This window comes from Waltera intestinalis, from assembly GCF_009695995.1.
GTDB classification, from domain to species: domain Bacteria; phylum Bacillota; class Clostridia; order Lachnospirales; family Lachnospiraceae; genus Acetatifactor; species Acetatifactor intestinalis.
Genome location: NZ_VUMU01000019.1, coordinates 1 through 57671 on the forward strand (window position 1 = coordinate 1; position 57671 = coordinate 57671).

Here is a 57671-nt window from a genome sequence, read left to right on the forward strand (position 1 = left end):
CAAGTCCGGCAGGGATAAACGCTGAAGGCATCTAAGCGTGAAGCCCCCCTCAAGATGAGATATCCCTCAGAAATGAGTAAGACCCCTTGAAGACTACGAGGTAGATAGGAATGAGGTGTAAGCACAGTAATGTGTTCAGCTGACATTTACTAATCGGTCGAGGGCTTGACCAAAGGTTTTGGATAGGAAAAAGGATGTAAGTTAGGATATAAGAGATGAGGTTTCAGTGTTCGGTTTTGAGGGAATAAATGAAAGAAACGATAGTCTGATGCTATCGTTTTTTTTGTGTAATAATTTCAGATAATGATTCCTTTTTTAAAAATATATGATATAATTAACTAAGAATATAGAAATATATCCACAGGAGCAAAATAATTCAACGGGAAGGTACAGGAGTTAGTATGGATACAAAGATTTTACTTGAAAATGGAACAAATGAATTAGAGATTTTGGAATTTACTTTAGCAGGTAATTCTTACGGAATCAATGTTGCCAAGATCAAAGAGATCATTACCTATCAGCCGGTGACACCGGTTCCTAATTCACATCCCAGTATTGAAGGTATTTTTATGCCTCGGGATACGATGATCACAGCTATTGATCTGAAGAATTGTCTGGGACGCGGAGAGTCGGAGAAAAAGGGACTTTTCATTGTTACTAACTTCAACAAGTTGGATATTGCATTTCATGTGGAATCTGTACTGGGTATTCATAGGGTAAGCTGGAGAGATATCATTAAACCGGATATCACGATTTCTGCAGCCGATGAAAGTGTTGCTACCGGTATTATCAAGAAAAACGACAAGCTGATTATTATTCTTGATTTTGAGAAGATTGTTTCCGATATTAACCCGGAGACAGGACTTAAAATGTCAGAGCTGAATGAACTGGGGGAACGTACCAGAAGCTCTGTTCCCATTCTGATTGCTGAAGATTCTCCCCTGCTGAATAAGTTGATCGTAGACTCTCTGAGAGCGGCAGGCTATGTGAATCTGATCCATACAGAGAATGGTCAGCAGGCATATGATGTTATCACACAGTGCAAGGAAGACGGAACTCTGGATCAGCATGTTCGTTGCATCATTACAGATATTGAGATGCCGGAGATGGATGGACACAGACTGACGAAATTAGTGAAATCAGATGATGCGACTAAGGACATTCCCATTATCATTTTCTCTTCGCTGGTAAATGATGAGATGAAGAAAAAGGGAGAAGCACTGGGGGCAGATGCACAGCTTTCAAAGCCGGAGATCGGCAATCTGGTAAAAATTGTGGATGAACTTGTTGCGGAAAGGCATTTAGACAGATAAAATGTTCAGAAAGGCAAAAGGGCTGGGACTATCCCAGCCTTTTTCTGTAGAATAAAGGAATAAAATGATATGGATAAGAAGGAAAATATAAAAAAAATCTTAGAAAAAATACAGGAAGCAGAATACGTTCTGGTGGGACTTGGACAGTATTTTGATATGCAGTATTTTTTATCCATGCAGGAGGGGTATCGGGAAATAATAGAAAAATTACGGGAAAGTCATGCCCTTTGGATGGAACCCTATGTGGATACATGTTACAGAAAGCAGTTTGCACCTAAATTGGAAGATGAAATGACAAAAGGACTTCAAAATCTGGCGGAAATTTTAGAGAAAAAAAGTTATTTTGTCGTATCTACGTCTACCAATCGCACCTTACGGGAAATTCCCTGGAAAAAACTTCTCATTAAAAAGGAGCGCTATGTAAATCCCTGTGGGGAATGGAGTAAACTACAGTGCCCGGATGGTTGCCCGGAAGGACTTCTGCCTGTGACTGACAATGAAGAGAAAATACTCCGGGACTGGTATCAGAATATGAAAAAAGGAGATTTCAGGATTCCGGATTTGGGAAAGTGTCCAAATTGTGGCAAGGAACTTATTTTGAATAATATCTATGCGGAGCAGTATGACGAAAAGGGATACCTGGAGAATTGGGCAGAATATCATAACTGGCTTCAAAATACATGGAATCATAGACTGGTGATCCTAGAAATCGGTGAGGGTACCAGATTTCCATCCATTATGAAAAATCCTTTTGAAAGAATCGCAATGTTTCAACAAAAGGCAGAGCTCTATCGAATTGATGAGGAGCAAAATCCCATTGCCTGGCTGCTTGCCCTGTGTTAAACTAATCATGTTATGATCATGAGAGAAAACGGAGGAATAACGAATGCCTTCACAAGAAGAGTACCTGGATAATTTATTAAAGGGAATAGGGAATACAGAAGAGGAAGAAAACTCCCGGAAAGAGTCTGAAGAAGGGGTCAAAGATGAGACACTTCTGGATCCTCAAATTGACATGAGCGATATGGATGATCTGTTACAGTCAGCATTAGAGGCACAACAAAGAGATATTCCGGAGACACAACAGTCGCAAAATACACAAAATAGTGAGACGATTCATCCGGAAGAGACCTCTTCCATGTCTGAAGATGAAATAGATAGATTGCTGCAGCAGAGCAGGGAGCAGGCAGGCAGCACAGAACAACAGAAGGAACCGGATACGAACGAGAATGACGATTTGATCAAAATGCTGGAAAACGTAGATGATGAAAGTCTTTCCAATGTGTTGGATCAGATGGCACCGAATACGGAAACAGCAGAAGAGCCGGAAAAGGAGGAGAAACGCGGCAAGCGGAAGAGCTTCTTTGATCGGTTTAAGAAAAAAAAGGCGAAGAATAGTAAGAATTCTGCAGCGGATGAAACGGAATATGAATCATTGTCAGAGGATATGACTGAGCCGGATAGTGGAGAAACGCAGACTACTGCAGATACCCAGAAAATGAAAGATGATGATCTGGAGGCATTATTGCCGGGTGCTTTTCCGCAGACGGAAGATGCGGAGCACACAGAACAGGATAACGACGAAACCGATGTCATGGATATTCTGAAAGCAGCCGGTGCGGATATTGTAGATGATGCTTCACAGAAAGAAGAGAAAAAAGGGTTTTTCTCCAAATTGTTAGATCTTTTTACCGAAGAAGACGAAGAGGACGAGGAAGAGAATCAGCTGCAATTATCGGAAGAAAACAAGCAGATTCTTGACGAAATGGGTAAAGATCAGAAAAAGAAAGGCAAAAAAGAGAAAAAACCTAAAAAAGAAAAAGCAGCGAAAGAGAAGAAACCGAAGAAAGAGAAAAAAAGAAAAGAGAAAAAAGAGAAAAAAGAGAAGATCCCCGAAGTACCCGAGAAAAAACTTTCTCTCAAAAAGGTGATTCCGATTGTCGTTGTATGTATTTCACTGGGAGCGGTGATATTGCTTTTAAGCAGCTTTTTGACGGAGTATATGACAAGACGCAGCGGCAGAAAAGCATATTATGCAGGCGACTATCAGACCTGTTACCAGAACTTTTTCGGAAAAGAACTTGATGAGACGGAACAGGTAATGTACAGTAAATCGGAAAGTATTTTGACAATCCGCATGTGGCTGAGAGAGTATGAAGTATTTGTAAATGAAGGATCAGAACTGGAAGCGTTGGATTCTCTGCTGCAGGCAGTGCATGATTACCCGTCATTGCTGAATTATGCTACGGAGTATAATGCGCAGGATGAGGTTACGGTAGCTTTCCAGGAGATTTTAAATGTTTTGTCACAGAAATATGGACTGAGCCAGGAGGAAGCACAGGAAATTACAGATATTTCCAATAATGTGGAATATACGCAGAGAGTGATGACAGTTCTGCAGAAGCTTGGTCTGGAATCCTGGGATATGCCTCAGATCGTAGAGGATGCAACACCTTCAAATGATGGAGAGGAAGCCGCAGAACTGCCGGATCCTCTTCCGGAGGAAAAGGAGATACAACAATGATCGCAATTATTGACTACGATGCCGGCAATATCAAGAGCGTGGAGAAAGCTTTGGCATATCTGGGCGAAGAGGTAAGAATCACAAGAGACAGAGAAGAGATTCTGGCCTCGGACGGTGTGATCCTGCCGGGAGTCGGGGCATTTGGTGATGCTATGGAAAAGTTACATACTTACGGACTGGTAGATGTTATCCGGGAAGTGGTCCGGAGACAAATTCCTTTTTTGGGAATCTGTCTGGGACTGCAGCTGATGTTTGAAAGCAGTGAGGAGACACCGGGAGTAGAAGGACTGCATTTACTGGACGGTACGATTCGCAGAATTCCGGCGGCACCCGGATTAAAGATTCCTCATATTGGCTGGAATGATCTTACTTTTCCAAATAAGGGCAGACTTTTCCGGGGCATTGAAGAACATTCGTATGTGTATTTTGTACACTCATTTTATCTGGAGGCCGCTGATTCCTCTATCGTTACGGCGACGACGGAATATGGAACACGGATTCATGCATCTGTGGAAAAAGATAACATTTTTGCCTGTCAGTTCCATCCGGAGAAAAGCTCTCGGATCGGTCTTAAAATTTTGCAGAATTTTGTAGATATTACGAAAGAATATCGGGACCAACATACGCAGGGAGGACAATAATATGCATACAAAGAGAGTAATTCCCTGTCTGGATGTCAAAGACGGCAGAGTAGTAAAAGGCGTTAATTTTGTGAATTTCCGGGATGCCGGCGATCCGTCCGAAGTGGCTGCGGCATATGATGCGGCCGGTGCGGATGAAGTCGTATTTTTGGATATTACGGCATCGGCTGACAGCAGAGCGACACAGCTGGAATGGGTTCGTAAGGTGGCAAGTAAGGTGTTTATCCCTTTTACGGTCGGTGGTGGCATTCGTACAGTAGATGATTTTAAAGCAATCCTCAGAGAAGGCGCTGACAAGATTTCTGTGAATTCCGCAGCTATCATGAATCCGAGACTGATCAGTGATGCAGCAGAGAAATTTGGCAGTCAGTGTGTGGTTGTGGCAATCGATGCGAAAAAAAGAGCAGACGGCAGCGGTTGGAATATTTATAAAAACGGCGGCCGGGTGGATATGGGCATGGATGCCGTGGAATGGGCGAGAACCGCAGAGAAGATGGGGGCGGGAGAAATATTGCTTACCAGTATGGACGGAGACGGCACCAAGGAGGGTTATGACCTGGCACTTACCAGAGTTGTGGCAGAGAGCGTGAGTATTCCGGTAATTGCCTCCGGTGGTGCTGGACAGCTGTCTCATTTCTATGATGCCCTGACCGAAGGAAAAGCGGAGGCAGTTCTTGCAGCATCTTTGTTCCACTATAAGGAACTTGAGATTCGACAGGTGAAGGAATATCTGCGTGAAAGAGGAATCAGTGTCCGTCTCTAGGGACGACAGGGAGGATTTGACGATGGCAATGATTACAAACGACTGGCTGACAGCGTTGGGAGGAGAATTTCATAAGCCATATTACAGACAGCTTTTTGAATTCGTTAAGGACGAATATAATACGACAGTGGTATTCCCACCGGCGGATGATATTTTCAATGCTTTTCATCTGACACCGTTAAGCAAGGTGAAGGTAGTGATTCTTGGGCAGGACCCTTATCATAACGTGGGACAGGCGCACGGACTTTGTTTTTCCGTGAAACCGGATGTCGATATTCCCCCTTCCCTGGTCAATATTTACCAGGAACTCCATGATGATCTTGGATGTTATATTCCTAATAACGGTTATCTGGTTAAATGGGCTGAACAGGGAGTACTGATGCTGAATACGGTACTTACCGTCAGAGCGCATATGGCCAATTCTCATCATGGGAAAGGCTGGGAAGAGTTCACCGATGCAGCCATCCGGGCTTTGAATGCACAGGACCGCCCAATCGTATTTATTCTGTGGGGGAGACCGGCACAGATGAAAAAAAGCATGCTGAATAACCCTAATCATTTAATTCTGGAAGCACCACATCCCAGTCCGTTATCTGCGTACCGCGGATTCTTTGGCAGCAGACCTTTCAGCAAGACGAATAATTTCCTGAAAGAACATGGCGTAGACCCCATCGACTGGCAGATCGAAAACGTGTAAATTGAGAGTTACGAGCCATGCAAAGTCAAAACAGAAACAGCGATCTGGGAGCTTGCTCACAAGTCGCTGTTTTTGTTTTTGACTTTATACTGTGCGTCCAACGGACACACTCGACAGCCGTCAATGAAATAAATGTGGAGCGCCTTTTGCGACACATTTATGAATTGGGGGCATGGCTCGTAACGTAGGGACCGTAAAATCCACGCAGAAAGGACTACCCGCCCCGGACTCGGATGCTAGCTACAACTGTGGATTTTCTAAAGGATAGTGGCCAAGTGTTTCTCGTCACTTTTCGTAGAAAATTCACATCCGGAGACCTTACATCGAGACATGTGTATCGCATGCTCCGGGAGTTCGTGGATTTTGCCAATGTATTCAACTAACTCTCAAGTCAATTCATAATTGCGTGCCTCCTGCATATACATATAACACCAATGGCAGGAGGTATTTTTTATGGACTATGCAGTGAATACATACGATCTGTATCGGGATATACAACAAAGAACGGGAGGAGAGATCTACATAGGGGTATTGGGACCGGTGCGGACGGGAAAATCCACGTTCATCAAACGTTTTATGGATGAAATGGTGCTGCCCTATATGGAGGATGAACATGCCAGAATGCGGGCACAGGATGAACTTCCCCAGAGTGCCGGAGGAAAGACTATTACAACTACGGAACCGAAGTTCATTCCCAGCGAGGCGGCAAAGGTGAGATTAAATGATGATATCGAGGTGTCAGTACGGCTGATTGACTGTGTGGGTTATATGATCGATGGTGCGGCGGGACATATGGAAGAAGATGCGGAGCGCATGGTGAAGACGCCCTGGTCGGAAGAAGAGATTCCATTTACCCAGGCGGCGGAGATCGGCACGGATAAGGTCATGCGGGATCACTCCACAATTGGTCTGGTGATCACTACGGACGGAAGTATCGGAGAACTCCCCAGAAGCAATTATCTCGGAGCAGAAGAAAAGACGATCCTGGCACTGAAAAAGTCCGGAAAGCCATTCTTAGTGCTGGTTAACAGTCAGAAACCTTATTCAGAGGAGACCAGACAGGTAGCGGAAGAGATCGGCAGCAAATACGATGTTTCTGTAATGCCGGTGAACTGCGAACAGTTAAAAAAAGAAGACATACACCGGATCTTGGAGAAAATTTTATATGAATTCCCGCTGACAGCGGTAGAGTTCTATTTCCCCAAATGGATGGATATGCTTCCCATAGACCATGCTGTAAAACAGGACCTGTTAAAGCAGATTCGGGAGTTGATGAATCATTATGACAAAATCCGGGATGTGGCGGAACAGCCGGTGCAGCTGCAGGGGGATTATGTAAGAAGCTGTAAAATGGATCCAATCCAGCTGTGGAGCGGGATCGTTCAGATACAGGTAGGAATCGATGACAGATATTATTACGAAATGTTGTCCGGAATGCTGGAGGAAGATGTGGAAGATGAGTACCAGTTGTTACATAAATTAAAAGAGCTGGCAGGGATGAAAAAAGAATATACCAAGGTGCGGGATGCATTGACCATGGTGAAGATCAAGGGCTATGGTGTGGTGACTCCGGACAGAGAAGACATTGCGCTGGAAAAGCCGGAACTGATCCGCCACGGCAATAAATTCGGTGTCAGGATCAAGGCAAGCAGCCCATCCATACATATGATCCGCGCCAATATTGAGACGGAGATTGCTCCCATTGTAGGCACTGAACAGCAGGCACAGGATCTGATCCGTTTTATCGATCAGGCGGAAGCGGAACAGGGCATCTGGGAGACTAACATCTTCGGTAAGACGGTGGAACAACTGGTGGATGACGGCATTACCACGAAAGTTGCTTCTATTGGCGAAGAGAGCCAGTTAAAGCTTCAGGATACCATGCAGAAGATCGTAAACGACAGTAATGGTGGAATGGTTTGTATTATTATCTAATAGTTCAGACATCATCTGCATATCAGACAAATCATGCTTGCATGAATTTGACTGATTGACAGATGATGGGCTGAGCGCCGGCTAATGAGTAAAACAGCTGCGAAAGCAGTGATAAGGACGTTAGTCCGGTTTTACGAATGGCGCGGGCTGAACGGAATAGTTTCCATTGCTTTTTTCCCATTCCTTTTGTATAATACCTTTGTTGACTTTGCTTTATTTTTCGGGAAAACAGGAAGAATATTTGCTAAATTGCATGAAAATACAGTAAAACGGAGGACATAGATGAATCAGGTATATACAAAATTACAAAACTGCTATGAATGTGTGAGAAAACAGACAGATTTCGTACCTAAGGTGGCAATCGTCTTAGGCTCGGGCTTAGGTGATTATGCGGAGCAGATCCGTGTGGTGACGGAGATCCCTTATGCCAAGATCGAGGGATTCCCTGTCTCCACCGTACCGGGACATGCCGGTAAATTTATCTTTGGTTATCTCGATGAGATCCCAGTGGTATGTATGAAGGGAAGAGTGCATTATTACGAAGGTTATGATGTGACGGATGTGGTACTTCCCACCAGGCTGATGAAGCTATTAGGTGCCAAGATCCTGTTCCTGACCAATGCGGCAGGCGGCGTGAACACTTCTTTTCATGCCGGTGATCTGATGCTGATCAGAGATCACATTTCCGTATTTGCACCCAATCCCCTGATCGGTGCCAATATCGACAAGCTGGGACTGCGTTTTCCGGATATGAGCCATGTCTATGACAAGGATTTACAGCAGATCATCCGAGAAACCGCGAAAGAGAACGACATCTATCTGCAGGAGGGTATTTATACCCAGTTGACCGGACCTTCTTTTGAATCTCCGGCAGAGATCCGCATGCTCCGGGCACTTGGATGTGATGCGGTAGGTATGAGTACTGTAGTGGAGGCGATTGCAGCCAATCACATGGGAATGCGTATCTGCGGCATTTCCTGTATCAGCAATCTGGCGGCCGGAATGACGGATCAGCCCCTGAACCATGAAGAAGTGCAGGAAGCTGCGGATATGGCGGCACCCAGATTCAAGAAGCTGGTAACGGAATCCGTGAAGAGATTTGTATAGACAGGCAAAAGGAGATAAGGATGAACTTGATCTCAGAGACAGAAGAAACAGAACTGGTGAGACTGGCATTAGAAGCCAGAAAGCTGGCTTATGCTCCTTATTCCGGCTATACAGTGGGAGCAGCACTGCTTGCTGTGGACGGACACAGATATCTGGGCGGCAATATTGAAAATGCTTCCTACGGAGCCACCAACTGTGCGGAGCGCACTGCCTTTTTCAAGGCTGTCAGTGAAGGAGAGCGGACGTTTACCGCTATCGCCATTGCCGGTGGAACCGTAGGAGAGGATCCCGTGGAATATGCCTATCCCTGTGGTATCTGCAGACAGGTGATGCAGGAATTTTGCACGGATGATTTTGTGATCTATGTGGTAAAAAACGAACAGGATTATCAAAGCTACACATTAAAAGAATTACTTCCCTATGGATTTGGAGGAGATGCGATCAGATGAATATCAGATTATACAATGCACGAATTCTTACCATGGAGCCCGGCAGAGAAGTCTTCTATGGTGAAATATGGGTTAAAAATGACAAGATAGCCTATGTGGCGGAACAAAAAGAATTAGCGGAGGAATGGGACAGATCCCAGTTTCCGAGAATTGCCTGGGATATTGAACTGGACTGCAAGGGAAATCTTCTGATGCCGGGATTTAAAAATGCGCACACCCATTCCGGCATGACATTCTTACGTTCCATGGCGGATGACATGCCCTTAGACCAGTGGCTGAACAAGCAGGTATTCCCATTAGAGGCAAAACTGACCGGAGAGGATATCTATGACCTGACCAGACTGGCGGTATTGGAATATCTGACTTCCGGTGTGACATCTATTTTTGATATGTATCTGACTCCGGATACCATTGCGGAAGCCTGCCTGGATACGGGCATGCGCTGTGTACTGGTATCGGGACTGAACAATTTCAGCTCTTCCCCGAAGCAGGTAGAAGAAGAGTTCTTAAAATGGAATAAGAAGAATTCCCTGATCAGTTACCAGCTTGGTTTCCACGCGGAATATACCTGTTCCAAAGAACTGCTCTGGAAAGTGTCGGAAATGGCACATCATTACCGGACACCGGTATATGCCCATATCTCCGAGACAGAGAAGGAAGTGGAAGAGTGTAAGGCACGCTACGGCATGACACCGCCCATGTTCTTAGACTCTCTGGGAATGTTCGACTACGGCGGAGGCGGTTTCCATTGTGTCCATGTGACGGATCAGGATCTGGATGTCTTCCGCAGACATCGTATGTATGTGATCACGAACCCCGGATCCAATACGAAGTTAGCCAGTGGTATTGCACCTATTGCCGATTATGTGCGTCATAAGATCCCGGTGGCGATCGGAACCGACGGACCTGCCAGCAACAACTGTCTGGATATGTTCCGTGAGATGTTCTTAGTTACCGGATTAAGCAAGCTGTTAGAGAAGGATGCTGCCAGCATGGATGCCATGGAAGTATTGAAGATGGCAACGGTGAACGGTGCTAAGGCAATGCGACTGAACCGGGCAGATGTTCTGGCGAAGGGCAAATACGCAGACCTTATCATGATCGATCTGCATCAGCCTAACATGCAGCCCATCCATAATATTCCAAAGAATCTGGTCTACAGTGGCAGCAAATCTAACGTCTGCATGACTATGATCGGCGGTAAGATCCTATACCGTAACGGAGAGTTCAACGTAGGAGAGGATCCGGAGCGCATTTACGCCAAGTGCGAAAAAATCGTAAAAAGACTGTTGACTGAGTAAGCAAAGAACTCAGAAGACATAGAAACGGAGTTCCCCGTGCGGCTCCCAGAATACTTAGGAGGGAAAAGATGTTAGAAAAAATCTTCAAACTGAAGGAAAACAACACCACGGCAAAAACAGAGATCATTGCCGGACTGACCACATTCATGACCATGGCTTATATTATAGCCCTGAATCCGAACCTGCTGACTGGTTTTGGCAAGGATACCATGCCGGAACTTTGGAACGGTGTTTTCCTGGCAACTTGTATTGCATCCGCAATCGGTACCATCGTAATGGCATTTCTGGCAAATAAGCCGTTTGCCATGGCACCCGGAATGGGACTGAACAGTTTTTTTGCAGTTGTAGTAACCAATATCGTAGCCCTGACCGGAATGACCTATGTAGCATCCTTCCAGTCGGCTCTGTGCATTGTACTGATCGAAGGTATCGTGTTCCTGGTTCTCTCCGTACTGAACATTCGTGAGAAGATCGTGGATGCCATTCCTCTGGGCGTGCGCCTCGGTATTGCACCTGCCATCGGTCTGATGCTGTTAAACATCGGTGTAGGCTCCAATGCAGGTATCTATTCCGAGAACGGCGGACCTTTCTATGCTATGAGAGACTTCTTCGGTGCACTGACACCTTCACTGGCTAAGACAAATATGGGTTCTGGCTATTCCGCAATGGTTCTGTCCGTTGTCACCATGTTCGTAGGTCTGTTTGCTATTGTTGTTCTGGCACAGAGAGGTGTTAAGGGTGCTGTATTACTGGGCATGCTGATCTCCAGCATCATCTACTGGGCAGGAGAGGCTATCTTCCTGGGAACCAATCCCTTTGCTTCTCTGGCAACCGCATCCTTCGTACCTGCTTTCGGAGATATGGCTTCCACCACACTGTTTAAGTTTGACTTCCGGGGATTTGCAGAGATTGGCTGGTTTACCGCCATCACTCTGATCATTACCTTCTGTATCATTGATATGTTCGATACCATCGGTACTCTGGTAGGAACCGCAAGCCGTGCGGGAATGCTGGATAAAAATGGCAAAATGCCGAATATGAAGCAGGCACTTTTATCTGATGCAGTAGGTACAGTAGCAGGTTCCTTAACCGGTACTTCCACAGTTACCACCTTTGTAGAGTCTGCATCCGGTGTAGAAGCAGGCGGTCGTACCGGCCTGACTGCACTGACTACCGGTATCATGTTCCTGGCATGTATCTTTATTGCACCCATCGCCGGAATCATTCCTGCGGCAGCTACCTCTTCCGCACTGATCTATGTGGGTGTACTTATGGTAGCAGGTCTTAAGAATGTAGATTTCGATGACATCTGCCAGTCACTTCCCGTGGCTCTGATGATGATCGCTATGCCGATCTCCGGATCCATCGGACATGCCATCGGCCTTGGGCTGATCACCTATACTGTGATCAAGGTATTTACCGGTAAGGCAAAGGATGTTTCTGTACTTACCTATGTATTATCACTGATCTTCCTGTTAAAGTTCTTTATTGTCGCATAAAGAATTTTGATATAATAAGAAATAGAAAAAAAGGTCAGAATATGGGGCGGGCACTGCACGGGTGGTGCCTGCCTTCTTATATCCGGAAAAGTGAGAAATAATATGGAGTTTGTTGTATTTACAGGTGTATTGCTTTTTATATTTTTATTCATGATCGTACAGGAACTTATGCAGGCAAAAAAAGAGGAAAAAATGTTCCGGAACTCTCTTTTGGAAAATTACGGAAAAGAACCGCCGAAGGAATATTCGCTGGAGAGATTTGCAAGGCTTGACAGTTATCTGGAACGACATAAGGAAGAGAAACAGTTAGATGATATCACATGGAACGATCTGGGAATGGATGAGGTATTCTGCCGGATCGACCGGACATTGTCAGCGGCAGGAGAGGAATACCTGTATTTTACCCTCCGGAATATCTTCTGCGGGAAGGAAAAGCTGGACCATTTGGAGGAAGTGACCGGATGGTTTTTGGAGCAGGATGATACCAGGATCCGGGTACAACTGTTACTGAAAAAATTGGGGCATCTCGGGAAATACTCTCTCTATGATTATCTGGATAATCTCGACTATCTGGGAGAGCGTAACAATCGGAAGATATTGCTTTTAAATCTTCTGTATCTGCTGTTTGCCTCACTTTTATTCGTGCAGCCGGCGGTAGGGATCCTTGGGATCGTGGTGTGTATGCTGGGACATATATTGACATACTTTCGTGAGAAAAAAGTGATCGAACCGTATATTACAAGCTTCGCCTATGTGCTTCGCATGATCGATGTTTGTGAGGAACTGGGCAGACAGAAGATCCCGGTGTATAAAAAAGAATTGGAGGATTTAAACGAGGCGCTGAAAAGCCTGCGGGAATTAAAACGGGGTTCCTTTTGGGTAATGGCAGGAAATCAGGGGAAGATCGGCGGGAATCCGTTAGATATTATAGCGGATTATCTGCGGATGATATTGCATCTGGATATCTGGCAGTTTAATCTCATGCTTCGGAAATTAAGACTAAAGACCAATGAGGTGGACAGATTGTTAGGGATCACCGGTTATCTGGATATGGCAATCTCGGTGGGAGGCTTCCGCAGGTCTTTAGAGGGTTACTGTATTCCGCAGCTGGAAGAAAATGCGAATAAGGTGTATCTGCATATGGAAGGCGGATGGCATCCGCTGCTTACGCATCCTGTGAAAAACAGTATCCGGGCAGACAGAGGTGTGCTGCTTACTGGCTCTAATGCCTCCGGAAAATCCACATTTTTAAAAATGGTGGCAGTAAATGCCGTTCTGGCACAGACGATTCATACCTGTACAGCGGAAAGCTATCACGCTCCGGTATTTCGGATCTTTTCTTCCATGGCGCTGCGGGATAGTATACAGAACGGCGAGAGCTACTATATTGTGGAGATCAGGTCCCTTAAAAGGATCCTGGATGCAGCACAGACAGAGACGGCTCCGGTGCTTAGTTTCGTGGATGAGGTTCTGCGGGGGACCAATACCGTGGAACGTATTGCCGCAGCTACGCAGATATTGATACATTTGTCTGAAAGCGGAGTGCTTTGTTTTACTGCGACCCACGATATTGAAATGACGGAACTATTGAAAGACTGTTATGACAATTATCATTTTGAGGAAGTGATCCGGGACGGCGACATCAGTTTCCCTTATGAACTGTTACCTGGGAGGGCAGGCACTAGAAATGCGATCCGGTTGCTGGCTCTCATGGGATACGACAAAGAGATCACGGAGAGAGCTGCGACGCAGGCGGAAGACTTTATACAGACAGGAAAATGGTCGGTGCAGACTCTTTTGGGGAATACTTGACGTTTGCGCCATATCGTTGGTATACTTCATTTAATAGAACCTCACGAAAAGACATTAGGAAAGCATAATAAGGCATAAAGGAGAAAAAATATGGCAGTCAGCTTTTTGAATTCATTTTTATCTTATCTGGTGGTATTGATAGTGATCGCGGCAGTAGGCGCTGTTGCTATTACCCTTGGAATTACTCTTCGCAAGAAGAAAAATAAAAAAGAGGGAATGCAACAGGAAAAGGAGTCCGCTGACGGAGAATAAGGGTTATGGCAAAATCGTCAGGACAGAAATTAAAGCTTTTATATCTGATAAAAATGCTGCAGGAGAACACGGACGAGAATCATCCAATGAGTACTCCGGATATTATAAAATACCTGGAGAATCAGGGAATCCATGCGGAACGGAAGAGCATTTACAGTGACATGGAGAGTCTTGCGGACTTCGGTTACGATGTGGTACAGGTGCAGAGCAGGCTGGGAGGCGGTTATTACCTCGGCAGTAGAGAGTTTGAACTCCCGGAATTAAAGCTGTTGGTGGACGCCGTACAGTCCTCCCGCTTCATTACCACGAAAAAATCCAGAGATCTGATCCGGAAGCTGGAGCAGATCGCCGGGAAAAACGATGCCGGCAAGCTACAGCGTCAGGTCTATGTTGCAGGCAGGATCAAGACGGAGAATGAGAGCATCTATTATAATATCGATGCCATTCATCGTGCCATTCAGGAGAACAGGCAGATCACTTTCGTGTATCTGGACTGGAACCTGCAAAAGGAACTGGTGCCCAGACCCGGTGGGGATAAGTGCGTCAGCCCCTGGGCCCTGATCTGGCGGGATGAAAATTATTATCTGGCAGCCTATGACAGTGAGGCCAAAGTTATCAAGCATTACCGGGTGGACAAAATGGGGCAGGTGGAAGTGACGGTAAGTCCCAGAGAAGGGGTAAAACAGTTCTCACAGATCGACGTGACCTCCTATACGAACCAGACCTTCGGCATGTTTGCAGGGGAGGAGAGCGTGGTAACCATGGAGTTCCCGAAGCACCTCATCGGTGTGGTACTGGACCGGTTCGGCAGAGAGGTGGATATCCGCCCTATGTCCGATACCATTTTCCGGGTGCGTGCGAAGGTGGCCGTCAGCGGACAGTTCTTCGGATGGCTTGCGGGAATCGGACCGGATGCCAGGATCGCAGCGCCGGAAGCAGTACAGAAGCGTTATGTACAGTGGCTTTCGGATATTTTGCGGGAACAGTCGGGAACTGCAGATTAAAAATTTATCCAAAATTTCATCCCCTTTTTTGTATAGTTTTCTAAAGGATCCCTCGTTGACAAGGCAGGGATTCTTTTTTATACTGATAGATAGCACCCACAATATATTGCTATCTGATACAGACAAACACCATATATGGTATTTGCAAACGCTATCGTAAGTAAGGGGAATACAGCAGAATCCGGGCGTTTTCCGGACATTATCGTATGAAGGGAAGAGAAAGATGAGCAGCAATTTTGAACATGACCATGAAGAAAATGAAGATTATGGCAAACAGTTCAGACCGGACAGGGAGATCTATGTCGTAAAAAAGGACGGGAGCAAGGAGCTTTTTAATGTACAGAAGGTAATCAGTGCAGTAGGCAAAAGTGCATACCGCGCCCTGACGAAATTCACCAAAGAAGAAAAAGAGCAGATCTGCCAGTATGTGGTAGACAAGGTAAACGAACTGGAAATGGATGAAGTTCCCATTCCCATTATGCACAATATTGTGGAAAGTGCCTTAGAGCAGGTGAAGCCGATCGTCGCAAAAAGCTATCGCGATTATCGTAATTATAAGCAGGATTTCGTACGGATGCTGGATGATGTCTATAAAAAGAGTCAGTCCATCATGTACATCGGAGATAAGGAAAATGCCAACACGGATTCCGCTCTGGTATCTACCAAGCGTAGTCTGATCTTTAATCAGCTGAATAAGGAACTGTATCAGAAATTTTTCCTGACCACGGAAGAAATCCAGGCATGTCGTGACGGTTATATTTATGTACATGATATGTCTGCCAGAAGAGATACCATGAACTGCTGCCTGTTTGATGTGCAGAATGTCCTGACGGGCGGCTTTGAGATGGGCAACATCTGGTATAATGAGCCGAAGACTCTGGATGTGGCATTTGATGTTATCGGCGATATCGTCTTAAGCGCTGCCAGCCAGCAGTACGGCGGATTCACCGTACCCAGCGTGGATCTGATCTTAGAGCCATACGCCGAGAAATCCTATAATAGAGCCCTGGCAAAATACGAGAGACTGGGAGTAGCCGCAGATGTGGCGGAGAGAGAAGCGCTTGCGGATGTGAAGAAAGAATTCGAACAGGGATTCCAGGGATGGGAATATAAGTTTAACACCGTGGCAAGCAGCCGTGGCGATTATCCTTTTATTACCGTGACTGCTGGAACCGGCACCGGTAAATTTGCAAAAATGGCTACGATTACCATGCTGGAAGTCCGCAGAAAGGGACAGGGCAAAAAGGATCATAAAAAGCCCGTTCTGTTCCCGAAGATCGTATTTTTATATGATGAGAATCTACACGGTCCCGGTAAGCCGCTGGAAGATGTATTTGAAGCCGGCGTGGAATGCTCTGCCAAGACCATGTATCCCGACTGGCTGAGTCTGACCGGTAAAGGCTATGTGGCAAGCATGTACAAACAGTATGGAAAGATCGTATCTCCCATGGGATGCAGGGCTTTTCTGTCTCCCTGGTATGAGAGAGGCGGCATGCATCCCGCAGACGATAAGGATCAGCCGGTGTTCGTGGGCAGATTCAATATCGGTGCGGTATCCCTGCATCTGCCCATGATCCTGGCAAAAGCGAGAAAAGAGAGCAGAGACTTCTACGAAGTGCTGGATTACTATCTGGAACTGATCCGTCAGCTCCATATCCGTACCTATGCTTATCTGGGTGAGATGCGTGCATCCACCAACCCGCTGGCATATTGTGAGGGCGGTTTCTTGGGCGGACATCTGAAGCTGACAGACAAGATCAAACCGTTACTGAAATCTGCAACGGCAAGTTTTGGTATTACAGCGCTGAATGAACTGCAGGAACTCTACAACGGCAAGTCCCTGGTAGAGGATGGGGCCTTTGCTGTGGAAGTACTGGAGCATATCAATCAGAAAATTTCAGAATATAAGGAAGAGGACGGCAACCTGTACGCCATCTACGGAACTCCCGCAGAGAATCTGTGCGGTCTGCAGGTAAAGCAGTTCCGTAAAAAGTATGGTATTATTGAGGGTGTATCCGACAGAGAATATGTCAGCAACAGCTTCCACTGTCATGTGACAGAGGATATTTCCCCTATTCAGAAACAGGATCTGGAGAACCGTTTCTGGGATCTGAGCAACGGCGGTAAAATCCAGTATGTAAAATATCCGATTGATTATAATACCGAGGCAATCAAGACACTGATCCACAGAGCTATGGACATGGGCTTCTATGAAGGCGTTAATCTGTCGCTGGCATATTGCGATGACTGCGGACATCAGGAACTGGAAATGGATGTATGTCCTGTCTGCGGCAGCCGCAATCTGACCAAGATCGACCGTATGAATGGCTATCTGTCTTACTCCAGAGTACACGGAGATACGAGACTGAATGATGCCAAGATGGCGGAGATCGCAGAGCGTAAGAGTATGTAGAGACAGGATGGACAGATAAATGAGATATCATAATATAACCAGGGACGATATGCTGAACGGAGATGGTCTGCGGGTCGTACTGTGGGTAGCAGGATGTAACCATTGCTGCAGAGAATGTCAGAATCCCATTACATGGGATCCTGATGGAGGACTTTTATTTGATGAGGCTGCGAAACAGGAGATTTTTGAGCAGCTGGAGAAGCCATATATTTCCGGAATCACATTTTCCGGCGGAGATCCCATGCATCCCGTGAACCGCGCTGATGTGAGAGAACTGATGCAGGAGATCAGAGAAAAATACCCCACGAAGACAATCTGGATGTATACCGGAGACAGCTGGGAGGACATCTACGATCTGCCGATCATGCAATATGTGGATGTCGTGGTGGACGGAGAGTTCCATGTAGAAGAAAAAGATGTAAAGCTTCTGTGGAAGGGCAGTAAGAACCAGAGGGTGATCGATGTGAAGAAGACACTTGCCGGAGAACATCCGGAAGATGCAGTACTGCACTGCGGAGATTATAAGTAAAGGAAAGATTAACCATGCATAGAATTGCTAAATTTCATTTTGTGAGTCCTGCACAGTTTATGACTGCCATGCAGGAGGAATATCCGCAGTATACGGAGGAACAGATCAAGGAAATGTACGAGGCTCTGAAGCTTCCGAAGAGAGCTACGAAGGGAAGCGCCGGATATGATTTCTTTGCCCCGTTTACTTTTAAACTGACACCCGGAGAGACTATTAAGATCCCGACCGGTATCCGGGCGGAGATGCAGGAAGACTGGGTACTGCAGATCTACCCCAGAAGCGGACTGGGCTTTAAATACAGACTGCAGATGAACAATACGGTTGGCATCATTGACAGCGATTATTTCTTTTCGGACAATGAAGGTCATATTTTCATGAAGATCACCAATGATTCTAACGAGGGCAAGACAGTGGAGATTCCTGCGGGAACCGGATTTGCCCAGGGAATTTTCATGCAGTACGGTATCACAGAGGACGATGATGCGGAAGGTATTCGCAACGGTGGCTTCGGAAGTACTACAAAATAATTCATAAGAGTAAAATCCCCCGAATGGGACATGATGAAGTTGTGATATGTACCCAAAGGGGGACTTTTTATGCCACAGAACATGCAGTATGTCGATAGACGGATGTAACTTAGTTATGAGAATATTAAATGTGACAAAATGTATCACTTTTGTTGGCAAAATTGAAAAGGTTGCCTGTCAATGATATAATGGCGCAAAAGAAGAGCCATAAAATTTATAATATCAGGAGGCAATCAATGTTTAAAATCGTTACAGATAGTACAGCAGATCTCCCCGCAGAATATCTGCAAGAACATGACCTTGGATGTATAAATCTCAGTTATATTATGGATGGTGTGACTTACGGGCAGGGACAGGAACTTCCCGAGAAAGAGTTCTATGCACTGATGAGAAACGGCAAAATGCCCACCACTTCCCAGGTGAATCCGGAGGAAGCAAAGAATCATTTCCTGAAATATTTAAAGGAGAACAAAGAGATCCTGTGTATCGCCTTTTCTTCCGGATTGAGCGGTACCTATAACAGTATGCGTGTAGCAGCGGAAGAGATTATGGAGGAACAGCCGGATTGCAGGATCATTGTCATTGACAGCCTGTGTGCTTCTTTGGGAGAGGGACTGTTAGTGTATAAGGCAGTTACCTTAAGAGACCAGGGTAAGTCCTTGGAAGAAGTGGCAGAGTGGGTAAAAAATAATCGTCTGCATCTGGTGCATGTATTTACCGTGGATGATCTGTATCATCTCTATCGCGGGGGTCGTGTCAGCAGGGCGACAGCAGTCGTGGGAACATTAGCAGGTATTAAACCCAAGCTCCATGTGGATGATGAAGGACATCTGATTGTCATCGGCAAGGTGAGAGGACGGAAAAAATCCCTGCATGCATTGGTGGATTATATGGAAGAGAAAATGGGTTCTTACCGTGATCAGAATGATATTGTGTTCATCAGCCACGGGGATGATCTTCCGGCGGCGGAACTGGTAAGAGACCTGGTGAAGGAGCGGTTCGGAATCGACAGCTTCCTGATCAATTATGTCGGACCTACCATTGGATCCCATTCCGGTCCCGGAACACTGGCGCTGTTTTTCATGGGAGAGGAACGGTAAATTGAAAATTAGTTGAATACATTGGCAAAATCCACGAACTCCCGGAGCATGCGATACACATGTCTCGATGTAAGGTCTCCGGATGTGAATTTTCTACGAAAAGTGATGAGTAGTTCTCGTCATGACGGGGCCGCCTACAGTCGACATCCATGTCGACAATCGGCTGACGCGGACATCGTGTCCGCTTTCCCCCTGTCTTTCAGCACTTTTCTAGAAAATATCAACATCCTCCGACAAACATCTTCGACATGGCACCGCATACTCCGGGAGTTCTGCGTTTTGAAAAGCTTTCAAAAACCAGTAGCCCTGGCTGGGTATAAGAATAAGCAGTGCCGTAAGCAGACGTCGGTACCATAGCGTCCTAAGGGACGCATTGCGGTCGTATTGTGACCGCTTATGTACCGCTACGCTCTGCGACAGAGCGCGAGCGTGCCGCGTTTCTTATGCCCTGCCAAGGGCTACGGGATTATTTCACTAACTCTCAAGTTACTGACATCTTTTCTCAATAATCATTTCCCCTATTGACAAAACAAGAATTCCCTACTATAGTGTTCCTGTAAAGAACTACTAATGGAGGGCTCATGGAAGAAGCGGCAATCATAGAACATATTACTCTGTTTGGACTGAGCAGGCAGGAAGCTGCAATATACCTGTGTCTTCTGAAAAATGAGGAATTAACAGGATATGAAGTGGCGAAGCTGACCGGAATATCCAGGTCCAATGTGTATAACGGACTGGCATCTCTGGTGGAGCATGGTGCTGCTTACGTGATGGAAGGGACATCTTCCAAATATCTGGCAGTGGCACTCCCAGAATTTTGTGATAACAGGGTCCGGTATCTGATGAAAGTAAAGGAGCGACTGGTGGCCGACGGCCCGAAAAAGTCTCTCCCCCGGGAAGGGTACATAACCATTGAAGGATATGAGCACATCTGTGATAAAATCCGGCATATGATTCTCGGAGCGGAAATGCGGATTTATTTTTCCGCAACAGGAGCTTTTTTGGAAGAATGGACAGAGGAAATCCGGGAACTGGTGAAGGCAGGGAAAAAAGTAGTCCTGATCTCAGAGGATAATAAAGAACTTTTTTCTAAAGACGAAGAATTACGTGACGGTATCATACAATACCGTGTACCGGAGCATTTCAGAGAGCCGGAGGAAGAGGAACAGCGGTCAGATCAAATCCGTCTTATTATAGATTCCGAGTATATTCTTACCGGTACGGTGACCGGGAAGAGTGATGATGCCTGTCTCTACAGCGGTCAGAAGAATTTTGTCAGAGTTTTCAAGGACGCCATGCGCAACGAGATCGCCCTGATCAGAATTGCCCGGAATGAATAAAGCTTACAACACTTTTTCTATTGTGGAAGAATGGAAATGGTGTTTCCATATGCAAATAATTTATAAAAAGAAAGGGATAGAAAATGAGTATCAGAGTTGCAATTTTAGGTTATGGTAATTTAGGAAGAGGAATGGAATGTGCGGTAAAGCAGAACGATGACATGGAGCTGGTGGCAGTATTCACCAGAAGAGATCCTGCTACAGTGAAGACATTAACAGATGTAAAGGTATACAATGTAGATCAGTTACTGTCCATGCAGGACCAGATCGATGTACTGGTACTGTGCGGAGGTTCCGCAACCGATCTGCCGAAGCAGACCGCAGAGTATGCAAAGTATTTTAATGTGGTGGACAGCTTTGATACCCATGCGAAGATTCCCGAGCATTTTGCACAGGTAGATACTGCTGCTAAGGAAGGCGGCAAGGTAGCTATGATCTCCGTAGGCTGGGATCCCGGTATGTTTTCTCTGAACAGACTGTATGCCAATGCCATTTTAAGAGACGGCAGTGACTATACTTTTTGGGGGAAGGGTGTCAGCCAGGGACATTCCGACGCTATCCGCCGTATCCCCGGGGTTAAGGACGCCAAGCAGTACACCATTCCTGTAGAAGCCGCATTGGAAGCTGTCAGGAATTGTGAAAATCCGGTATTGACCACCAGACAGAAGCACACCAGAGAGTGTTTTGTGGTAGCAGAAGAGGGCGCAGACAAGGCACAGATTGAAGAGCAGATCAAGACTATGCCTAACTATTTTGCAGACTATGATACCACGGTACATTTCATCACAGAGGAAGAGCTGCAGAGAGATCATGCAGGGATTCCTCATGGCGGATTCGTATTGCGTACCGGCAAGACTGGCTTAAACGGTGAGCATGATCATGTGATCGAATACAGCTTAAAGCTGGATTCTAATCCGGAATTTACTTCCTGTGTACTGACTGCTTATGCAAGAGCAGCCTATCGTATGAACCAGGAAGGTCAGAATGGCTGCAAGACCGTATTTGATGTTGCTCCCGCATACTTAAGTACTCTGACTCCGGAAGAGATGAGAAGTACTTTATTGTAATAAATATAGACTTAGAGGAGATACTTATGGAAAAAAAGGCATTTGTTACCAAAGAAATGATCGAAAAGATCGTAGAAAAATATCCCACACCGTTTCATATCTATGATGAAAAGGGAATTCGTGAGAATGCAAAAGCACTGAAAGAGGCATTTGCATGGAATAAGGGGTACAAGGAGTTTTTTGCAGTGAAGGCGACTCCCAACCCGTTCCTGATCAATATTTTGAGAGAATATGGCTGCGGATGTGACTGCTCCTCTCTGACAGAGCTGATGCTGAGCAATGCCATGGGTGTAAAGGGAGAGGACATTATGTTCTCATCCAACGATACTCCGGCCCATGAATTTGAATATGCGGCAAAAATCGGTGCTACCATTAATCTCGACGACATCACCCATATCGATTTTCTGGAGAAGACCATCGGTTATCTGCCCAAGACCTTAAGCTGCCGTTACAATCCCGGCGGATATTTTTCTATCAGTAATAACATCATGGATAATCCGGGAGATGCCAAGTACGGCTTTACCACGGAGCAGATGTTCGAGGGATATAAGATCCTGAAGGCAAAGGGTGTGGAGAATTTCGGTATTCATTCCTTCCTTGCCAGCAATACGGTAACAAATGACTATTATCCCACACTGGCGAGAGAACTGTTCGAATTGGCAGTGAAGCTGAAAGAAGAGACCGGCGCGCATATCACCTTCATCAATCTGTCCGGTGGTATCGGAATTCCATATCGTCCGGATCAGGAGCCTAACGATATCCGGGCCATCGGCGAAGGCGTGCGCAAGGTATACGAGGAGGTTCTGGTACCTGCCGGTATGGGTGATGTTGCAATTTATACGGAGCTTGGCCGCTACATGATGGCACCTTACGGACATCTTGTAACCCAGGTCATCCATGAGAAGCACACACACAAGGAATACATCGGTGTGGATGCCTGCGCTGTGAACCTGATGCGTCCTGCCATGTACGGTGCGTACCATCACATCACCGTACTGGGCAAGGAGAACGAACCCTGCGACCATAAGTATGACGTGACCGGTTCTTTGTGTGAGAACAACGACAAATTTGCCATTGACCGGATGCTGCCGAAGATTGACATCGGTGACTATATCGCAATTCACGATACCGGCGCACATGGGTTTGCTATGGGATATAACTACAATGGTAAGTTGAAGTCTGCGGAACTTCTGTTAAAAGAAGATGGCAGTGTGGAAATGATCCGCCGTGCTGAGACACCGAGAGATTATTTCGCAACGTTTGACTGCTTCGATATTTATAACAAGATTGACTTTGACGCATAACTTTTACCCATAGGAGGGCGATATCCCGGAATGCGAATGGACATTGCAATTTCGGAAGTGCAGAGTACGAAGTAATCGTTTATGCATAGTATATACAGGAGGATACGAAGCAATGAGATATCCGAAAAATATACAGCAGGGAGGGACCATCGGATTCGTGGCCCCTTCTTTTGGCTGTCAGATAGAACCTTATTACAGTGCCTTTGGTAATGCACAGAAAAAGTTCCGTGAAATGGGTTACCAATTACAACTGGGTCCCAACTGCTATGCGGGAGAGGGGATCGGTATCAGTAATACGCCGGAAAAATGCGGTCAGGAACTGACCGAGTATTATTGTAGCAGAGAAAACGACTGTCTGATCTCCTGCGGAGGCGGCGAACTGATGTGTGAGACTATGAGTCATGTGGATTTTGAACGCCTGAAGGCGGCAGAACCCAAGTGGTATCTGGGATATTCCGACAATACTAACATGACCTATCTGCTGGCAACCATCTGTGACACGGCATCTGTTTATGGACCCTGCGCAGCGGCATTCGGTATGGAACCCTGGCATTTGTCGTTAACGGATGCATTCGGCCTGCTGAAGGGAGAGACGAAGGAAGTACACGGTTACGACAAGTGGGAAAAGGAATCTCTGAAAAACGAGGAACATCCGCTATTACCCTACAACACGACAGAAACCAGAGTATTGAAAAGCTTTTTGGGCAGACAGGCAGCAGGAGCCGGACAGAAAATTCAGTTTTCCGGAAGACTTTTAGGTGGATGCATGGATTGTCTGGTGAATTTATTGGGCACCCGGTTTGATAAAACAGGAGCTTTTCTGGAAAAATATAAAGAGGACGGAATCATCTGGTTCTTAGAAGCCTGTGATCTGAATGTTTTTGCAATCCGCAGAGCGATGTGGCAGATGGAGGAAGCCGGGTGGTTCCGGTATGTCAAAGGCTTCCTGATCGGCAGACCCTTGTGTTTTGGACAGGAGATGATGGGACTGGATCAGTATCAGGCGATCCTCTCTGTAGCTGGTGAGAAGAATGTTCCTGTGATCATGGATGCGGATCTGGGACATCTGGCACCGATGATGCCTATTGTGACAGGAAGCCTTGCGAAAGTAAGAGTATGTGACAATGACATTACCATCCGTTATGACTACCGGTAAAAACGTATAAATTCTCATAAACGGTATAGAAATCAAAAGGCTCATCCTGGGAGGGAGAGCCTTTTTGCAGTGTGCGCGACAGGGTCACGCTCTATTCATCGAAAACAATATTAGCAGCCGAAATTAAAGTAGCTGCAAAATGCATTCAACCACTGAGAACAGTTAATGAATCTGAAACACATACTTTCTTCCTCCTTTTCCTGTTGCATGGTGTCCGGTTACGGCTGTGTTAGCTAAGCACAAATGAATTGTAACAATTTTGTAATAATTCATCCATAGGAGATGATTGGCAATAAAATGGAAAAGCAGGAAATGGGATTCGAGTATAAAAAGGGAAAAAGAAAGCGCAGAACCTTAAGCTCTGCGCCTACTGCCGGCAATGGGACTTGAACCCATACGGTGTTGCCACCAACAGATTTTGAGTCTGCCTCGTCTGCCATTCCGACACGCCGGCTAATCAAACACTCACAACGGAATTCATCTTAACATAGATTGAAAAGCTTGACAAGAGTTTTTTTCCCAAATATGGATACTATTTTTCTAGTCTTTTTCCACAAGATGTTGTATAGTAAATGTGTATGGGTATAGGGGAATACGACCTATAGTGATGGAAGCAAACAGGGTGGAAGCATGAATTGCAAAGAATTTGAAAAAAATATTCCTGAATTTATAGCCGGGAAACTTGATTTCCTGACGTTACAGGAGTTTGGAGAACATATGCAGGAATGTCCCGGATGTAAGGAAGAACTGGTGATTCAGTTCCTGGTGACGGAAGGTATGCAGCGTCTGGAAGACGGTGATGCTTTTGACCTGCAGAGAGAACTGGAGATTCGCCTGACGGAGGCAAAGCGCAAGGTGAAGATTCATATGTCTTTTTTGAAGGCAGGAGCCGTACTGGAAGTGATTACGGTGATTTTTCTCCTGGGATTTCTAGGATGGATCATCTCGTAGCATGTAATTGTATGTAATAGCAGAAACAGGATAGGACAGATTAGATGATGAGTCAGAAACTGGTATTGATCGATGGACACAGTATATTGAACCGGGCATTTTACGGAGTTCCGGATCTGAGCAATGCGGAAGGGCTGCATACAAATGCCATCTATGGTTTTTTGAATATTATGTTTAAAATTCTGGAAGAGGAAAAGCCGGATTACCTGGCAGTGGCATTTGATGTTCATGCACCGACTTTTCGTCATCAGATGTATCAGGCGTATAAGGGAACGAGAAAACCCATGCCGGAGGAATTAAGACAGCAGGTGCCGGTCATGAAGGAAGTCCTGAAGGCCATGCATATTACCATCATGGAGCAGGCTGGATTGGAAGCGGATGATATTCTGGGAACCCTTGCAAAGAAAGCAGAGCAGGAGGGAATGGAAGTATCGCTGGTATCCGGCGACAGGGATCTGTTGCAGATCGCCACGGATCATATCAAGATCCGCATTCCGAAGACAAAACAGGGAAGAACGGAAATTGAGGATTATTATGCTGCGGATGTGCAGGCAGCCTATCAGGTGACTCCGTTGCAGTTTATTGAACTGAAAGCGTTGATGGGGGATACGGCGGATAATATACCGGGAGTGCCTAAGGTGGGAGAGAAGACAGCCCAGGCGCTGATGGTGGAATATGGCTCGCTGGATAATATTTATTCCCACGTAGAGGAAATCTCGAAAAAAAGTATTCGGGAGTCGCTGATAGAACACAAGGATCTGGCAGAACTGAGTAAGACACTGGCTACGATCAAGACAGATTGTGATCTGCAATTGGATTACGATCAGGCAAAAGCCGAAGGATTCTATACACCGGAAGCGTATACCCTGTGCAAGCGTCTGGAATTTAAGAATCTGCTCGGCAGATTCGAGAAGAATGCTGCTGCCACAGACACAAAAATCACAGAGAACTTTCGGATCATTGAGGAGAAAAAAGAATTCCTGGATTTTTTAAAAAAAGCCAAGAAACAAAAAGAAATCGGTCTGTGGCTGATCACGGAACCGGCGGTGGGATCTAATACAAAGAAGGAAGAACTGCTTGGAGCGGCAGTATCTGTGCCGGATGCGGAAACGGTATTTTATGCGTTGAAGCGGGAGCAGGAACCGGAGGGGCAGTTGAGCCTGTTTGAAGAGGTGAAACAGACGGTGGATGAAACGGCAGAGATCACGGCAGCCTTGCAGGAACTTTCTTCCGTGAAAGGACTCCGGATTGCTACATTTGATGTAAAGCGTCAGTACGATTATCTGGACCACAGCGGTACCGAACAATATTTTGACATTCTCATAGCTGCCTATCTATTGAATCCTCTGAAAAATGATTATGATCCGGAGTCCATTGCTTCAGAGCATCTGGGGATCATGATCCAGGGAAAGGCGGAAGTATTTGGAAAGAGATCCTTCCGGACATTGCTTTCGGAAGAGAGAGAAAAAGCCGCGGAATATACCTGTTATGGGGCCTGGGTATCCGTAAAGTGCAGGAAAGTGCTCGAGGACAAGCTGGAGGCAGCAGGCATGAAGCGGCTCATGAATGAGATGGAAATGCCTCTGTCGCTGGTACTCTACGATATGCAGAAGGAAGGCGTGGCTGTCAGAAGAGAGGAATTGAAATCTTACGGTGATGCGCTGGTTGCCCGGATTGAAGAACTGGAGCATGCAATACACGAACAGGCTGGAGTTGATTTTAATATTAATTCCCCCAAACAATTAGGTGAGGTACTGTTCGAGACGATGCAGATCCCGGGCGGGAAAAAGACGAAGACCGGTTATTCTACAGCAGCGGATGTGCTGGAGAAGTTGTCTGCGGATTATCCGATTGTGCGGGATATTCTGGAGTACAGAGGACTTACAAAACTGAAATCAACCTATGCGGACGGGCTGGCAGCTTTTATCGAGGCGGATGGAAGAATTCATACGAACTTCAATCAGACCATTACAGCCACAGGGCGGATCAGTTCCACAGAACCGAATCTGCAGAACATTCCCATGCGTATGGAACTGGGCAGAAAGATCCGCAAGGTATTTGTCCCCAGGGAGGGATATGAATTCATGGATGCGGATTATTCGCAGATCGAATTGCGTGTACTGGCCCATATGTCCGGAGATGAGCAGCTGATCGATGCCTACAGACAGGAAGAGGATATTCACCGGATCACAGCATCCAAGGTATTCCATACTCCTTTCGAAGAGGTTACGGATCTGCAGAGACGTAATGCCAAGGCTGTAAATTTCGGTATTGTCTACGGCATCAGTTCCTTTGGACTGAGCCAGGATCTCAGCATCAGCAAAAAAGAAGCGGCGCAGTATATTGAACAGTATTTTGAAACCTATCCCAAGGTGAAGGAATTTATAGATAAACTGGTGGCGGATGCGAAGAATAAAGGCTACACGGAAACGATGTTCGGCAGGAGAAGACCGATTCCGGAATTGTCATCGTCTAATTTCATGCAGAGATCTTTTGGAGAACGTGTGGCAATGAACGCACCCATTCAGGGAACCGCGGCGGATATTATCAAGATCGCCATGATCAAAGTATGGAAAGCGCTGAAAGAGGAAGGATTAAAGTCACGACTGATTTTACAGGTGCATGATGAACTTCTGATCGAGACAGCACTGGAAGAAGAAGCAAGGGTTCGGGAGATCCTTACAGAGAACATGAAATCTGCGGCAGATCTGGCGGTTACGCTGGAGATCGATCTGCACACGGGAAAAGACTGGTACGAGGCAAAATAAATGCGTTTTATAGGAATTACCGGCGGCGTGGGTGCCGGAAAAACGGAAATTTTAAAATACATCGGTCAGCATTACAAATGCGAGATCTATCTGGCAGATGATATCGGACATAAAGTAAAAGAACCGGGAACGGAAGGGTATCAGGCACTGGTGGAATTGCTGGGCAGAGACATTCTGCGTGCGGATGGGCAGATTGATAAACCCTCTATGGCCGCCAAGATTTTTGCGGATCCCGCATTGTTGGGAAAAGTAAATCAGATCATTCACCCGGCGGTGAAAAAATATCTGGCTGACCGGCTGGCGGAGGCGCGTGCTAAGGGAGATGTGGAATTGTTTTTCGTCGAGGCAGCCCTTCTGATCGAGAACGGTTTCGGTGAAGTCGTGGATGAGATGTGGTATATTTATGCCAGGGAAGAGGTACGCAGAAAACGTCTGTCCGTAAGTCGTGGATACACACCGGAGAAGATCGATAGGATCATGTCTTCGCAGCTGTCGGAGAATGAATTCCGGAAACATTGTGATTTCGTCATAGATAACAGCGACAGTCTGGAGAACAGTTACAGACAGATCAGACAGAAACTGGAGGCATATACATGGAGGGAGTAAAAGAAAAACAGGGACAGTTGATATTCGGACTGGACATTGGGACCAGAAGCATCGTAGGTACGGTGGGATACTTAAACGGCGGAAAGTTCCATGTGCTTGCACAGCGTTCCAAAGAGCATGAGACGAGAGCCATGCTGGATGGACAGATTCATGATATCGGCAAGGTCGGTGAGACGATTTCTCAAGTAAAGGAACAGCTGGAGGAAGATCTGGGGAGAGAACTGACGGATGTCTGTATTGCGGCAGCAGGTCGTGTACTGCGTACGGTTACGACCTATGTGGAGCATACGTTTGAAAATGATCGGGAAATCATGCAGGAAGATGTTTATTCTCTGTGTACCATGGGTGTCGAAAAAGCCTATGAGGAATTCCAAAACAGTAATACGGACACAGATATGAAATTTTATTGCGTGGGTTATACACCTATGCGGTATTATATGAACGGTTACCAGATGGGAAATCTGGAAGGACATAAGGCCAAAAGTATTGCGGTGGATCTGATTGCCACCTTTTTGCCGGATGATGTAGTGGACGGACTGTACAAGGCGGTGGAATTTGCAGGTTTACATGTGGCAAATCTGACACTGGAGCCTATTGCGGCCATTCAGGTGGCTATCCCGGAAAAGTTCCGGATGTTAAATATGGCACTGGTGGATGTCGGCGCGGGAACCAGCGATATTTCCATTACCAAAGAAGGTACCATAACCGCGTACGGAATGATTCCCGTAGCCGGGGACAGCCTGACGGATATCCTGGTACAACATTGTCTGGTAGAATTTGAGACTGCGGAGCAGATCAAGAGAAAATGCAGGACCCAGGAGATCATTGAATATGAAGACATCATGGGCCTGCCCCAGACGATTACCGCAGGTGAGGTACTGGAGCTTCTGGATCCGGAGATTGAGCGTATGACGCAGATGGTATCCGATACGATAAAGGAGTTAAACGGTGACAAACCGGTCAGCGCGGTGTTCGTAGTAGGCGGTGGCGGAATGGTGCAGGGTTATACGGAAAAGCTGGCGGCGAAGCTGGGCATTGTGAAGGAACGTGTGGCAATCCGCGGGCAGGAGGTCATGCAGACAATCGTGTTCGAACTGGAAAATGCCAGAAAAGATGCCATGATGGTAACCCCGATCGGAATCTGTTTGAGTTACTATATGCAGAGCAATAATTTTATTTTCGTAGAATTCAATGGGGAAAGAGTAAAGCTGTATGATAATGGAAAGTTGTCCGTGACGGATGCGGCAATGCAGATGCAGTTCCCCAATGATCAACTGTTCCCCAGAAGAGGAGAGGCTCTTTTATTTACCGTAAACGGTAAGAACCGCATGGTAAGGGGTGAACGGGGAGAGGCAGCAGTCATCCGCGTCAATGACGAAGAAGCGGATATGTATACGCAGGTACATAATGGGGATCGCATTGTGATAACGCCATCCACGGAAGGTGTGGAGGCGGTCATGGAACTGGGAAGTCTTCCGGAGATGGGAGATGCCCTGGCGGTGTACGTCAATGGCAGGCAGATCAGTCTGCCCAGAACGGCAGATGTCAATGGCCGCAGAGAGAATGAATTTTATCATATTTGTCAGAAAGATGATATCCAGATTCGCAATTTCTATACCGTAAAAGAAATTGCGGAATTCCTGGATGTACCACTGGGGACAGGTATCAAAGTCAATGATACGGCGGCACAGCCGGAGACCAGAGTGTATGAACATTTTACGGTTAGTTGGGATATGGAGAATCCGTTGCCAAAGGAGAGTGTTACGGTTCCGGATCCGGTGGAAAAACCGAAGAATACGGTAGCAGAAGCACAGACAGATGAGGGAAAAAACGAGCCCGGGGTACAGATTGTGCAGGAAACACCTACGGTGCCGCAGCTTCCGCATCCCCTGACTGTAATTGTAAATCATACGCCTATTACCATGCAGGGAAAAGCTTTCTATGTATTTGTGGATGTGTTTGATTATATTGATTTTGATCTGGGCTCCGCTGCGTCCGCAGGAAGATCCATTGTGACAAATCTGAATGGACGTCCGGCACAGTATATGGAGACACTGACTGAGGGTGATGTGATCGAGATCTACTGGAAAAATTTGAAATAATAATGCGATAGAAAAGAGATTAGTAAAATTATGAGATTATGCAGTATTGCCAGCGGCAGCAGCGGCAATTGTATTTATGTGGGTTCCGAAGCCACGCATCTGCTGGTGGATGTGGGAATCAGCGGGAAAAAAGCGGAGGCCGGATTGAACAGTCTGGGACTGACCGGCAGAGACTTAGACGGTATCCTGGTGACCCATGAACATATGGATCATGTGGCTGGCTTAGGTGTCATGGCCAGAAAATACGATGTGCCCATCTATGCTACTCCCGGGACTTTGGAAGAGATTCAGAAGATGGGAAATCTTGGGAAGATCGATCCGGAACTGTTCCGTGAGGTGAAGGAAGATGTGAAACTGACCATCAAGGATCTGACCGTGAATCCCATGAAGATTTCACATGATGCGGCACAGCCTGTAGGGTATCGCATTGCATATGGGAATAAAAAAGTCGGAATCTGTACGGATCTGGGCGTATATAACGATTACACCGTGGAGTGCCTGAAGGGGATGGATGCTTTGCTTGTAGAAGCTAATCACGATGTGAAGATGTTGCAGGTAGGTCCTTATCCTTATTATTTAAAACAGAGAATCTTAGGGGAGAGAGGGCACCTTTCCAATGAAAATTCCGGAAAGCTTCTTTGTCGTATTTTACATGATAAATTACAGGCTATTGTGTTAGGGCATCTGAGCAAGGAAAATAATCTTCCCGAGCTGGCCTATGAGGCGGTCCGCATGGAGATCACCATGGGAGAGAATCCTTATCGGGCGGAGGACTTCCTAATGATGGTGGCGGACAGGAGTAATGTATCTCCGGTCATCAATATTGCTTAATTATGTTTCAGACCGCGCTATTTGCAAATTCGCGTCAGCACGTTTTACTTCACTTCGTGACTCACTTTGCTCATAGATTGGCGTTCAGCGAATGAACATAAGGTTGCAAAATGTAACAAAGTGTAGTTTAATAGATAGAAATATAGATAGAAATAATAGCATGAAATCATGCGGAAAATGAGGGCGATTATGAAAAAAACAATTATTACGGTAGTTGGTAAGGACACAGTAGGCATTATCGCAAAGGTATGTACCTATCTTGCGGAGAACGGCATCAATATCCTGGATATTTCCCAGACCATCGTACAGGGATATTTCAATATGATGATGATCGTTGACACCAATCAGATGCAGAAGCCTTTTGGTGACATGGCAGATGAACTGGCTGCTCTCGGAGAAGAGATCGGCGTAGTGATCAAATGCCAGAAGGAAGAGATCTTTGACAAGATGCACCGCATCTAATGCCCCACGATAAATCATAAAGACCCGAAGGGGCAGATAGGAGCTGTAATGATCAATTTATATGAAGTAACAGAGACGAACAAAATGATTGAGGAAGAGAACCTGGATGTGCGTACTATCACACTGGGAATCAGTCTGTTAGACTGTATCGATTCCAATCTGGACAGATTAAACGAGAAAATTTATAACAAAATTTACGAAGCAGCCAAGGATCTGGTGAAGACCGGAGAGGAGATCTCCAGAGAATTTGGTATTCCTATTGTAAATAAGAGAATTTCCGTAACACCCATTGCGCTGATCGGCGGCGCCGCATGCCACACCATCGAGGACTTTGCAAGCATTGCAAAGACCCTGGATAAAGTAGCACATGAAGTGGGTGTGAATTTCCTTGGCGGATATTCTGCACTGGTAAGCAAGGGAATGACTCCGGCAGACGAACTGCTGATCCGTTCCATTCCTCTTGCGCTGTCCACCACAGAGCGTGTGTGTAGCTCTGTGAACCTGGGCTCCACCAAGACAGGCATCAATATGGATGCGGTCAAGCTTATGGGAGAGATGGTGAAGGAAACCGCTGAGTATACCAAGGAAGATGATTCCCTGGGTTGTGCAAAACTGGTTGTGTTCTGTAATGCACCGGATGACAATCCCTTTATGGCAGGTGCATTCCATGGTGTGACCGAAGCGGACAAGATCATTAATGTCGGTGTTAGCGGTCCCGGTGTTGTCAAAACTGCATTAGAGAAGGTACGCGGAGAGAATTTTGAGGTTCTCTGTGAGACCATTAAAAAGACTGCCTTTAAAGTAACCCGTGTGGGACAGCTGGTAGCACAGGAAGCATCCCGGATGTTAAATGTTCCTTTCGGAATCGTGGATCTGTCCCTGGCACCGACCCCGGCTATCGGCGACAGTGTAGCGGATATTCTCTGTGAGATCGGTCTGGAGCGTGCCGGAGCACCCGGAACCACCGCAGCCCTTGCTCTGTTAAATGATCAGGTGAAAAAAGGCGGTGTTATGGCATCCTCTTATGTCGGCGGTTTAAGCGGAGCGTTCATTCCCGTCAGTGAAGATCAGGGTATGATCGATGCTGTCAATGCGGGAGCTCTTACCATTGAAAAACTGGAAGCAATGACCTGTGTCTGCTCCGTTGGATTGGACATGATCGCCATCCCCGGAGACACCAAGGCAACTACTATCTCCGGTATCATTGCGGATGAGATGGCCATCGGAATGGTGAACCAGAAGACCACTGCCGTGAGAATCATTCCCGTCATCGGAAAAGGAGTGGGAGAGACCGTAGAATTCGGAGGCCTGTTAGGCTACGCGCCCATCATGCCTGTGAACACCTTCTCCTGTGATGCTTTCGTCAACCGCGGCGGACGCATCCCTGCCCCCATCCATAGCTTTAAGAACTAAATTGAAAATTAGTTGAATACATTGGCAAAATCCACGAACTCCCGGAGCATGCGATACACATGTCTCGATGTAAGGTCTCCGGATGTGAATTTTCTACGAAAAGTGATGAGTAGTTCTCGTCATGACGGGGCCGCCTACAGTCGACATCCATGTCGACAATCGGCTGACGCGGACATCGTGTCCGCTTTCCCCCTGTCTTTCAGCACTTTTCTAGAAAATATCAACATCCTCCGACAAACATCTTCGACATGGCACCGCATACTCCGGGAGTTCTGCGTTTTGAAAAGCTTTCAAAAACCAGTAGCCCTGCCAAGGGCTACGGGATTATTTCACTAACTCTCAATTTACACAATCACAATCGGTGTCCGGTATTCATTCACCATTTCTTTTTTATTCTTCAGTGCCAGATGCCCCAGGTAGATCTGATTTCGGAGAATATCCAGATCCAGCATACGCAAAGCATCTGCGGGAAGTGTCTGTCTTGCGTCTGCCAAACTGGTAATGAGTGGAATGGAGCTGTTCTTTTTGATCTCGGTAAGGAGAGGAGCTGCATCCTTGCAAAATCCCAATACTCTGGCGTAGGAAATATAATCTTCAGACTTGCAGGTCTCGAATTCTTCCTTGGTCATATTCAGCAAAATATGGAACAGGCATCTGCTGATACGAGTGTAGGTCATATCCTTGCTCTTGAGCAGATCGCAGAATGAGGTATATCCTGTGAAAGATGGAAGCATGTTCCGGATGCGGTCCGATAAATCCGGAGAGATATCCTGATAGCAATCATAGCCAGACGAGTATTCCGTCAGCAGCTTGTATTGCAGCGCCGCAGAAAAATCATCCGCAAACAGAGGCTTCTGTTCTTCCAGAGAAGTCCGCAATATCTCATAGGCATTTTCCGGCATTTGGGATGCAAGATAGGTAAGATCATGCCCGGCAGCTACGGACTGACGGATGGCAATAGCGGAACACTGGTTGGTCCCCAGACGCTTATCGTGATAATCCGCACCTACACGGGTGGTAGTGAAGGGAACAATCTTGCTGTTCCTTGACATCAGAGCCTTCAGATATTCAATTCCCAGTATATTATTCGGAGAGGACAGCACATCCTTGTCATCACTCAATGAAGGAGCGTACTGCAACAGAGCCCAGGTCCTTGCAATCGGGAAGGACATTCCCTTTTTCAGATTGCAGCGCAGGGATTCCACATAAGGTTCCGGCTCCGTGTAGATGATTTCGGCGATCCGGGAGAGCGTATCGATGTTACCGCATTCACTGCCAAAGCATAGATTCGTGGTAACTCCCAGTTTGTCGAACAGAGCAACGGATCCTTTGGCAAAAAACTCCGCACTAGAAGCAGCGTAGCATGTGGGGAGTTCCAGCACAAGATCCGCACCGCATTCCAAAGCCATTTTGGCGCGGGTGAACTTATCTAGCAGGGCAGGAGCACCGCGTTGCATGAAGTTGCCGCTCATAACGATGATCGTATAATCGGCGCCGGTGGCTTCTTTGGCATGCTGCATCTGGTAAGCATGACCATTATGAAAAGGGTTGTATTCTGCGACAATACCATTGACCTTCATAACATGGCTCCTTTCGTGAAAAGAAATATACGGTAAAACGAATATAAATACAAACTGCGTATGTGAAAAAAATAACATACATTGAAAGCGTTTACATGCGCATGGTTATCAGCATATTTTGCAATTGAAATTCCAAGGTTGTATCTGAAAATATACAATTTTGCGAACATTATGCCCTTGTCTACGCTAGATGTATTTAGTATAATATAAATACATCGGTTTGTTAAGATAAAACCAAAACTTTACAGAAGTTATTTGGGAGGAAGCGGGTATCCCCCGCCGGAAAGGAGAATGGATATGTCATACATTGACATGATTAAAGAGAGAGCAAGACTCGACAAAAAAACAATTGTATTACCGGAATCTAATGATAAGAGAACATTACTGGCTGCTGCCCGTATCATGGAAGAGGGCATCGCAGATATCATTATGATCGGTGATGAAGAAAAGATCATGGATGGTGCAGGCTGGCTGGAAGTCGACCTGTCCAAGGTAACGGTAGTTAACCCGAAAACAACTCCCAAGTTGGATGACTATGTGAATTTATTATATGAAACCAGAAAAGCAAAGGGAATGACTCCCGAGAAGGCAAGAGAGATCCTGTTAAATGATTACCTGACCTTCGGTATCGTAATGGTTAAGGCTAACGATGCTGACGGTATGGTAGCAGGTGCATGTCACTCCACCGCAGATACCTTAAGACCCGCACTGCAGATCTTAAAGACTGCACCCGGCGTTAAGCTGGTATCCGCCTTCTTTGTTATGGATACCGTATTCAAGGATCAGGGTGAGAACGGAACTTTCCTGTTCGCTGACTGTGGTCTGAACCAGGATCCTACCCCCGAAGAGCTGGCTGCTATCGCAGATACCTCTTCCAGAAGCTTCAAGTCCCTGATCGGACCCAAGCCCGTTATCGCTATGTTAAGTCACTCCACCAAGGGCAGTGCCAAGCATGCTCTGGTTGACAAAGTAGTAGAAGCTACCCGTATTGCACATGAGGAGTATCCTCATCTGACATTAGACGGTGAACTGCAGCTGGATGCAGCGCTGGTTCCCAGCGTAGCTAAGTCCAAGGCTCCCGGAAGCCCTGTTAACGGACATGCAAATGTTCTGATCTTCCCGAACCTGGATGCAGGTAACATCGGTTACAAGCTGGTACAGAGACTGGGTGGCGCAGAAGCTTACGGTCCTATGTTACAGGGTATCGCAAAGCCTGTTAACGATCTGTCCAGAGGATGTTCCTGGCAGGATATCGTTGGTGTCGTAGCACTGACTGCTGTACAGGCACAGCTGGTATAATCATTATAAAAACCATAAACGTGTGCGGGATATCTGTCCCGCACCGTATTCATGTATTGCCCTTACCGGGTGACATGAGATCATAGAACATTAGTCTGACAGATTAAAAAAGAAAGGAATTTGCCATGAATATTTTAGTTATTAACTGCGGAAGCTCTTCCCTGAAGTTCCAGCTCATCGATTCCGAGACCGAGAAATGCATCGCAAAGGGTCTCTGTGAGAGAATCGGTATCGAAGGAAGCCGGATCACCTATACCCCCGATGGCGGCGAGAAGGAACAGACCGTAACTCCCATGCCGGATCACACCGAAGCAATCCGTCTTGTACTGGAAGCACTGACCAATCCTAAGACCGGTGTAGTAAAGAGCCTGGATGAGATCGGTGCCGTAGGACATCGTATCGTACACGGTGGTGAGAAGTTTGCAGCATCTACCATCATTACCGATGAAGTTATGAAAGCCATCGAAGAGTGCAACGATCTGGCTCCTTTACATAACCCTGCAAACCTGATCGGTATCAATGCCTGCAAAAAGCTGATGCCTACCACTCCCATGGTAGCTGTATTCGATACCGCTTTCCATCAGACCATGCCTGAGGAAGCTTATATGTACGGTCTGCCTTATGAGTATTATGAGAAGTACAAGATCAGACGTTACGGTTTCCACGGAACCAGCCACTCTTATGTATCCAGGAAAGCGGCAGAGGTTCTGGACAAAAAGTACGAAGATCTGAAGATCATCGTATGCCACTTAGGTAACGGCGCCAGCGTATCTGCAGTTAAGAACGGCAAATGCGTAGATACCTCCATGGGCCTGACTCCCCTGGAAGGCCTGATCATGGGAACCCGTTCCGGTGATATTGATCCCGCCATCATGGAGTTCATCGCTCACAAAGAGGGCAAGAACATCGACGAGATCATGACTGTTCTGAACAAGAAGTCCGGTGTATACGGTCTGTCCAACAACCTGTCTTCTGATTTCCGCGATCTGGAAGATGGTTATAACAGAGGTGATGAGCATTGCATCCGTACAATGAAGACTTATTGTTATCGTGTGGCAAAATACATCGGTTCTTATGTAGCAGCAATGAATGGTGTAGATGTGATCTGCTTTACCGCAGGTATTGGTGAGAACGCACCGCTGGTTCGCTCCCTGGTATGTGAGCATCTGGGCTTCTTGGGCGTATCCATCGATGAGGATGCGAACCACAAGCGCGGCGAAGAAATCGCTATTTCCACTCCTGACAGTAAGACCACTGTAATGGTAATTCCTACGAATGAGGAACTTGCTATTGCCAGAGAGACAGTAAGTTTGGTAAAATAGGTTCGGCGGAACCTTAAGAATGAGAACACCCATCAACCGGAGGCTCCGATTGATGGGTGTTTTATTATGGTAAGGAATGAACAGAGGGAGAAAATGTTATGAAGAAAAATGTGATCGTAGGACAGTCCGGAGGTCCCACCGCGGTGATCAATGCAAGCCTTGCCGGTGTCTATAAGACAGCAAAGGATATGGGGGCGGATACCATATACGGTATGCGTTACGGCATCCAGGGCCTTTTGGAGAAAAAGATAGTAGATCTTGGAGAGAAAATACGTAACGATATGGATGTGGAACTTCTGAAGAGAACCCCGGCATCCTTCCTGGGCTCCTGCCGCTATAAGCTGCCGGAGAGCAGTGAAGATAAAGCTATCTATGAGAAAATATTTGCAATTCTGGAAGAACTGGAGATTACGGCATTTTTCTATATCGGTGGCAATGATTCCATGGATACCATAAAAAAGCTTTCCGATTATGCCCAGACAGTTGACAGTCCGATCCGTTTTATCGGTGTGCCCAAGACGATCGATAATGACCTGGAGGGTACGGATCATACGCCCGGTTACGGCAGCGCTGCAAAATATATTGCCACCGTTACCAAGGAACTGGTACGTGATGGTCTGATCTATGAGATGCAGAGCGTGACGTTCATCGAGATCATGGGAAGAAATGCCGGCTGGCTGACCGGTGCGGCAGTACTTGCCAAGAGTGAAGACTGCGAAGGTCCGGATCTGATCTATCTGCCGGAGGTTCCTTTCGATGTGGATGTTTTTCTGGAAAAAGTAAAGAAACTGGTAGTTGAGAAACAGTCCATCGTCATCGCTGTATCGGAAGGTATCAAGACGGCAGACGGCAGATATGTCTGCGAATTGTCCGCACACTCGGACAAGACCGATTCCTTCGGTCATGTGCAGTTATCCGGTACCGGTAAATATCTGTCCGACCTGATCATCGAGAAATTGGGCTGCAAGTCCAGAGCTATCGAACTGTCTACCCTGCAACGCTGTGCAGGACATCTGACCTCCCGTGTGGATATCACCGAGGCTTATCAGGTAGGCGGTACTGCGGTAAAAGCAGCTTTTGAGGGCAAGACCGGTCAGATGGTGATTCTGAAAAGAGTATCCCAGGATCCCTATATCTGCACCACGGATCTCTACGATGTGCATAAGGTAGCAAATCTGGAGAAAAAGGTTCCCCGTTCCTGGATTACGGAAGAGGGAGATTACGTGACAGCAGAGATGAAGAACTATATCGAGCCTCTGATACAGGCGGAACTGACCCCGATCATGATCACAGGCCAGCCCAGACATATTATTATCGATGATCTGCCGGATATAAAGTAAGCAAGTATAGATAGAACAAATTGGATACAAAGGAGGTGGGAACATGCCGAAAGACAGGAAGAGAAAAAACATGCTGATCATAGCATGTATCATGCTCTTTGCAACTTTATTTACGCTTGTTCCCGCCTTTTCTTTTTCCGTGACTGCAGCCAGAAGGAACACAGGATCGGTGGCGGAAGAGTACGTCAGGTATCAGTCCAGGCTTCAGAATATAGAGAAGATCACGGAGCTGGAGGAAAACGGATTCCGTTTGTTAGAGGATCAGATATTTGCCATGCCACTTCAGAAATTGCCGGAGGATATGCCGGAGGACGAAGTGGATGAAGTATGGTTCTATGCGGCATTGGACAAGCAGTACCACAGACTGGCAGTTTTTCTCGCAGATGATAATGGACAGATTCTGTACAAGACGGACCAGCTGGAGGCAAATTACTGCTATCCGGGGGAATTACGGCAGCCCATAGAGAAGCTTGCATCGGTATCTTTTCAGGATGTGGACAATGACAGCGATACGGATATTATTCTGATTGCCCAGTGCCATAATGACAGAGGAGATTATCAGGAGAAATCTTATAAAGTGGGAGATGTTCTGTTCCAGGAGGATGGCAGCTTTTACAGAGACTATCGGATCTCGGACAAGATCAACCGCTTTGATATGAATAAAAATCCGGCGTGTATTCTGAACTTCGTACGCGACGGACGTTCCACAGAATTCCTCTACACTGCGGAGACATACGGAGAACTGCTCAGCCATAATTTCCGTGTGATCGAGGAACAAAGCTATACCCGTAATTTTGAAAAGCTGGGGAAAATGAAGGTAGTGCCCGGAGTATACCGGATGGTGGAATATGATGTGTTTATGATCTACCTGATCGACGAGCAGGGAAATATTGTGTGGAGCTTCCAACCTATGGAGGATTACGACAATCTCTATGCGCTGAAGGGAATCCAGGGGAAGGATCTGGACGGCGATGGGTTCAAGGACCTGGTGGTATTTGCAAAATACAGTTACGAGGGAGATTTTGGGGAACTATTGGTAGATACCGTGTGTACCGTGTATTATCAGCGGACTGCCGGATTTGAAAAAGACAAAGATTTTACCGCAAATTATGAATGTACGGAGGAGGACACTTTAGAGGCACTGGTTGGGAAGATACGTGCCTACTGGGGGTGGCAGACATAATGATAAAAATATTGATCGTGGATGATGAAAAGCCGATCTGTGATCTGATCGATCTGAATCTGTCGGCAGCAGGATATTTTTGCAAAAGCGTACAGGACGGCATGAAAGCAATCGAATGCATCGAGAGAGAAAAATTTGATCTGATCTTGCTGGATATTATGCTTCCCGGAGTGAATGGCTTTGACATCATGGAATATATCAGACCTTTGAAGATCCCGGTGATCTTCATTACAGCCAGGGGAGATGTGAAGGATCGTGTAAAGGGGCTGCGGCTTGGCGCAGAGGATTATCTGGTGAAGCCCTTTGATGTCGTGGAACTTCTGGCGAGAGTGGAGGTCGTATTGCGCAGATTCCATAAGATGGCAGCACAGTTGTCCGCCGGGGATGTGGTGGTGGACATGGATGCCAGAATGGTGACCAAGGCAGGAATGCCCGTGGTGCTGACCAATAAGGAGTATGGACTTTTGGTGTTGTTTATCCAGAACAAAAATATTGCCCTGTTCAAGGAAAATCTGTATGAAAAAGTGTGGGGCGAAGAGTATGACGGAGATAGCAGAACCTTAGAGCTTCATGTGCAGCGCCTGCGCAAGAAGATGGGATGGGAGCGTCAGCTGGTGGCGGTCTATAAGGTGGGATACCGGCTTGAGATTGCATGACCCGGAGTGGGTAAAAGGAGAGATGTATGAAATTTTCCTGGAAAATACTGTTTTGTACGATGTTGATCATGGCAGTGGCATGCGGAGCAAGCGGTTATTTTTTTGTAAATTATGTATTTCAGACCTCCATGGAGCGTGAGACCAGACAGGCACTTGATGAAAGCAGTATTTTGAGGTTCGCTTTCGAGACGGCAGCTTTAAATATTCCGTCCAAATATGATGTGCTTCCGGACGGAACGGTGGAACAGATCGGAGTATACCTGGAGAATAGTGGACAGCACGGCAACAGATTGCTGCGGATCAGCGATGAGAACGGTAAGGTGCTGTATGCCAGCGAAGGGTTTACCGGGGATACTTCTCTGTGGGAAGAACGCGGAGAAAATACGAGAGTATACCGGGTAGTGCAGTCTGGGGATTCCTATTATATCCAGACACAGACCAGGATCAATGTGTCCGACCGTCTGCTGACGTTAGAGACCATGAAAAATATAACTGCGGTATATACGGAGAGGACGGAAGGATTCCGGATGTATCGTCAGGTTACGGTGATCGTATTGTTGTGCAGTGGAGCGGTCATGACGCTGATTGCCTGTTGGCTGACCAGACCTATCAGACTTTTGACCCGTGCCACCGGCAAAATGGCGGAGGGAGAATATAGCTATCGCGCGGAGCAGATCAGTAATGATGAAATGGGGCAGCTGACCGCGGATTTCAACCATATGGCAGAGGCGCTGGAGCAGAATATTCAGAATTTGGAAAATGAAGTCAGAGCCAGAGAAGATTTTATTGCCGCATTTTCCCATGAACTGAAGACACCGCTGACTGCCATGATCGGTTATGCGGATATGCTGCGTTCCCGGAAATTGGATGATGAGAGGCATTTTTTGTGTGCCAATTATATCTATACAGAGGGAAAACGCCTGGAGACTATGGCGCTCAGACTGTTGGACATCATTGTGACCAGACGTAAGGAGATCGATCGTAAGACCACGAATGTCTCCGGTATTTTCTCGTATCTGCAGGAAATTTATGATGAGACCAAGAACCCGGAAGATGGCAGAGTGAAGGTTGACATCTGCTGGGAAAAGGGAGAACTCTATGCCGAGGAGAACCTGTTGAAGACTGTTTTGATCAATCTGACCGATAATGCCATCAAAGCCTCCGAGGAGGGGCAGACCGTGGAGATTACAGGAAGGCGCATGGAGAACGGTTATTATTTTCAGGTGCGGGATGAAGGAATCGGTATCCCCGAGGAAGAACTTCAAAAGATCACGGAAGCTTTTTATATGGTGGATAAATCCAGATCCAGGGCTCATAACGGAGCGGGACTGGGGCTTGCACTGTGTACCGCTATTCTGGAGCTGCATCACAGCCGCCTGAAGATCGAGAGTACACTGGGTTTTGGAAGCTGCATGGGCTTTCTGATTCCGGACGAGGGGGTGAACGCGGATGAATAGATGGAAGAGCTGTTCTTTGGGCTTTGCGGTAGCAGTTGTGGTCATTCTTGCGGCTCTGTGGGGTCCGGAATGGATCGCGGCCAAAAGGGATGAGAGACTTTTAAACAGTATTACCACAGAGGCAGTGGAAGGAGCGGAAGGATATCGTTACCGCATGAGCAGCAATCAGAAGCTGTATCTTTTGGGAAGATGTCTGAGCAGCCAGACCCTGCCGGAGAGTGAACTGCGGTTTCTGACCAGAGTGGACAATGAGGCAGGAAACTACGGAGAAATGACGGGTACCTATGCGTTTGTGGAGAATCGTCAGCAGCCGGGAGAGGGACAGATTCAGGAGGAAGCGGTATATGAGGCATGCAACAGAGAGATTCAGACCCTGAAGGAGCAGGGAATTCTTCCCGGGGAAGTAAAGGAAGTGTCGGAAGACTCTTACGAAGCGGTGATCTGCTCAGCCATCGATGTGCTGGAGCCGAGGAATAATCTCTCCGTATGGAAACTCAGCCTGTCTACGGACGTAAGGAATGCGGATAAGAGTAACCGTTTTCTGGATATATATCTGGATGCGGATACCGGCAAAATCTATGAATTCTATGTCCGGACCGGACAGCAATGGGATGACATCGATACGGATGCCATGATCGACCGGTATGCGGAATATCTGGAGCTGACTGGTCTTGAAAAATATGAAGACCCAAATCCGCTGTTGGAGACGACGCCGTATTTTGCCAAGTATACTTTCCCGGGGGAGGAAGGCAGTACCACGGTGACCATCGGTTACTATGAAGGAATTCGTGAGCTTTTCCTCAAAGTAGGAAGATAGAAAAATAAAATACGCAAAGATTTTTACAAAAAAGATTAAAATCACTACTTGACGTTAGCACACTAAAGCGGTAATATAAATAAAAATTAAATACAGCGGTAAGAAAACCATTGATGTGGAGATAAAAACAGTTCGTGCACTTACAGAGAGACCGGATGCTGAGAAAGGTTGGAACGCAGGTTGTTAAATGGACCACGGAGGGCGCAGTCAAAGAGGACACACAGAATCCTAAGACCTCAAGTATTCTGCGACGTGAGGGCATACGTCAGTTGCCGGGGATATGTTGGTATCCTGTAAGAGCACAAGCAATTGTGAAGCAAGGTGGCACCGCGGGAAGTGTAAATAACCCGTCCATGACAGAATCAGATTCTGTCATGGGCGGTTTTTTTGTACCTTTGGCGAGATAACCCCAATGAGTAAAAGGAAGCCTCAAAGAGGCGATTTTACGAATTGAGGCGCTGAAAAGGTGTGAGCAGAAATAATTTTAAGGAGGAGTACCGGAATGAAGATCACACCCACACTGGAAGAATGTAAAAAGATCGCAGCGGAAGGAAATTACGGAGTGATTCCCTTAAGCACAGAGATGTATGCGGATATGACCACACCCATCGAAGTGCTACGCATCTTAAAAAAGGTCAGCGGTCATGTCTACCTGCTGGAAAGTGCGGAGGCAGATAAACGATGGGGCAGGTATTCCTTTTTAGGATATGATCCTTTGCTTGAGATCACCTGCTATAACGGTATGACCACAATAAAATCGGAACTGACCAGCCGGACGGATTCCGGAGATGTCAGAGGGATCATCCGCAGCGTCATGGAAGAGAATAAAAGTCCCAAGCTTCCGGGGCTGCCTTCCTTTACCGGAGGTCTTGTAGGATATTTTTCCTATGACTATATCAAATACAGCGAACCGACCCTGCGACTGGATGCGAAGGACGAGGAAGGCTTCCAGGATGTGAACCTGATGCTGTTCCACAAGGTCATCGCTTTTGACAACTACAGACAGAAGCTGATCCTGATCCTGAATATCAAGACCGATGATCTGGAGATCAATTATCATAGGGCGGAGCGGGAACTGAACAACATGAAGGAGCTTTTGCTGAATGGGGAAAAGGCAGAGCATATTCCCTGTAAGCTCCGGACAGACTTTCAACCACTGTTCAACGAAGCAGCCTATTGCAGCATGGTCGAGAAAGCCAAGCATTACATCAGAGAGGGAGATATTTTTCAGGTGGTATTATCCAATCGCCTGGAGGCGGAGATGGAAGGAAGCCTCTTAGATGCTTACCGGGTACTGCGCACGACAAATCCTTCCCCATACATGTTCTATTTCTCCGGAAGTGATGGTGAGATCGTGGGAGCCAGTCCGGAGACATTAGTAAAGTTAGAGGACGACGTGTTACATACCTTCCCTTTAGCAGGAACGAGACCCAGAGGTGCCACCGAGGAAGCGGACAAGGCGTTGGAGGCAGAGCTTTTAGCAGATGAGAAGGAACGCTCCGAACACAATATGTTAGTGGATCTGGGACGGAATGATATCGGCAAGATCAGCCGGATAGGCACCGTGGAAGTGGAAAAGTATATGTCCATTGAGAGATATTCTCATGTCATGCACATCGGATCCACGGTAAGAGGAGTGATCAAAGAGGATGCGGATGCTCTGGATGCGGTGGATGCCATCCTCCCCGCAGGAACTCTGTCGGGAGCCCCGAAGCTTCGGGCATGCGAGATCATCAATGAACTGGAAGACAATAAGAGAGGTATCTACGGCGGAGCCATCGGCTATATCTCCTTTACCGGAAATCTGGATACCTGCATTGCTATCAGACTTGCTTTTTCCAAGAATGGAAAAGTATTCGTAAGATCCGGCGCCGGTATCGTGGCGGACAGCGTACCGGAGAAGGAATACAGAGAATGTATCCAGAAGGCAGCAGCTGTAAAACAGGCTCTTTGGAAAGCACAGGAGGGAATGGAAGTATGATATTACTGATCGATAATTACGACAGCTTTTCCTACAACGTATACCAGCTGGTGGGAAGTGTGAACCCGGATATCCGGGTGATCCGCAATGATGAATGCAGCGTGGATGAGATCCGAGCCATGAATCCCTCCCATATCATATTATCGCCGGGACCCGGCAGACCGGACAAAGCGGGTGTCTGTGAAAATGTGATCCGGGAACTTGGGGGCAGGATACCTATTTTGGGAATCTGTCTCGGGCATCAGGCAGTCTGTGAGGTGGCAGGGGCTACCGTTACCTATGCATCCCACCTGATGCACGGCAAACAGTCTCTGGCGACTCTGGATACGGACAGCGTATTGTTCCGAGGCATGAAAAAAGTCATCACTGTGGCAAGATATCATTCGCTGGTAGCGGATCCTCAGACGATTCCCGAAGAATTGAAAGTTACCGCAGTTACCGAAGATGGCGAAGTCATGGCGGTAGAACAGACAAAGAAACAGATCTACGGAGTACAATTCCATCCGGAATCCGTACTGACACCGGACGGACGACATATCATTGTTAATTTTTTACAGACGCAGAAGGGAGAAGGCAGAAATATGATTAAAGAAGCAGTAGATAAACTAGTAAAAAATGAGAACATCGGATACGATATGGCAAAAACCGTTATGGATGAGATCATGAGCGGGGAAGCCAGCGATATTTTAAAAAGCGCTTACTTAACAGCGTTAAGCCAGAAGGGTGAGACCATCGAAGAGATCACCGGCTCCGCAGAAGAGATGCGGAAATTCGGCAGAAAGCTGGGCGCAGATGTAGAAGCGCTGGAGATCGTGGGAACCGGCGGTGACGGCTCCAATTCCTTCAATATCTCCACCACGGCATCCATCGTGATCTCTGCCGCGGGTGTACCGGTAGCCAAGCACGGCAACCGTGCAGCCAGCTCCAAATCCGGTGCGGCAGACTGCCTGGAAGCACTGGGCGTGAATATCACCATAGAGCCGGAGCAGAGCAGGAAGCTGTTAGAAGAGATCGGCATCTGCTTCCTCTTTGCACAGAAATATCACACTGCCATGAAACATGTGGGTCCCATCCGCAAGGAACTGGGCATCCGTACAATTTTCAATATCTTAGGACCGTTAGCGAACCCTGCAGGACCGGTATATCAGATCATGGGTGTGTACGATGAAAGCCTGCTGCCTTCCATGGCAAAGGTATTGTCCAATCTGGGAGTCAGGAGAGGCATGGTAGTCTACGGACAGGACAGACTGGACGAGATCTCCGCCAGTGCGCCTACCGCAGTCTGTGAGATCGACAACGGCACCTTCAAAAATTATGTGATCACACCGGAAGATTTTGGGCTGGTAAGATGCACGAAGGAGGACCTGGCAGGCGGAACTCCCCAGGAGAACGCAGAGATCACCAGAGCTATCTTAAACGGCGAAAAGGGTCCCAAACGCAACGCAGTACTGTTAAATGCGGCAGCAGCCCTGTATGTGGCAGGCAAGGCAGACAGCATGGCTGACGGCGTGAAGCTGGCAGAGAAGGTCATCGACACAGGCCTTGCAAAGGCACAGTTGGAGCGTTTTATCAAGCTGAGCAATGCAAGATAAAGTGTTACGAGTACTTTTGACCTGCGGTGCAAGAATTCTGGATTTAGATTAAGAAACGGAAAGGCAGGATGAATGGATGATACTTGATACTATAGCAGCCTCTGCAAAGGAGCGGGTAGCAGCAGCCAAAGAAGCACTGCCCCTTACAGAACAGATTGCCAGAGCAAGAGAGTTAGACAGTAATACGGGATTTCCTTTTGAACAGGCATTGGCAAAGAAGAGAATGAGCTTTATCTGCGAGGTGAAAAAGGCGTCGCCCTCCAAGGGACTGATCGCACCGGAATTTCCCTATGTGCAGATCGCAAAGGAGTACGAAGCGGCAGGAGCAGATGCTATTTCGGTGCTGACGGAACCGGCGTATTTTCAGGGGAAGAACGAATATCTGACGAAGATCCGGCAGACGGTACAGATCCCTCTGCTGCGAAAAGATTTCACGGTAGACGAATACATGATCTATGAGGCGAAAAATATCGGAGCGGATGCAGTGCTCTTAATCTGTGCGATTCTCTCTCCCATGCAGCTGTCGGAATACGCGGGGATTGCCAGAGAACTTGGCCTGTCGGCACTGGTGGAAGCTCATGACGAGAGAGAAGTGGAGATGGCGCTTGCAGCCGGTGCGAGAATCGTTGGTGTCAATAACCGGAATCTGAAAGATTTTACGGTGGATATCCATAATTCCGTGCGGCTGCGGGAACTGGTGCCGGAGAACATCCTCTTCGTATCTGAGAGCGGTATGAAGACCAGACGGGATATCGTGAGACTCGAGCAGAACGGTACCAATGCTGTTCTCATCGGAGAGACGCTGATGCGAAGTGCGGATAAGAAAGCGGTATTGCAGGAGCTTCGCGGACAGATTACAGAAAGGTCGTAAATTATTATGAAAGTGAAAATGTGCGGTCTCTATCGTCCGGAGGATATTGACTATGCCAATGAGGTGCAGCCGGACTATGTGGGATTTGTATTTTACGAAAAGAGCCATCGGGCGGTTACGAAGGAGCAGGCAGCCGAATATCGCAAAAAGCTTCTGCCGGGAATCCGGACGGTGGGGGTGTTTGTAAATGAGGATCCGAAGAACATCATAGAACTGCTGGAGGAAGGTATTTTGGATGTGGCACAGCTTCACGGGGATGAGACGGAAGAGGATATCCAGTATCTGCAGGCGGTGTGCCACAAGCCGGTGATCAAGGCGGTCAAAGTAAGAGACCGGTATGATGTGGAAGCCTGGCTGGACAGCAGTGCAGACTATCTGTTATTTGACAACGGAATGGGAGCGGGACAGGTGTTTGACTGGAGCGTCCTTGGTGGGATCGACAGGGAATTTTTCCTAGCAGGAGGATTGCAGGCGGCGAATCTCACCGAAGCCATGGAAGTGGTAAGACCTTACGCGGTAGATTTAAGCTCCGGCATTGAGAGTGACCGGAAGAAAGATCCGGAGAAGATGCGCCGGATCATGGAACTGGTAGAACGGTATCGCCCCCAACTTTGATGCCTACGGATTGCTCCGTGCTACGCACTCCCGCAATCCTACCCAATATTCGCATATCGTGGGATTATCATCCCACTTTTATGCTCATATCGGGGCGGGTCCTAAGGTCTTTCACCCACCTATGAGCATGCTCATGTGGGCTTAGACCTTTTGCCCCTGGCATCAGTATAAATTAGAAATTAGAAATCAAAATGAAAATCGGGAATAAAAATCAGGAATAAAGAAAAGAGGACGAACAAATGAGCAAAGGACGTTACGGAATCCACGGAGGACAATATATCTCCGAGACATTGATGAATGAACTGATCCATCTGGAGGAGTGCTATGAGCATTATAAAAAGGATCCGGAATTCAATGCGGAACTAAATAAGCTGTTGAATGAATATGCCGGTCGCCCCTCTCTGCTGTACTATGCGGAGAAGATGACCAAGGATCTGGGTGGTGCGAAGATCTATTTAAAGAGAGAGGACTTAAACCACACCGGCTCCCACAAGATCAACAATGCCCTGGGACAGGCATTGCTGGCAAAGAAGATGGGCAAGACCCGTCTGATCGCAGAAACCGGCGCAGGACAGCATGGTGTGGCTACCGCAACGGCAGCAGCGTTCCTCGGTATGGAATGTGAAATTTTTATGGGAAAAGAAGATACCGACAGGCAGGCACTGAATGTCTATCGCATGGAACTCCTCGGAGCCAGGGTACATCCCGTAACTTCAGGGACCATGACCTTGAAGGATGCCGTCAATGAGACCATGAGAGAATGGTCTAACCGCGTAGTGGACACCCATTATGTACTGGGGTCTGTTATGGGCCCCCATCCTTTCCCCATGATCGTAAGAGATTTTCAGAGTGTCATCAGTCAGGAAGCAAAAGAGCAGATCCTGAAGGCAGAAGGCAAGCTTCCGGCAGCCGTGGTAGCCTGTGTGGGCGGCGGCAGCAATGCCATGGGTGCGTTTTACAACTTTATTGAGGATAAGAACGTAGAACTCATCGGCTGTGAGGCGGCAGGCAAAGGCGTGGATACGGCACTGACCGCAGCTACGATTGCGACGGGTTCCTTAGGAATCTTCCATGGAATGAAATCCTATTTCTGCCAGGATGAATACGGACAGATCGCTCCCGTATATTCCATTTCCGCAGGCCTGGATTATCCCGGTATCGGACCGGAGCATGCTTATCTGCATGACATCGGCAGAGCGCAGTATGTCCCCATTACGGATGATGAAGCGGTAGATGCTTTTGAATATCTGGCAAGAACCGAGGGAATCATCTGCGCCATTGAGAGTGCCCATGCGGTAGCACAGGTGCGTAAGATCGCAAAGAATTACAGCCCGGATCAGAGCATTATCGTATGTCTGTCCGGAAGAGGTGACAAGGATGTGGCAGCCATCGCGAGATACCGTGGTGTGGATATTCATGACTGATGAAATTAACATATGAAATATAGATAGAAGAAATGGAGACAGATACGATGAGTAAATTAGAAAAAGTATTTGATACACCGAATAAAAAGGCGTTCATCGGCTTCCTCACTGCAGGAGACCCGGATGCGGACAGCACCGTAAAATTCATTTTAGAGATGGAAAAGGCAGGGGCGGATCTCATAGAGATCGGTATCCCCTTTTCCGATCCCACGGCGGAAGGCGTGGTGATCCAGGAGGCAAATATCCGCTCTCTTAGCAACGGCATGACCACAGACGGTGTGTTTGAGATCGTGAAGAGAGTGCGGGAGCAGTCAGAGATTCCCCTTGCGTTTATGACTTATGTGAATCCGGTATTCCATTACGGATATGAGAAATTTTTTACCAAGTGTGAGGAATTGGGTATCAGCGCCATTATTATTCCCGATGTGCCTTATGAAGAGAAGACGGAGGTGGAGGCTCCCGCCAAAGCTCATGGCGTGAAGGTGATCTCCATGATCGCACCCACTTCCGAGAGCCGTATCCGCCAGATCGCATCGGAAGCGGAAGGATTCATCTATGTGGTAAGCTCCATGGGTGTTACCGGCGTGCGCAGTGAGATCAAGACCGATCTGCCCGCTATCGTGGAAAGCATCCGCACTGTGACTGACGTTCCCTGTGCCATCGGCTTTGGTATCAGCACCCCTGAGCAGGCCAAAGCTATGGCATCCATATCCGACGGAGCCATTGTTGGAAGCGCCATCGTGAAAATTATTGCAAAGTATGGTAAGGACGCAGCCCCCTATATCGGAGAGTATGTGAAGAGCATGAAAGAGGCTGTGGCGGAAGTGTAAAAATCCTACAAAATTTTGTTGACAAAAGCACATACCCTATGTATAATAAGTCAGTGTGTGAATCAACACATCGTAGGAGACTTGTGTTTTCTACGCAACATATTGCATAGGAGTCGCTATGTTAGTAAGTTTATCTGATGTATTAACATCCGAAGGCAAGGTAGAGACTGTTGCCATTCCGCTTGAGATGACAAGCTTTAAGAGCCGCCAGGGAGATTTCTCTATTACGGAGAAGACACCCATTAATCTTACTTTTACCAACATCGGTGTGAACAAGGCAAAAGTAACCGGCACTGCAGAGCTTACCTTTGACACGAAATGTGACAGGTGCCTTACTGAAGTACCTACAGCAATGAAGCTTAAGTTTGACAGAATCGTTTATTCTCCGGAAGCGGAAGTAAGTGAGGAAGAAGATACCGAGCAGAGCTTTATGGATGGATGGCAGCTGGATGTAGAGGCTTTTGTGTACGATGAAATTCTGGTGAATTGGCCGGCAAAGATCTTGTGTAAGGAAGACTGCAAGGGTATCTGCCCTGTATGTGGTCAGAACAGGAATCTGAAGGAATGTGGTTGCGATACTTTCGTACCGGATCCTCGTATGGCAGCAATCCAAGATATCTTCAACGCGAATAAGGAGGTGTAACGATGTCTATTTGTCCTAAGAATAAATCTTCCAAAGGTAGAAGAGATAAGAGAAGAGCAAACTGGAAAATGAGCGCTCCTACATTGGTAAAGTGCAGCAAATGTGGTGCACTGATGATGCCTCACAGAGTTTGCAAGGCTTGCGGTTCTTACAATAAGAAGCAGGTCGTAAGCGTTGATTAATTGATAAATCAATGAAGCGAAATTAAGTGAAAAGAGAAGAGGAGATTCCGGATGGAATCTCCTTTTGCTTTCACAAAAAAATCACTTGCTTTTTATATACGCCTTTAGTATAGTAAGAATGAATCTGCCATCATCAAACTGTTTGGTGCGATCCACGGAGCGGTTTGATGATGAGCGGATAAACATAAACAGGTAAAGGAACGACGAAATGGCAGAATATGTAAATGTTGCTGTAGACGCAATGGGTGGCGATAATGCTCCGGCAGAGATCGTAAAAGGTGCTGTAGAAGCTGTCAACGCAGATAAGCGCGTCAAAGTATTCCTGGTAGGCAAGGAGCCTGTGATCCGTGAGGAATTAAAGGCGTACAGCTATGATGCAGAGCAACTGGAAGTCGTACATGCTGAAGAAGTCATTGAGACGGCAGAACCTCCGGTCATGGCAATCCGTCGGAAGAAGGATTCCTCCATTGTCAAAGCCATGTATATGGTGAAGAACGGCGAATGCGATGCATTTGTATCTGCGGGAAGTACCGGTGCGGTACTGGTAGGTGGACAGGTGATCGTAGGTCGTATCCGCGGTGTGGAGAGACCGCCATTAGCTCCCCTGATTCCAACAGAGAAGGGCGTAAGCCTTTTATTAGACTGTGGAGCCAACGTAGATGCGAGACCTTCCATGCTAGTCCAATTTGCCAAGATGGGCAGTGTCTATATGGAAAGCGTTATGGGAGTAAAGAATCCGAGAGTCGGTATTGTGAATATCGGCGCCGAGGAGGAGAAGGGCAACGCTCTGGTAAAAGAAACATTTCCGCTTCTTAAGAATTGTCCGGAGATCAATTTCATCGGCAGTGTGGAAGCAAGAGACATTCCGGCAGGTGCGGCAGATGTCATTGTCTGTGAAGCGTTTGTGGGCAATGTGATCTTGAAGATGTATGAGGGTGTAAGCTCCGCGCTTCTGCATCAGGTGAAGCAGGGGATGATGTCCACGCTTCGCAGTAAAATGGGTGCACTGCTTGTGAAACCGGCACTCAAGACTACATTAAAGAGTTTTGATACTTCCCAGTATGGTGGTGCTCCGCTACTCGGACTGAACGGTCTGGTAGTGAAGACTCACGGAAGCAGCAAGGCAGTGGAAGTGAAGAATTCTATTTTGCAGTGTATTGCTTTTAAGGAAGAGAAGATCAACGAGAAGATCAAAGAACAGATCAGCCTGGAAGATAAGGCTGCAGAGAATAATTAATCAAGAGAAATATTTGGGAAAGAAGGAACTGTTATGGAATTTGAAAAGTTGAAGAAAATCATTGCTGAGGTATTAAACGTAGATCCCGATGAGATCACCATGGAGACCACATTCCAGGATGACCTGGGTGCTGATTCCCTCGATGTATACCAGATCATCATGGGCATCGAGGAAGAGTTCGATATCGAGATCCCTGCTGAGACCGCAGAGCAGGTTACTACAGTAGAAGACGCTGTAGAGATGATCAAGAACGCAGTGAACTAGTAAAGCTACGAGCCATGCAAAGACAAAACAGGAACTGTGACCGAGAGCTTGCTCACAAGGCACTGTTCCTGTTTTTCAGTTTATATGATGATGTCGAACTTCCGTAGCCCCAATCAAGGTAAGAAACGCGACACGCTCTCGCTCTGTCGCAGAGCGTAGCGGTACATAAGCGAGGATAATACCCTCGCTAAGTACCGACGTCTGCTTACGGTCTGCTTATTCTTATCTTGATTGTGACTACTGAGTTTGAGCTATTAGCATTTGTGAGGACAAAAAAATGTTGGATGGTTATACAATGGACGTGCTGGAGCAGCGCATCGGCTATTGCTTTCACAACAAAGCATTGCTGAAGCAGGCTCTGACCCACAGCTCCTATACCAATGAACAAAAGATCAACAAAACAGAGAACTATGAGCGTATCGAATTCTTAGGAGATGCCGTACTGGAACTGGTATCCAGTGATTTCCTGTTTCGGGAACACCCGGATGTTCCGGAGGGTGAGCTGACCAAGATGCGCGCCTCCATGGTGTGCGAGCCTTCCCTGGCATTCTGTGCCAGAGACCTGGAGCTGGGACAGTTTATGCTTTTGGGAAAAGGCGAAGAGAACACCGGCGGCAGACGCAGAGACAGCATCACCTCTGACGGTATGGAAGCTATGATCGGTGCCATTTATCTGGATGGTGGCATGCAGCCTGCCAAGGCTTTTATTGACCGCTTTATTCTGTCGGATTTAGAGGACAAGCGTCTTTTCTATGACAGTAAGAGCAATCTCCAGGAATTGATCCAAGGAAAACTCAAAAAAGAGTTTGAGTACCGGCTGTTAGAGGAGAGCGGACCGGAACACGACAAGACCTTCGTGGTAGAGATCGACATGGAGGGAGAATGCCTGGGCCGTGGGCAGGGAAGAACAAAAAAAGCGGCAGAACAGCAGGCGGCTTACGAGGCGCTTCTGCTATTGAGGGATAGAGGATATGTATTTAAAAAGTATTGAGATACACGGGTTCAAATCATTTGCCAATAAGATCGTATTTCAGTTCCACAACGGAATTACCGGTATCGTAGGACCTAACGGCAGCGGTAAGAGTAACGTTGCGGACGCGGTAAGATGGGTACTGGGTGAACAGCGCATCAAACAGCTGCGTGGTGCCAGTATGCAGGATGTTATTTTCTCGGGAACAGAGACCAGAAAACCGTTGAGCTACGCCTATGTTGCCATTACTCTGGACAACAGCGATCACCAGCTGGCGATCGACTATGACGAAGTTACAGTGGCGAGACGGATCTACCGTTCCGGAGAAAGTGAATATCTGATCAATGGTACTCCCTGCAGATTAAAGGATGTCAATGAGCTGTTCTATGATACCGGTATCGGTAAGGAGGGCTATTCCATTATCGGACAGGGCCAGATCGACAAGATCTTAAGCGGTAAACCCGAGGAACGGCGTGAACTGTTCGACGAGGCCGCCGGAATCGTGAAATTCAAGCGCAGAAAAGCAGCAGCCCAGACAAAGCTGGAGAACGAAAAACAGAATCTGGTGCGTGTGAATGATATTCTGTCCGAACTGGAAAAACAGGTAGGACCTCTGGAGAAGCAGTCCGAGGTGGCAAAGGTCTATCTGAGGAAAAAGGAAGAGTTGAAATCCCTAGATATCAACGTGTTCTTATTGGAAAATAAGAGACTGAGAGAACAGCTTGCTTCCGCAGAAGAAAAATACAATCTGGCAAGCACGGAACTTGTTGAGACCGGTGAAAAATATGAGGGTATCAAGGAAGAATACGAACGGATCCAGCAGGAGATTGAGAGTCTGGATACCGCTATCGAAGCCGCCAGGGAACAACTGACGGATACCGGTCTGATGCGCGGTAAGTTAGAGGGTGAGATCAATGTCTTAAAGGAGCAGATCAATTCCGCCCACGGCAGTGAGAACCATCTGAACAACCGTAAGGCAGCCCTGGAAGAAGAGATTGCCGGCAAAGAGCAGGAAAAGCAGGATATCTTAACCGATAAAAAGGATACCGATACCCAGGTGCAGGAGATTGCAGAAGCTGCGGCGAAAGCGAAGGCTGATCTGGAAGCCATCCAGAATAAGATCACCGAGCTCAACAATAATATCGAAGCCGGGAAAAATACCATTATTGGAGAACTGAACCAGAGAGCTACTATCAAATCCAAGATGGGCCGTTTCGATACCATGATGGAGCAGATCAATATCCGCAAGGCAGAGTTAAATTCCAGACTGTTACGTGCCAAATCCGATGAGGCAGCCAGAGAAGAAACGGTGAAGAAGCTGGAAGAGACTTTTGAGACCGTGACTGAGGAACTGCGTCAGATGACGGAACAGGAAGCGGCATCCGAACTGGAGCTTGGCAATATCCGTGAGAATCTCACCGGACTGGATGCGAAGCTGCGGGAGACACAGAACCGTTTTCATCAGGAACAGTCTAAGTTAGAAGCCCTGACCAATATTACTGAACGCTATGACGGTTACGGCGGCAGCGTCAAAAAAGTCATGGAGCAGAAGGAAAAAGAAAAGGGCATCATTGGTGTTGTAGCGGACATCATCCAGGTGGAGGCAAAATACGAGACCGCCATCGAGACTGCGCTGGGCGGCAATATCCAGAATATCGTAACGGATAACGAAGAGACCGCCAAGCATATGATCGGCTTCTTAAAGCAGAACCGTCTCGGAAGAGCCACATTCCTGCCTCTGACCAGTATTACCAAGCCCCAGGAATTCAAGAATCCGGAGGCGCTTAAGGAAAAAGGTGTCATCGGTATGGCAGACGAACTGGTAGGCACAGAAGAAGAATACCGCAATGTGGCGAAGGCTATGCTGGGACGTATCGTTGTGGTAGACAATGTGGACAATGCTGTGAAGATCGCTAGAAAATTCGATTACGGCATCCGCATGGTCACCCTGGAAGGCGAACTTTTAGTTCCCGGTGGTGCCATCAGCGGCGGCGCTTTTAAAAACAACAGCAATCTCCTGGGAAGACGTCGTGAGATGGACGAACTGGAGAAAAAGGTGAAAAAGCTCTCTGAGGATATCAAAACCTACAATCAGAAGATCGAAGACACCAAGAGTAAGAGAAATAAACTTCGTATGGATCTGGAAGCACTGAAGACCGAGATGCAGCGCAAGTCCATTGAGCAGAATACCGCAAGATTGAACATCTCCCAGGCAAGAGAGCGTATGGAAGAAGAGGCGGAGAGTGCACAGTCTCTGAAGCTGGAGGAGCAGGAGATCGAGACCAGGATCTTCGAGATCCGTTCCGGCAAGGAATCCATTACGCAGGAACTGGCTGCCAGCGAAGAGTTGGAGAAGACGACGCAGGAACAGATCCTGGGCTTCCAGAAAGAATTGGAGAGCTGCAGACTGGAAGAGAGCGAAGCTTCCGCCCACGCAGGAGAATGGGAAGTAAAAGTCGAGAAGATGCGTCAGGCGCTGGATTACAAGCAGGCAAATGTGGATCGTATAGGCGGCGAGCTGGAACGTGCACAGGCAGAGCTTAATGAGATTTTAGAAGCTCTGACGGAAAATGCGCAGGAAGTGGAACGCAAGAAGAACAACATCCTGGAGATTGAGAAGACCATTGCTGCTTCTCATGAGAATCAGGATGCTTCCAGGAAGAAGCTGGACGAAGACCTTGCGAAAAAGGAAGAACTGTCTGCAAAACAGAAAGATTTCTTCCGCAGCAGAGAGGAAATGTCCGAGCGTATGAATGCTCTGGATAAGGAAGTCTATCGTCTGGGCGAACAGAAGAAAAAGCTGGAGGACGGCATCGAAGGTCAGATCAATTACATGTGGGATGAGTATGAGATCACCTTAAGCGATGCGGCAGGACTCCGCAACGAAGAGATGAATGATCTGCCAGCTATGAAACGCGAGATCAGCGGTCTGAAAGACGAGATCCGCAAGCTTGGCAATGTCAATGTCAACGCCATTGAGGATTACAAGAACCTGATGGAGCGCTATACTTTCATGAAGACTCAGCATGATGATCTGGTGGAAGCGGAGAAGACGCTGGAAGGCATCATCGAAGAACTGGATACCGCCATGCGCAAACAGTTCACGGAGAAATTCGCAGAGATCAGCAGAGAGTTCGATAAGGTATTCAAGGAACTCTTCGGTGGTGGTAAGGGAACACTGGAACTGATGGAGGATGAGGATATTCTGGAGGCAGGCATCCGCATCATCGCACAGCCCCCCGGAAAAAAGCTTCAGAACATGATGCAGCTCTCCGGTGGAGAGAAGGCTTTATCCGCCATATCCCTACTGTTCGCTATTCAGAACCTGAAGCCGTCTCCGTTCTGTCTGTTAGACGAGATCGAGGCCGCACTGGATGACTCCAATGTAGGACGTTTTGCAAAGTATTTACATAAGCTGACCAAGAACACCCAGTTCATTGTCATTACCCACAGACGAGGCACTATGGAACAGGTGGATAGATTGTATGGGATCACCATGCAGGAGAAGGGCGTATCTACCTTAGTCAGCGTCAACCTCATTG

49 protein-coding genes, 1 tRNA gene and 1 rRNA gene (1 of these 51 running past the window's edge) are annotated in these 57671 nt (G+C 47.1%); 49 read left to right on the forward strand and 2 right to left on the reverse strand.

All coding sequences use genetic code 11. The features are described from left to right. From FYJ59_RS12585 to FYJ59_RS12695, 23 genes are all read left to right on the forward strand, one after another. Positions 1 to 173: ribosomal RNA gene (locus tag FYJ59_RS12585) — 23S ribosomal RNA — on the forward strand; the annotation flags it as partial. A gap of 228 nt (positions 174 to 401) precedes the next feature. After that, a complete protein-coding gene (locus FYJ59_RS12590; RefSeq protein WP_154498076.1) occupies positions 402 to 1313 on the forward strand; it encodes a chemotaxis protein in 912 nt (303 codons plus the stop codon). 69 nt (positions 1314 to 1382) lie between these two features. After that, positions 1383 to 2156, forward strand: a complete 774-nt coding sequence (locus FYJ59_RS12595; protein ID WP_154498079.1) for a hypothetical protein — start codon at positions 1383 to 1385, stop codon at positions 2154 to 2156. Between the two features lie 43 nt (positions 2157 to 2199). Then, entirely contained in the window at positions 2200 to 3837 is a 1638-nt protein-coding gene (locus FYJ59_RS12600) for a hypothetical protein (protein ID WP_154498082.1), read from the forward strand. Beyond that, positions 3834 to 4478, forward strand: a complete 645-nt coding sequence (gene hisH / locus FYJ59_RS12605) for an imidazole glycerol phosphate synthase subunit HisH (RefSeq protein ID WP_154498087.1) — start codon at positions 3834 to 3836, stop codon at positions 4476 to 4478. Before FYJ59_RS12600 ends, hisH begins: the two co-directional genes overlap by 4 nt. A 1-nt stretch (position 4479) precedes the next feature. Next, complete coding sequence (gene hisF / locus FYJ59_RS12610) at positions 4480 to 5241, forward strand: imidazole glycerol phosphate synthase subunit HisF (protein ID WP_154498099.1); 762 nt, start codon at positions 4480 to 4482, stop codon at positions 5239 to 5241. A gap of 22 nt (positions 5242 to 5263) precedes the next feature. Further along, positions 5264 to 5938, forward strand: coding sequence for a uracil-DNA glycosylase (locus FYJ59_RS12615; RefSeq protein ID WP_022153519.1), 675 nt, complete (start codon positions 5264 to 5266; stop codon positions 5936 to 5938). 465 nt (positions 5939 to 6403) lie between these two features. Next, positions 6404 to 7873, forward strand: coding sequence for a stage IV sporulation protein A (gene spoIVA, locus FYJ59_RS12620; protein WP_328597244.1), 1470 nt, complete (start codon positions 6404 to 6406; stop codon positions 7871 to 7873). A 282-nt stretch (positions 7874 to 8155) separates the two neighbouring features. Next, on the forward strand, positions 8156 to 8980 hold the full coding sequence (locus tag FYJ59_RS12625) for a purine-nucleoside phosphorylase (RefSeq protein WP_154498126.1): 825 nt from the start codon (positions 8156 to 8158) through the stop codon (positions 8978 to 8980). A 20-nt stretch (positions 8981 to 9000) separates the two neighbouring features. Further along, positions 9001 to 9429 (forward strand): cytidine deaminase, encoded by a 429-nt coding sequence (gene cdd, locus FYJ59_RS12630; protein WP_118547199.1) that lies wholly within the window; start codon positions 9001 to 9003, stop codon positions 9427 to 9429. Next, positions 9426 to 10730, forward strand: coding sequence for an amidohydrolase (locus tag FYJ59_RS12635; RefSeq protein WP_022152938.1), 1305 nt, complete (start codon positions 9426 to 9428; stop codon positions 10728 to 10730). Before cdd ends, FYJ59_RS12635 begins: the two co-directional genes overlap by 4 nt. Positions 10731 to 10798: 68 nt before the next feature. After that, positions 10799 to 12229, forward strand: a complete 1431-nt coding sequence (locus FYJ59_RS12640) for an NCS2 family permease (protein WP_154498131.1) — start codon at positions 10799 to 10801, stop codon at positions 12227 to 12229. A 102-nt stretch (positions 12230 to 12331) separates the two neighbouring features. Further along, positions 12332 to 14041 (forward strand): MutS-related protein, encoded by a 1710-nt coding sequence (locus FYJ59_RS12645; RefSeq protein WP_022152940.1) that lies wholly within the window; start codon positions 12332 to 12334, stop codon positions 14039 to 14041. Between the two features lie 90 nt (positions 14042 to 14131). Continuing rightward, complete coding sequence (locus FYJ59_RS12650; RefSeq protein ID WP_154498134.1) at positions 14132 to 14293, forward strand: hypothetical protein; 162 nt, start codon at positions 14132 to 14134, stop codon at positions 14291 to 14293. A gap of 5 nt (positions 14294 to 14298) precedes the next feature. Beyond that, entirely contained in the window at positions 14299 to 15297 is a 999-nt protein-coding gene (locus tag FYJ59_RS12655; protein WP_154498137.1) for a helix-turn-helix transcriptional regulator, read from the forward strand. Between the two features lie 223 nt (positions 15298 to 15520). Continuing rightward, entirely contained in the window at positions 15521 to 17710 is a 2190-nt protein-coding gene (gene nrdD / locus FYJ59_RS12660; RefSeq protein WP_154498140.1) for an anaerobic ribonucleoside-triphosphate reductase, read from the forward strand. Between the two features lie 19 nt (positions 17711 to 17729). After that, the gene (gene nrdG, locus FYJ59_RS12665) at positions 17730 to 18239 is read left to right on the forward strand and encodes an anaerobic ribonucleoside-triphosphate reductase activating protein (RefSeq protein WP_154498144.1); all 510 of its coding nucleotides are present in this window, start codon (positions 17730 to 17732) and stop codon (positions 18237 to 18239) included. 14 nt (positions 18240 to 18253) lie between these two features. Further along, positions 18254 to 18766, forward strand: a complete 513-nt coding sequence (locus FYJ59_RS12670; RefSeq protein ID WP_154498147.1) for a dCTP deaminase/dUTPase family protein — start codon at positions 18254 to 18256, stop codon at positions 18764 to 18766. Positions 18767 to 19002: 236 nt separating this feature from the next. Further along, positions 19003 to 19866, forward strand: a complete 864-nt coding sequence (locus tag FYJ59_RS12675; RefSeq protein ID WP_154498150.1) for a DegV family protein — start codon at positions 19003 to 19005, stop codon at positions 19864 to 19866. A gap of 581 nt (positions 19867 to 20447) precedes the next feature. Further along, positions 20448 to 21206: a TrmB family transcriptional regulator gene (locus tag FYJ59_RS12680; RefSeq protein ID WP_154498156.1), complete on the forward strand. Its 759-nt coding sequence runs from the start codon at positions 20448 to 20450 to the stop codon at positions 21204 to 21206. A gap of 83 nt (positions 21207 to 21289) precedes the next feature. Beyond that, the gene (locus tag FYJ59_RS12685; RefSeq protein WP_154498159.1) at positions 21290 to 22273 is read left to right on the forward strand and encodes a diaminopimelate dehydrogenase; all 984 of its coding nucleotides are present in this window, start codon (positions 21290 to 21292) and stop codon (positions 22271 to 22273) included. A gap of 26 nt (positions 22274 to 22299) precedes the next feature. Continuing rightward, entirely contained in the window at positions 22300 to 23577 is a 1278-nt protein-coding gene (locus FYJ59_RS12690) for a diaminopimelate decarboxylase (protein ID WP_022153980.1), read from the forward strand. A 112-nt stretch (positions 23578 to 23689) separates the two neighbouring features. Beyond that, on the forward strand, positions 23690 to 24733 hold the full coding sequence (locus FYJ59_RS12695) for a S66 family peptidase (protein WP_154498162.1): 1044 nt from the start codon (positions 23690 to 23692) through the stop codon (positions 24731 to 24733). Between the two features lie 371 nt (positions 24734 to 25104). Here the strand turns inward: FYJ59_RS12695 and FYJ59_RS12700 are convergent. Beyond that, a tRNA-Leu gene (locus FYJ59_RS12700) sits at positions 25105 to 25187 on the reverse strand. Between the two features lie 176 nt (positions 25188 to 25363). On the opposite strand from FYJ59_RS12700, the gene FYJ59_RS12705 reads away from it, so the two are divergent. From FYJ59_RS12705 to FYJ59_RS12735, 7 genes are all read left to right on the forward strand, one after another. Continuing rightward, positions 25364 to 25684 carry an anti-sigma factor family protein gene (locus tag FYJ59_RS12705; protein WP_022153982.1) on the forward strand — a complete coding sequence of 107 codons (321 nt, stop codon included), beginning with the start codon at positions 25364 to 25366 and terminating at the stop codon, positions 25682 to 25684. A 47-nt stretch (positions 25685 to 25731) separates the two neighbouring features. Then, on the forward strand, positions 25732 to 28452 hold the full coding sequence (gene polA / locus FYJ59_RS12710; protein ID WP_154498353.1) for a DNA polymerase I: 2721 nt from the start codon (positions 25732 to 25734) through the stop codon (positions 28450 to 28452). Further along, positions 28453 to 29058: a dephospho-CoA kinase gene (coaE, locus tag FYJ59_RS12715; RefSeq protein ID WP_154498165.1), complete on the forward strand. Its 606-nt coding sequence runs from the start codon at positions 28453 to 28455 to the stop codon at positions 29056 to 29058. It abuts the gene before it with no gap. Next, positions 29046 to 31160, forward strand: coding sequence for a cell division protein FtsA (locus FYJ59_RS12720; protein ID WP_154498168.1), 2115 nt, complete (start codon positions 29046 to 29048; stop codon positions 31158 to 31160). Before coaE ends, FYJ59_RS12720 begins: the two co-directional genes overlap by 13 nt. A 30-nt stretch (positions 31161 to 31190) precedes the next feature. Next, complete coding sequence (locus tag FYJ59_RS12725) at positions 31191 to 31991, forward strand: MBL fold metallo-hydrolase (RefSeq protein WP_154498171.1); 801 nt, start codon at positions 31191 to 31193, stop codon at positions 31989 to 31991. 189 nt (positions 31992 to 32180) lie between these two features. Then, complete coding sequence (locus FYJ59_RS12730) at positions 32181 to 32453, forward strand: ACT domain-containing protein (RefSeq protein ID WP_022153987.1); 273 nt, start codon at positions 32181 to 32183, stop codon at positions 32451 to 32453. Between the two features lie 48 nt (positions 32454 to 32501). Next, entirely contained in the window at positions 32502 to 33866 is a 1365-nt protein-coding gene (locus FYJ59_RS12735) for a PFL family protein (RefSeq protein ID WP_118550786.1), read from the forward strand. Positions 33867 to 34210: 344 nt separating this feature from the next. Here FYJ59_RS12735 and FYJ59_RS12740 read toward each other — a convergent pair whose 3' ends face one another. Next, positions 34211 to 35446: a nucleotidyltransferase gene (locus FYJ59_RS12740; RefSeq protein ID WP_205839544.1), complete on the reverse strand. Its 1236-nt coding sequence runs from the start codon at positions 35444 to 35446 to the stop codon at positions 34211 to 34213. Between the two features lie 297 nt (positions 35447 to 35743). Between FYJ59_RS12740 and pta the strand changes: the two genes are divergently transcribed. The 19 genes from pta to smc all read left to right on the forward strand — a co-directional run. Beyond that, positions 35744 to 36745, forward strand: a complete 1002-nt coding sequence (gene pta / locus FYJ59_RS12745) for a phosphate acetyltransferase (RefSeq protein WP_154498180.1) — start codon at positions 35744 to 35746, stop codon at positions 36743 to 36745. Between the two features lie 125 nt (positions 36746 to 36870). Further along, complete coding sequence (locus FYJ59_RS12750; RefSeq protein WP_022154406.1) at positions 36871 to 38067, forward strand: acetate kinase; 1197 nt, start codon at positions 36871 to 36873, stop codon at positions 38065 to 38067. A gap of 98 nt (positions 38068 to 38165) precedes the next feature. Next, a complete protein-coding gene (locus FYJ59_RS12755; RefSeq protein WP_154498204.1) occupies positions 38166 to 39407 on the forward strand; it encodes a 6-phosphofructokinase in 1242 nt (413 codons plus the stop codon). A 43-nt stretch (positions 39408 to 39450) separates the two neighbouring features. After that, positions 39451 to 40590, forward strand: a complete 1140-nt coding sequence (locus tag FYJ59_RS12760; protein WP_235898046.1) for an FG-GAP repeat protein — start codon at positions 39451 to 39453, stop codon at positions 40588 to 40590. Then, on the forward strand, positions 40590 to 41246 hold the full coding sequence (locus FYJ59_RS12765) for a response regulator transcription factor (protein ID WP_154498207.1): 657 nt from the start codon (positions 40590 to 40592) through the stop codon (positions 41244 to 41246). Before FYJ59_RS12760 ends, FYJ59_RS12765 begins: the two co-directional genes overlap by 1 nt. Before the next feature lie 26 nt (positions 41247 to 41272). Continuing rightward, complete coding sequence (locus FYJ59_RS12770; RefSeq protein ID WP_154498213.1) at positions 41273 to 42703, forward strand: sensor histidine kinase; 1431 nt, start codon at positions 41273 to 41275, stop codon at positions 42701 to 42703. Beyond that, the gene (locus FYJ59_RS12775) at positions 42696 to 43520 is read left to right on the forward strand and encodes a hypothetical protein (RefSeq protein ID WP_154498218.1); all 825 of its coding nucleotides are present in this window, start codon (positions 42696 to 42698) and stop codon (positions 43518 to 43520) included. The genes FYJ59_RS12770 and FYJ59_RS12775 overlap by 8 nt, the downstream gene beginning before the upstream one ends. Positions 43521 to 44022: 502 nt before the next feature. Further along, entirely contained in the window at positions 44023 to 45501 is a 1479-nt protein-coding gene (gene trpE / locus FYJ59_RS12780) for an anthranilate synthase component I (protein WP_154498239.1), read from the forward strand. Further along, positions 45498 to 47093 carry an anthranilate phosphoribosyltransferase gene (gene trpD, locus FYJ59_RS12785; protein ID WP_154498250.1) on the forward strand — a complete coding sequence of 532 codons (1596 nt, stop codon included), beginning with the start codon at positions 45498 to 45500 and terminating at the stop codon, positions 47091 to 47093. Before trpE ends, trpD begins: the two co-directional genes overlap by 4 nt. 76 nt (positions 47094 to 47169) lie before the next feature. Next, positions 47170 to 47964 (forward strand): indole-3-glycerol phosphate synthase TrpC, encoded by a 795-nt coding sequence (gene trpC / locus FYJ59_RS12790; RefSeq protein WP_154498271.1) that lies wholly within the window; start codon positions 47170 to 47172, stop codon positions 47962 to 47964. A 6-nt stretch (positions 47965 to 47970) separates the two neighbouring features. After that, entirely contained in the window at positions 47971 to 48579 is a 609-nt protein-coding gene (locus FYJ59_RS12795) for a phosphoribosylanthranilate isomerase (protein WP_154498276.1), read from the forward strand. A 239-nt stretch (positions 48580 to 48818) separates the two neighbouring features. Next, complete coding sequence (trpB, locus tag FYJ59_RS12800; protein ID WP_154498296.1) at positions 48819 to 50003, forward strand: tryptophan synthase subunit beta; 1185 nt, start codon at positions 48819 to 48821, stop codon at positions 50001 to 50003. 47 nt (positions 50004 to 50050) lie between these two features. Beyond that, a complete protein-coding gene (gene trpA, locus FYJ59_RS12805) occupies positions 50051 to 50833 on the forward strand; it encodes a tryptophan synthase subunit alpha (protein ID WP_154498299.1) in 783 nt (260 codons plus the stop codon). Positions 50834 to 50951: 118 nt separating this feature from the next. Then, the gene (locus tag FYJ59_RS12810) at positions 50952 to 51476 is read left to right on the forward strand and encodes a YceD family protein (protein ID WP_117466975.1); all 525 of its coding nucleotides are present in this window, start codon (positions 50952 to 50954) and stop codon (positions 51474 to 51476) included. A 2-nt stretch (positions 51477 to 51478) separates the two neighbouring features. Then, positions 51479 to 51658 carry a 50S ribosomal protein L32 gene (gene rpmF / locus FYJ59_RS12815; protein ID WP_022154380.1) on the forward strand — a complete coding sequence of 60 codons (180 nt, stop codon included), beginning with the start codon at positions 51479 to 51481 and terminating at the stop codon, positions 51656 to 51658. Positions 51659 to 51866: 208 nt separating this feature from the next. Then, positions 51867 to 52895, forward strand: a complete 1029-nt coding sequence (gene plsX / locus FYJ59_RS12820; RefSeq protein WP_118547722.1) for a phosphate acyltransferase PlsX — start codon at positions 51867 to 51869, stop codon at positions 52893 to 52895. A gap of 33 nt (positions 52896 to 52928) precedes the next feature. Then, entirely contained in the window at positions 52929 to 53159 is a 231-nt protein-coding gene (gene acpP, locus FYJ59_RS12825; RefSeq protein WP_022154378.1) for an acyl carrier protein, read from the forward strand. A gap of 277 nt (positions 53160 to 53436) precedes the next feature. Continuing rightward, entirely contained in the window at positions 53437 to 54150 is a 714-nt protein-coding gene (rnc, locus tag FYJ59_RS12830) for a ribonuclease III (protein ID WP_022154377.1), read from the forward strand. Further along, positions 54131 to 57671: the 5' portion of a chromosome segregation protein SMC gene (gene smc / locus FYJ59_RS12835; protein WP_154498302.1), read on the forward strand. Its footprint extends 20 nt past the window's final position; only the first 3541 of its 3561 coding nucleotides appear in the window; it begins with the start codon at positions 54131 to 54133; its stop codon lies off the right edge, out of view. The genes rnc and smc overlap by 20 nt, the downstream gene beginning before the upstream one ends.

Coding starts and splice junctions, on each gene's coding strand:
- FYJ59_RS12590 (WP_154498076.1), top strand. CDS start 402: ATGGATACAAAGATTTTACTTGAAAATGGAACAAATGAATTAGAGATT.
- FYJ59_RS12595 (WP_154498079.1), top strand. CDS start 1,383: ATGGATAAGAAGGAAAATATAAAAAAAATCTTAGAAAAAATACAGGAA.
- FYJ59_RS12600 (WP_154498082.1), top strand. CDS start 2,200: ATGCCTTCACAAGAAGAGTACCTGGATAATTTATTAAAGGGAATAGGG.
- hisH (WP_154498087.1), top strand. CDS start 3,834: ATGATCGCAATTATTGACTACGATGCCGGCAATATCAAGAGCGTGGAG.
- hisF (WP_154498099.1), top strand. CDS start 4,480: ATGCATACAAAGAGAGTAATTCCCTGTCTGGATGTCAAAGACGGCAGA.
- FYJ59_RS12615 (WP_022153519.1), top strand. CDS start 5,264: ATGGCAATGATTACAAACGACTGGCTGACAGCGTTGGGAGGAGAATTT.
- FYJ59_RS12625 (WP_154498126.1), top strand. CDS start 8,156: ATGAATCAGGTATATACAAAATTACAAAACTGCTATGAATGTGTGAGA.
- cdd (WP_118547199.1), top strand. CDS start 9,001: ATGAACTTGATCTCAGAGACAGAAGAAACAGAACTGGTGAGACTGGCA.
- FYJ59_RS12635 (WP_022152938.1), top strand. CDS start 9,426: ATGAATATCAGATTATACAATGCACGAATTCTTACCATGGAGCCCGGC.
- FYJ59_RS12640 (WP_154498131.1), top strand. CDS start 10,799: ATGTTAGAAAAAATCTTCAAACTGAAGGAAAACAACACCACGGCAAAA.
- FYJ59_RS12645 (WP_022152940.1), top strand. CDS start 12,332: ATGGAGTTTGTTGTATTTACAGGTGTATTGCTTTTTATATTTTTATTC.
- FYJ59_RS12650 (WP_154498134.1), top strand. CDS start 14,132: ATGGCAGTCAGCTTTTTGAATTCATTTTTATCTTATCTGGTGGTATTG.
- FYJ59_RS12655 (WP_154498137.1), top strand. CDS start 14,299: ATGGCAAAATCGTCAGGACAGAAATTAAAGCTTTTATATCTGATAAAA.
- nrdD (WP_154498140.1), top strand. CDS start 15,521: ATGAGCAGCAATTTTGAACATGACCATGAAGAAAATGAAGATTATGGC.
- nrdG (WP_154498144.1), top strand. CDS start 17,730: ATGAGATATCATAATATAACCAGGGACGATATGCTGAACGGAGATGGT.
- FYJ59_RS12670 (WP_154498147.1), top strand. CDS start 18,254: ATGCATAGAATTGCTAAATTTCATTTTGTGAGTCCTGCACAGTTTATG.
- FYJ59_RS12675 (WP_154498150.1), top strand. CDS start 19,003: ATGTTTAAAATCGTTACAGATAGTACAGCAGATCTCCCCGCAGAATAT.
- FYJ59_RS12680 (WP_154498156.1), top strand. CDS start 20,448: ATGGAAGAAGCGGCAATCATAGAACATATTACTCTGTTTGGACTGAGC.
- FYJ59_RS12685 (WP_154498159.1), top strand. CDS start 21,290: ATGAGTATCAGAGTTGCAATTTTAGGTTATGGTAATTTAGGAAGAGGA.
- FYJ59_RS12690 (WP_022153980.1), top strand. CDS start 22,300: ATGGAAAAAAAGGCATTTGTTACCAAAGAAATGATCGAAAAGATCGTA.
- FYJ59_RS12695 (WP_154498162.1), top strand. CDS start 23,690: ATGAGATATCCGAAAAATATACAGCAGGGAGGGACCATCGGATTCGTG.
- FYJ59_RS12705 (WP_022153982.1), top strand. CDS start 25,364: ATGAATTGCAAAGAATTTGAAAAAAATATTCCTGAATTTATAGCCGGG.
- polA (WP_154498353.1), top strand. CDS start 25,732: ATGAGTCAGAAACTGGTATTGATCGATGGACACAGTATATTGAACCGG.
- coaE (WP_154498165.1), top strand. CDS start 28,453: ATGCGTTTTATAGGAATTACCGGCGGCGTGGGTGCCGGAAAAACGGAA.
- FYJ59_RS12720 (WP_154498168.1), top strand. CDS start 29,046: ATGGAGGGAGTAAAAGAAAAACAGGGACAGTTGATATTCGGACTGGAC.
- FYJ59_RS12725 (WP_154498171.1), top strand. CDS start 31,191: ATGAGATTATGCAGTATTGCCAGCGGCAGCAGCGGCAATTGTATTTAT.
- FYJ59_RS12730 (WP_022153987.1), top strand. CDS start 32,181: ATGAAAAAAACAATTATTACGGTAGTTGGTAAGGACACAGTAGGCATT.
- FYJ59_RS12735 (WP_118550786.1), top strand. CDS start 32,502: ATGATCAATTTATATGAAGTAACAGAGACGAACAAAATGATTGAGGAA.
- FYJ59_RS12740 (WP_205839544.1), bottom strand. CDS start 35,446: ATGAAGGTCAATGGTATTGTCGCAGAATACAACCCTTTTCATAATGGT.
- pta (WP_154498180.1), top strand. CDS start 35,744: ATGTCATACATTGACATGATTAAAGAGAGAGCAAGACTCGACAAAAAA.
- FYJ59_RS12750 (WP_022154406.1), top strand. CDS start 36,871: ATGAATATTTTAGTTATTAACTGCGGAAGCTCTTCCCTGAAGTTCCAG.
- FYJ59_RS12755 (WP_154498204.1), top strand. CDS start 38,166: ATGAAGAAAAATGTGATCGTAGGACAGTCCGGAGGTCCCACCGCGGTG.
- FYJ59_RS12760 (WP_235898046.1), top strand. CDS start 39,451: ATGCCGAAAGACAGGAAGAGAAAAAACATGCTGATCATAGCATGTATC.
- FYJ59_RS12765 (WP_154498207.1), top strand. CDS start 40,590: ATGATAAAAATATTGATCGTGGATGATGAAAAGCCGATCTGTGATCTG.
- FYJ59_RS12770 (WP_154498213.1), top strand. CDS start 41,273: ATGAAATTTTCCTGGAAAATACTGTTTTGTACGATGTTGATCATGGCA.
- FYJ59_RS12775 (WP_154498218.1), top strand. CDS start 42,696: ATGAATAGATGGAAGAGCTGTTCTTTGGGCTTTGCGGTAGCAGTTGTG.
- trpE (WP_154498239.1), top strand. CDS start 44,023: ATGAAGATCACACCCACACTGGAAGAATGTAAAAAGATCGCAGCGGAA.
- trpD (WP_154498250.1), top strand. CDS start 45,498: ATGATATTACTGATCGATAATTACGACAGCTTTTCCTACAACGTATAC.
- trpC (WP_154498271.1), top strand. CDS start 47,170: ATGATACTTGATACTATAGCAGCCTCTGCAAAGGAGCGGGTAGCAGCA.
- FYJ59_RS12795 (WP_154498276.1), top strand. CDS start 47,971: ATGAAAGTGAAAATGTGCGGTCTCTATCGTCCGGAGGATATTGACTAT.
- trpB (WP_154498296.1), top strand. CDS start 48,819: ATGAGCAAAGGACGTTACGGAATCCACGGAGGACAATATATCTCCGAG.
- trpA (WP_154498299.1), top strand. CDS start 50,051: ATGAGTAAATTAGAAAAAGTATTTGATACACCGAATAAAAAGGCGTTC.
- FYJ59_RS12810 (WP_117466975.1), top strand. CDS start 50,952: ATGTTAGTAAGTTTATCTGATGTATTAACATCCGAAGGCAAGGTAGAG.
- rpmF (WP_022154380.1), top strand. CDS start 51,479: ATGTCTATTTGTCCTAAGAATAAATCTTCCAAAGGTAGAAGAGATAAG.
- plsX (WP_118547722.1), top strand. CDS start 51,867: ATGGCAGAATATGTAAATGTTGCTGTAGACGCAATGGGTGGCGATAAT.
- acpP (WP_022154378.1), top strand. CDS start 52,929: ATGGAATTTGAAAAGTTGAAGAAAATCATTGCTGAGGTATTAAACGTA.
- rnc (WP_022154377.1), top strand. CDS start 53,437: ATGTTGGATGGTTATACAATGGACGTGCTGGAGCAGCGCATCGGCTAT.